The following is a 57,671-nucleotide window of genomic DNA, read 5'->3' on the forward strand; positions in this document are numbered from 1 at the left end:
CCGTATAGAACGCGATTTGAAAATGCGACGAAGGTAAGTAAGAAGCAAATTTTTTATTTTACGACCGGGATTGTTCTTTTGTATGTTGTAAAGGGAGGACCTATTGATTTAATTGGTCATATCATATTTAGTGCACATATGTTTGAGATGGCAGTAATGTATATTGCGGTGCCTCCGTTATTACTGCTTGGTATACCTGTTTGGTTATATCGTTATATTACTTCTTTTAAGTTCGTTCAAATTGTGATAAAGTTTTTTGCTAAGCCGCTTATTGCGTTGTTTGTATTTAATGGCCTGTTTTCTTTTTATCATTTGCCAATTGTTTTTGATGCAGTAAAACAAAGTCAAATAGCGCATCCTATTTGCCTTGCTATATTGTTTTTTGCAGCAATGATGATGTGGTGGCCGATGTTAAATCCACTGCCAGAATATCAAACTTTAAGTGATATTAAGAAGCTTGGTTACATGTTTGCTAATGGTATTTTATTAACGCCAGCTTGTGCGTTAATAATTTTTGCGACTGCACCATTATTTGCAACATATACAGATTCGGCCGCTTGGATGAAGGCAATGGAACTCTGTGTACCGGCGGGTACTTTATCAGATTTAAATATAACTGGACCAGAATTTTTACATTGGATGCCGGTAGTACAAGACCAGCAAACAGGTGGTATTATTATGAAAATTGTCCAGGAAATAGTGTACGGTACGATTATCGGTTATGTGTTCTTTAAATGGGCACGTAGAGAGCGTGAAAAGGATAAAGAGCAGCTGCAAGAGTTACCTCCTTATTTGCAGATGAAATAAAAACTAGCGCATCGTGTTAATGCGCTAGTTTTTTTGTTATTCAATAATTTGAAATTCTTTTAACTCTTTTTCAATATTTTGTAGGAGTTGTTCGCTTTTTTGAAGTACATTCGTTGGAAAAATCTCATCATCGCCATATTCAACGCCATGAGGATAATAATGTTTTCCTAATAAGGGTGGCAATAGTTTTACTTGAGCGTGTCTGCCGCCGATGTCACCTTCAACAGCAAATCCTTGTACACGTAAATAATAAATATCCTTTAATATTTCAAATTTATAATCATATGTAACGCGTTCGTAATCCCATTGTCCGGCAAGTACAAAATGATTGTTTTCCATAATCTCAGTTAAAAGAGTTAGATCAACGACTGCATCAGTAAAGTTTGTATTTGTAAATTGCATAGAATACCTCCTTATTTTAATGTTAGTTCATTATTTTTATAATAGTACGAATAATAAGAAAGTGCAATTCGTATTGCGAGAAAAGGGATAATCCAGACTTTTTTCGTGAAAATATGATATAGTGAAAAGAGTACGGTACACACAAAAAAAGGAAATAAAAGGATTTGTGTATATCTCGATTTTATGCTTTGTTCAGGAGGTATATCGTTTGAAGAAATTATTGCGTATCGTAATGATTACATTTTTAATTTTAGCTGTTGATTTATACGGGAAGTTACTCGTGTCACAATATATATTAACCCCATCTCACTCTAAGCAAGAAAATAAAATTGTGAAAAAGAAGAAGCAAGTAAATGAAGAATCCACAGACACTGTTTTAAATATGCTTGGCGGGGACTCTGAGAATTTATTAGCGAAGTGGGGCGAACCATCTCGAATAGAGCCGTCTGCTTATGGATATGAATGGTGGGTGTATAATCAAGATTTAGCTCAGTATGTTCAATTTGGAGTTGCTGAACGTAAAGTTGTAACGGCGTATGTTGCTGGTGAGCAAGTTAAGGTGGCTCCCTATTATATAAATGAAAAGTATGAAGAGGTATATAAAAAGAATCCACTTTCACATGAGATTTCATTAAAAAGAGGAAAGAATAGTTATCAATTTGAGTTATCTGATACGGAAGTAATGGAACAACCGCTAGTACCTGTAGAAGATGGATGGGCACAATTATACTTTGATCACTTTACACATGAGCTTGTTGGTCTTCGTTATATGGATGATGAAACGTTATTACGACAAAGACCATATCAACTTGTTTATTCAGGTGAATTAATAGCGGAACAGCCGCTGACGCCAGAAAAAATGAAGCAAGTAGAAAATGGAAATATGCAACAAATTCTCGATTTAACAAATATTATTCGGAGTCGTCATCAATTACCGTTGTTAACATTGGATCAACAAACTGCAGATGTTGCATTTGGCCATAGTAAAGATATGAAGGATAATAATTATTTTTCGCACGATTCACCTACTTTTGGTACGTTAGGAGATCGCTTGCAACGTGGGCAAGTGGCTTTTCAACTTGCTGGTGAGAATATAGCGGCGCAACATAGTGATGGAATTGCGGCGGTACAGGGTTGGTTAAATAGTGAGGGGCATAGAAAGAATTTATTAAACGAACAATTTACTGGATTAGGTGTTGGGGTATATGATAAATTTTATACTCAAAACTTTATCCGAAAATAAAATGAAACTTTAATCAGTCGGGGCATCCTTCATTGATTATTAGTCTTCACCAATCGGGCTTTAATTGTCCACAAATAGGAAGATAAAAAGGTGCATGAATCGTCTAAAAATAGGCGAACCATGTGCCTTTTTTTTCTTACAATATAGTAGATATACATGAAGAGGTGAGGATTATGCCAACAACAAAAGGGCCGTTACATCCATCGGTTCAACAGTTTAAAGAGTTTGTAAACCATCACCCTAAAATGGTTCATGAGGTTAGAGGTGGTCAAAAAACTTGGCAGCAATTTTATGAAGAATGGTACTTACTTGGTGAAGAAGATCAAATATGGACAGCATATAGACCTGATGGAGCACCTGCTTTTTCTTCGGTAAAAGAAAATAAAGAAGAAAAAGAAAATCGAACAGAAGAGGAAAAAACTGCTGATGTGATGGGGCAAATGCTTTCTTTCTTTAAAAAGCTAGACGTAGAACAAATGCAACATCATTTAGCAAATGTAACGAGTGCGATTGGTAGCGTGCAACAAGTTATTCAACAATTTCAAGGAAACCGTGCGCAGCAAGAACAAAGTACTTCTGAAAATAATCCTTTTTTCTTTCAAAAGGATTAGGGGGAAAGAGAATGAGAGCAGAGCTTATGGAGTTTATAAAAGCTGATGAGGATTTAGCTCGCTATATTCGGGAACAGCCATACTGGTACCGGAAACTGACGCGTAACCCAGAAGAAAAAGAAGCTTTTGAGTTAGCTGCCATGCAGCATTTCAAAAAAACGATACCAGATAAAGTGGAAAAATTTCAAAATCAATTGGCCGTTGCTTCAATTATGATTGATATGTTCCAGTATATGAAGCAGCAAAATACGACGTAATTGGAAGGGAAAACTATGTCCGTTATGCAAAACTTTTGTTACAATAGAATCGGATTATTTAAAAAAGGAGTTGCAGCATGACGGAAATTTGTTTAGTACGACATGGACAAACTGATTGGAACTTTCAAGAGATTATTCAAGGGCGCGAAGATATTCCACTCAATGAAATTGGGAAGAAGCAAGCGAGTCAAAGTGCAGCTGCCTTGCAAGCGGAATCGTGGGATATAATTATAAGTAGCCCGTTAATTAGAGCGCAAGAAACAGCTAAGGAAATTGCTGGGGCTATTGGATTACCATCTATTTTATTAGATGAGCGATTTATGGAACGTAATTTTGGGGAAGCTTCTGGGAAACCAGTTGCGGCCGTTAGAGAGTTAATTACAGAAGGTAATGTAGAAGGAATGGAACAGGATGAAGAAATCGTAGAGCGCTGTTTTACGGCTTTACAACAGGTTGCAGCAGCACATGGAGATAAACGTATTATCATTGTTGCGCATTCACATGCAATAAAAGCTATTTTACACGCAATTGCACCAAATGAAATTACATTTAAAACGCCGTTAAAAAACGCATGTATTAGCTACGTGAAAGAGAATAGCGGGAAATGGGATGTTCTTAAATATAATATTGCGGAGCATATTAGTGTATAAGAGTGCAAGGAGATTGTATGAAAAGTAATTAGAATCATATCTTTCTTTTAGGTGAGACACTTCAATTAGTAGTTCTGTTCCAAATGTGTTATGATGAATACTCGGAGGTGTCTCTCATGATTGTAGCGACGCTGGAAAGCGTATTGATTTTAGATAAGGCAGAGCAGCTTGCAAAAGCGATCATCTGTTCAGATATAGCAGAAGATTACCGTAAGTATTATAAGGATTTACAAGAAGATATAGAAGTCCAGACGCTAATTCAGCAATTTACAGCGATGAAAGAGCGATACGAAGAAGTGCAACGTTTTGGTAAATATCATCCTGATTATACTTTCGTTTCGACGAAAATGAGGGAATTAAAGCGTTCTGTAGATATGCATGATAAGGTTGCAACTTTTAAAAGAGCAGAAACAGCTTTACAGAAGTTATTAGATGAAGTTAGTGTAGCAATTGGTTCTGAGGTATCTTCTTCCGTTAAAGTTCCAACAGGAAATCCGTTTTTTGATGCGGGTGGCTGTGGCGGTGGTTGTGGTACCGGAGGCGGTTGTGGTTGTAAAAAAACGGGGTAATTTACCCCGTTTTTTAGAATATAGAAGAAAACGTATACAGAGTTTGTTCTTTAATGTCATAAATTTATGATTGGTTTTCATAAAATATAAGAATATAAGTTTTTAAAAGGAGAAGATGGAGAAGATTATGTTCGGGCAACGACAAAGTATGATTGTTTATTTACATTCATTGAAACATGCCAAGATTTTAAGGAAATATGGTAACATTCATTACATATCAAAACGTTTGAAATATGCCGTTGTATATTGTGATATGGAACAAATTGAGCATATGATGCAAAAATTGAATAAACTTCCTTTTGTAAAAAAAGTAGAACAGTCGTATCGCCCATTTTTAAAAACGGAATTCGAAAATTCGCGTCCTGATCGGGCAAAAGAATACGATTATAGCTAAGTAAAAAAATCCCCTGCTAAATTTAGCAGGGGATTTTTTACTTGAAATAACGTGTTATTTCATTGGAGGAATGAAATTGTTCATTCGTAAAATACCAATTAGATGATTAAAAAATAGTTCTTTTTCAGGGAAAGTTGTTGATGGTTTTACAGTAAAGGGAGTAACCTTTTTCCCTATTTGTTCCGCCATTTCTTCAAATAAAACGACACGTTTACTTTTTTTATTTTCAAGTACAGGAATGCCTTCACGACATATGTATAATGGTTGGAAATCACCAGTAGTTGTCGGTTTTAGTATTACAACAAGTGAACACACTTTTTTTTCGTTTTTTACAGTTTCGAATTGTAACATATGTGTTACACGTTCTTGGTTTGTTTTGGCAATTTCAAGTAATTCATATAAGTCAGAGTAGCCTTCTCCGAGTTCTATAAAGCGTTGAATCATATTTTTTCCTCCTCTTTCTTTTACTGTACCACCTCACTTTTTAAATGAAAAGTAGACAAATAAAAAAACCCTGCAAAGCAGGGCCCTTCTAATACTAGTATGTACTACTAGTAAGAAGGCAAAGGGAGAGGAGAAACCGGAGGAAGAACTTATGGGGAAACGTAAGTCTTCTCCGCGGTTGGCAACAACATCGAAAATGATGTTGTTATATTTATTTATGTCCAATCTAAAATGAAGATATACATAATGAAATTAAAATTTATGTTAGGCTTTTTATTTTTCTTTTTTTTATTTTATGATAGGATAAAAAAGGTAAAGTGGAACTGATGTACATAGAGGGTTGTTGCTTGCAAATAGTGAAATGGATATGAAAGAAATAGCGAGCGATTATTTTAACTGAGGTTTTCAATTAGTTAAATAACAGATTAATGAAAAAATGTATGAAATAGTATGAATCGGTAGCGGTTACCGAATTGAAATGAATTTGCTGTAATCGCTCTATAGATTGAAATAAAGGTAGTGACAACAGATGAGAGTAGTTTCAGGAAAATGTAAAGGGCACCCACTTAAAGCGGTACCTGGTAATACAACGCGTCCAACGACAGATAAAGTGAAAGAATCTATTTTTAATATGATAGGTCCTTATTATGATGGTGGTATCGCTCTTGATTTATTTGGTGGTAGCGGTGGTCTTGGAATTGAGGCCATAAGTAGAGGGATTGATAAAGCGATTTTTGTTGACCGAGATAGTAAAGCGATAAAAGTCATTCATCAAAATTTAGAAAGCTGTAGACTACAAGAACAAGCTGAAGTGTACCGAAATGATGCAGAGCGTGCGGTAAAGGCGCTTATAAAGCGTGAAATCTCATTCGATCTTATACTAATAGACCCTCCATATAAAGCTCAAAAAATTGTGTCTTTAGTTAGTGTAATGGATCAACATGGATTGTTAAATAAAGATGGCATCATTATGGCAGAGCATGGGGATGACGTGGTTTTACCTGATTCTATAGGAGAACTTGTAAAAGTACGGGCAGAAAACTACGGGATTACAGCAATTTCGATTTATAAGTATGAAGGTGAGGGGACAGAATGACAAGTATAGCTATTTCTTCAGGGAGTTTTGATCCAATTACCCTTGGACATTTGGATATTATTAAAAGGGGAGCAAAAGTATTTGATGAAGTATATGTAGTTGTTTTAAACAATTCATCAAAAAAACCATTCTTTTCGGTAGAAGAACGCCTAGAGTTAATTCGAGAGGCGACAAAGGATATTCCGAATGTAAAAGTTGATTCACATAGTGGATTATTGGTGGAATATGCAAAAATGCGTAATGCAAATGCAATATTACGTGGTTTACGAGCAGTTTCTGATTTTGAATATGAGATGCAAATTACTTCAATGAATCGAAAACTAGACGAAAGTATCGAAACCTTCTTCATTATGACAAATAATCAATATTCATTTTTAAGTTCAAGTATTGTGAAAGAAGTTGCGAGATATGGTGGGAGTGTAGTAGACCTTGTTCCTCCGATTGTAGAGCGTGCTTTAAAAGAAAAGTTTAAAACCCCGTTAAAGTGAACGGGGTTTTTCTTTATGAATGCGTAAAAACAATAAGATGACATACAAATATAAACAAAATAAGGTGAAGATTGGTCCGTAGTGTATAAATGATGTCCAAATATCAGTTAGTGTATAAGAATGATTCAATAAAAATACGGGAAGATCTTCTTGCGTAGGCGAGAAAGAATGAACTTTTTCATAAAATGGTCCCCAAAATATAAAAGTGAAAATAGGAGCGAGAATACTTTGGATAATTCGAGCTAAAAAATATGGTTTAAAGCGGATATCTGTCTCCGCTAATATGCTTGCTACTTGTGCCTGAATAGAAAGACCGCTAAATGCTAAAATGAAGCTTGTTACCATCGCTTGTTGAAGAAGTGTTGATTCATTAATTTGACTAATCATTTGGCTTCCAAGCGTCATTTCAAAAATACCGGATAATATCGGAATACTAAATTGGGATGTAAGTTGGAAGAATGATAAAATATGTTGCATAATAAAAGAAAGCGCTTCTGTAATTTTGAAAACAGTAATCATTTTATTTAAAACAGAGAATAAAATAATAAACCCACCAATCATGAGCAATGTTTGAATAGAAGAAACGATAGCGTCACCGAGTAGTTTTCCGATTGGTCTTTTTTCTTGCATACGTGTTTGGTGGAGGATGGAAAAAGGGTTTTGAAAGGCACGCTTTTGATTTGTATGTTTGTCTTTTATGTAAGTATCGTTATTACCATAAAAGCGCATAAGTAATCCGACGATAAAGTTACTTATATAATGTGCTGCTGCTAATACGAGTCCTAATTTCGGATTATTGAAAAAACCAATAGAAACCGCTCCGAAAATAAAAAGTGGATTAGAAGAATTTGTGAAAGATACGAGTCGTTCCGCTTCAATTTGTGTTAGTTGATTGCTCTTGCGTAGTCTAGCGCTTAATTTGGCGCCAGCGGGGAATCCTGAAGCCATTCCCATTGCCCAAACAAATCCGCCTACCCCTGGAACACGAAACAGTGGACGCATTAGTGGTTCTAATATAACACCGATAAATTTTACAATACCAATACTGATTAGAAGTTCCGCAATGATGAAAAACGGTAGTAGTGAAGGGAATACAACTTCCCACCATATATTTAACCCGCGAATTGAAGCTTGCAAAGCATCTTGGGGGTGAAGTACAAGAGAAAAGGTTAAAAACAACATTGATATGGTAAGAAAAGCAGTTTTCCATTTTTCGTACATGTAAGAAAATCCCCCTTTGTCCCAAAAACGTTCATTTCAGTATACGTGGATATGTGGTGAATTTAGACCATAAGTATGAAAAAGGAATGAAAAAAATTAAAGGGTGAGAAAAATGAAGGAACCAAAAATCGGTTTAGCGCTTGGATCCGGAGGTGCAAAAGGTTTTGCTCACATAGGGGTAATAAAAGTGTTAAGGGAAGCTGGCATCCCTATTCACATGATAGCAGGTAGTAGTATAGGAGCGTTAATTGGTACATTTTATGCAGCGAGTTGTGACGTTGAAAGACTGTATAGATTGGCCGCTGTTTTTAAAAGGAAATATTATTTGGATTTTACAGTTCCTAAAATGGGATTTATTGCTGGAAAACGTATTAAAGATATGATTAAAATGTTTACATATAATAAAAATTTAGAAGAGTTAGATATCCCGACAGCTGTTGTGGCTACTGACATTTTGAAGGGGGAGAAAGTTGTTTTTACAAGTGGTCCGATTGCGGAGGCGGTTCGAGCTAGTATATCTGTACCAGGGGTGTTTGTTCCAGAAAAAATAGATGGCCGCTTATTAGTGGATGGAGGGGTAATTGACCGTATTCCCGTATCGGTTGTAAAAGATTTAGGTGCTGATATTGTTATTGCTGTTGATGTATCTCCAATTAAGGTGAATGGAGAGGTTACATCGATTTATGATGTAATTATGCAAAGTATTGAAATTATGCAACATGAACTTGTGATGAATCGGCAAATAGCATCAGATTTAATGATGCGGCCAGCAGTGGAACAATTTAGTTCGCGTGCTTTTACACATATTGAAGACATTATTAGGGTCGGAGAAGTGGAAGCGGAACAACATATTTCAAACATTTATTTACTAATTGAGCAGTGGAAGGAGAAACATAATGTTTAAGCGTTTTCGGTTTATATATGCAATTTTAATAGGGGTTATATTGGCGATGCTACTTGTTTATGTGCGCTTGCCGTATTATGTGACAAAACCAGGTATGGCCGCGAAATTAGCGCCGTATGTGCAAGTTGACGGTGGAACTAAAGAGTCTGGTGATTTCATGCTTGTCACTGTCTCAATGGGACCTGCTAATGTGGTGAACTTAATAGCCGCGCAATTTAATAAATATACACACGTTTCGAAGGCGGAAGAAATATTGCAAAAAGGCGAGAGTGATGAAGAATATCAATTTCGCCAAAATTATGCAATGAAAGATTCGCAAAATGCAGCAATCTATAATGCTTATAAACGTGCAAATCGCTCTGTTTCTTTTGAAAATAAAGGTGTACTAGTTGCTGGTGTAGCAAAGGGTATGCCGTCAGAGGGAAAGCTTAAGCTTGGAGATGTTATTATAGCTGTCGATGGAAAAATATTCGACAAGACGGAACAATTTATTGAGTATATGACAGGGAAAAAAGAAGGGGACACAGTAAATATTGAATACAAGCGGGGCGGAAAACAGTTTAAAGAAAATTTAAATGTAAAGACGATCCCTAATGGGAATGGACGCGTCGGTATAGGGGTCTCTATCGTTACGGAAAGAGAGTTAGTAGTAGACCCGAAAGTGAAAATCGATTCCCATGAAATCGGCGGTCCATCAGCGGGGTTAATGTTTACACTAGAAATTTATAATCAGCTCGTTGAAGAAGATTTAACAAACGGACATGAAATAGCTGGAACAGGTACAATCAATGATAAAGGAGAAATTGGTCCAATTGGTGGTATTCAGCAAAAAGTAGTAGCTGCTAGTGATGCGGGAGCTGAAGTGTTTTTTGCGCCAAATGAAAAAGGTGTAGAGAAATCGAATTATAAAGATGCTCTTGAAGCTGCGAAAGATATTAAAACGAAGATGAAAATTGTACCGGTGGACACACTGGATGATGCATTAACTTATTTGGGAAAAATGGGTAAAACAAAGTAAACCTCTCTGAAGAAGAGAGGTTTTTCTTATAGGAATTTTTTCGTTATTTCATCATAACGAATTGGATGATGCGTTGCGTCTTGTTTTAGCAGTTGTGTCCGCAAAGGTTCTTGCATTATGGAGAAATATACAGCATTTGATTTTCGTTCTATGTCTAAAGTTGGATGTTCGAATGTTTTTGTATGAGTAAGGATTGGGAGTTCTATTTTTTTCTTATTTCTAGAAAGATAAGTTTGTCCTTTTTGTGACATTCCGAGAAGACGGATATACGGCGCATGTTGCTCTATATTTGCTTTGTGTATTTCTTCCTTCGTTGTATTTGTTAAAATATGTGTACAAGCTCTTTGCAATCTAGTCCATGTATAACGTTTTGTTTTTAATGCTTCCATGAATGAATAGAAAGATGAACTGTTTTGTATTTTTGATAAAATACGATGCTCTAAACCTTCTTCCATTTCATATATATGTTGTAAGTCCTCTGAAGACATCGTCATAAGTTTGTATTTAAAAAATGAAAAGTATTTTTCCCAGTTATGTAACGTCCCGTAGTTTTGCTTGTAGTTTTCTAAAAGAGAAGCAGTCATTTTCGGGATAAAAGGCTCAATAGTTGTAGAGGAACTGTTTTCATTAAATAGCTGTTTGCGAATACTTGTTGCACTTGCAATATGTTGATCGTGAAATGTTTCATCATGATAATGAGAGGCGAATCTTTTTATAGTTTGTGCTTGCATCGAACTGTTTTGTAAGAGAATTGCTTTAATGTACTGTAAGCCTAAAATGTTATTTGGTTGTGACATATCTACGTTTTTTTCGGGTGGTAAGATGTGTAGAAAGGCTTCAGATGTAGCTTTCGCATAACTATTACCTGCATTCATAAATTGCTTCACAAGACGATTAAAAGTCTCTTCTTCATTTTTTTGTATAGCGATGGTATTGTAGAAATTTTCAGCTTGTCCATCTTCACTACCGAAACAAATTTCAGAAACACCAAGGGCGTTTAAAATCGAAATTGCGCCATTTGCGAAAGTTTCGGCCTTTTGTGTTGCGAATGCATATGGAAGCTCTACAACGAGGTCTACGCCGTTTGTTAAGGCCATTTTGGTACGATACCATTTGGAGATGAGTGCGGGCTCACCACGCTGCAAAAAAGGACCACTCATAACGGCGATAATAATATCAGACTGTGTTAACTTTTTTGTTTGTTGCACATGATAAGCATGACCGTTATGAAAAGGGTTATATTCAACAACAATACCACTGGATTTTATGGTAATCTCTCCTTTCGATGTAGCATCTTTTTGGAAAACGTGATAGTCTATATATTATTTCCTATGATGACTTCATTATAGTGTAAAGAAAAAACATTGACAAATATAAAATGGCTAGCTATAATTTTGTTTGTTGCCTTGAGGTGATATGATATGAAATGGTCCATCCATCAATTGAATAAATTGAGAAATAAAGGATTGACATTAAATGAAATGGTAGATGTAAGTGAGCTAAAAGAGGTCGAGAAAGATATTCGTGAAATTAATCCTGCTCATGTAACAGGAAGAGTTGATTTTGGCTCCGGTAAGTTTACGTTTCATCTACATATAACTGGAAGCATGGTTTTACCATGTTCTCGCTCTTTAGTAGATGTGACATTACCATTTGACATTAAAACAACTGAGGTGTTCCAAACTTCGGAAGAAGAATTTGAAACAGAAGCTGAAATTCATTGTTTAGAAGGAGAAGTACTTGACTTACTGCCCGTAATCAAGGAAAATATACTTTTGGAGATTCCAATGCAAATTTTCAGTGATGATGTTTCTGGTGGAGCACCGATGCAAGGTCAAGACTGGCAAGTGATTTCGGAAGAAAACAAAGAAAAGACTGTTGATCCACGATTAGCAGGACTTGCAAAGTTTTTTGACAAATAATCGGAAGACTGGTTTAGGCCTTCATATGAAAATAACTATTTCTTTTAAGGAGGTGGGAAGAATGGCTGTACCTTTTAGAAGAACTTCTAAAACAGTAAAAAGAAAGCGTCGTACGCATTTCAAATTATCAGTACCTGGTATGGTAGAGTGCCCAAGCTGTGGTGAAGCGAAATTAGCTCACCGTGTATGTAAAGCATGCGGTACTTACAAAGGTAAAGAAGTAATCAGCAAGTAATTGCGGGAAAATAAACGTAGAAGATATCTTCTACGTTTATTTTTTTTTTGTCTTATTCTTTATTTGTTGTATTCTATCTTTTCTAGTAACTGCATATGCTTAATAAAAAATGCATAGGGAGGACTAGAGAGATGGCGACAACAAGACAAGATGCTTGGACTGATGATGAAGATTTGCTTCTGGCAGAAGTAGTACTCCGGCATATTCAAGAAGGTGGAACGCAACTTTCTGCCTTTAAAGAAGTGGGGAGACATTTGTCTCGCACACCAGCAGCATGTGGATTTAGGTGGAATTCTTATGTTAGAAAGCAATACAAAGAACGTATTGAAGAAGCAAAGCAACTTCGTAAAGTAGAAAATTATGAAGTGAAAGAGACAAAGGTAGTAGAGCCTACATCAATTACATTGAATGATGTTATTGAATTTTTGCGAAATTATAAAGATGAAAGCTCTTTAATGGTGTTGCAACAACAAATTGAATCGTTACAAACAGAGAAAGAACGTCTTCTGGAGCGATTATCAGTATATGAGGAAGAATATAGAACATTACTTGATTATATCGATCAAAAAAGAAGTGTAATGGTAGCGGAAAGAAATGGCGCTCGCTCGAATGGAGAATTAGAAAAATTAAAGAAATAAAAACAGCTGCGTAACAGCTGTTTTTTTTGTTTCTTATGCAGATTCTTCGTTTGTAATCGCATTCGAATTTGTTTCTGGATGCCAAATATAAAAATCACCATCAGTTACTGATACTGGCTGGAAACTTAATTTATCCCAAAAACCAGATGACTGGATACGTGCTATCGTTTTAATTGGGAATTGTAGTTGTTTCGCATAATTGACAAGCATTTGTCCGAATCCTTGTTTTTGAAAAGTCGGCAATACTTCAAGTTTATAAAGTTCTAGGTAAGTACCTGTAATTTCAAATGGTTCTCCACCGTTCCTTTTCATATATAGACTCATACGTGCGATTAACGATCCACCATAATAAATACCGTAAAATGGAGACTCACTATCATTTTCAATAATGTTTGCTTGTAATTCTTCCAACATGGATAGTTCTTGAGCTCCGCACCCTTTAAATTTTTTAAATTCATCTAATGTTTTATAATTGATGAGCAAGCGTTCAACTTTTGGGAATCCCATTACATCACGTCCTTTTCTTATCTTGTTGAATGCAGAAAAGTTAAAATATTTATAATAATATTATAACTCATTTTTAAATTTTTATGAAGAAGATAGAATATTTCTTTCATTATTTTTTTGAGGATTTGCTAAACTAAGAATAGAACTATGTATATAGGTAGTATATACGTAGTGAAAGAAGAGGTTGCATTTGTTAAAAGGTAATTGAATCCTCAACTATGTAATTGTAATTTAATAAGATATAAAGGGGGAAAGGCAAGGGAACTTATATCACTTGTTAATATGAGTTCTTTGTGTGAAGATGAAAATTGGAATTGTTGGACCGGGAGCTATTGGTCTCCTATATACATTTTATTTACAAAAAAGTAATCAAGATGTTACGTTGTTTACAAGAAACGATAAGCAAGCAGAAGAATTAAACTTAACGGGTGTAACTTGTATTAGGAATGGAGAACGTGAAACGGTATTTCCATCTATTTTACCGATAGAAAGTATGCTGGATAAACAGTTAGATTATATATTTATTGCTGTAAAGCAATATCATGTAACTGATATATTACCTTTTGTGCAGGGAGAATCGTCATTAATCTTTTTGCAAAATGGAATGTCACATCTTCACGTTATGCAAAAAATAGGAAATGAACGTATAGCAGTCGGGATTGTGGAGCATGGTGCAAAAAAAGAGGATGGACATACAGTTCGTCATACTGGAATAGGTGTTACAAAGTTTGGTGTAGTGCGTGGTCAATCTAGTTGTTTTAAAAAGGTATTTAATTGTTTTCCTTTTGATTATTTTCCGATTCAGATAGAAGATGATTGGAAGGGGATTATGCGTAATAAATTAGTAGTCAATGTATGTATTAATCCGTTGACGGCATTATTGCGGGTTGAGAACGGGGAGTTAATTTCAAACCCGCTTTTTTATCAAATGATGGAGCAAGTATTTCAGGAAGTTGCATTTCTTGTTAAAGAAGAAGATAAGGAAATGCTATGGAAAATGGTATGCCAAGTATGTGAAAAAACATCCCATAATACTTCATCTATGTTAGCGGACGTAAGAGCGAATAGACAAACGGAAGTTAATGCGATTGTTGGATATGTATTAGAAGAAGCTAAGGAACAACAACAATCTGTTCCGACACTTCAATTTTTGTTCAATGCAATAAAAGGAATGGAATTATAAGTGTTTTTCTTTGCTTTTACGTGAAACATTGAATACAATGTGGGTTGGTGAGAGAACAGGATACGAAAGGAAGAATTATATGGAGATAAAAGAAATCTCTGTTCCACTACAAGGTGTTGTAGCGGACTATATGAACGGTAAAAAAGAGATACAGTCATGTTTTGATTATCTGTTAACAGAGGATGCTTTTAAACAGCGTTTACATGATTTACGTGAGAGAGAGTTTTTCCGTCAAGATTTAGTAACGCATTTATTAGAATATAATACACAATTGCAAGCGGGAGAATTTACAATTCAAAATATAAAAGCGCTTGAAGATGAAAATACATATGTAGTTATAGCTGGACAACAAGCTGGGTTATTAACTGGTCCGCTTTATACAGTTCATAAGATCATTTCAATTTTACAGCTTGCAAAAGAAAAAGAAGAGAGCTTAGGGGTTCGGGTTGTTCCTGTCTTTTGGATTGCTGGTGAAGACCATGATATGGATGAAATTAATCATACATTTGTAACGAAAAATAAAAAAATAAAAAAGACCATTTTTCATGATCGTTATCCGAAAAAGGCGAGTGCTTCTGAGTCTGAGTTTTCTATTGAAGACTGTAGAAAATGGGTCGAAGAGATTTTTAAAACATATCCGGAAACGAATTTTACAAAGGATGTATTACAATTTGTTGATGATGCTTTAGGTAAATCGCATACATATGTAGATTTCTTTGCGCACCTTATTACGAAAATGTTCGCAAATTCTGGTTTAATTCTTGTAGATTCACATCATCCTGCATTAAGAAAATTAGAAGTGCCGTTTTTACAACAAATTATAAGTAAATATAAAGAAATTCAAGTAGGGCTTCGTAATCAACAGGAAGTACTTAAGGAATTAGGATTTAAACCGATTATTGAAACGAAGACAAATGCAGTGCATATATTTATGGAAATTGATAATGAGCGAGTATTGCTTGAAGAGAATCAAGGGAAGTTTATTGGAAAAGATGGAGTGCATTCATTTTCGTATGAAGAATTGATGGAAGAGATGGAAAGAAGTCCAGAACGTTTTAGTAATAATGTTGTAACGCGCCCTCTTATGCAAGAATATGTGTTTCCTACGTTAGCGTTTATTGGCGGTCCAGGGGAGTTAGCTTATTGGAGTGAATTGCAACAAGTGTTTCATACGGCAGGTTTCCAAATGCCACCTGTTGTTCCGCGGCTTACAATTACTTATATGGAGCGAGATATAGCGACAGATTTATATGATTTAGATTTGCAAGAAATTGATCCATTTCTAAATAATATAGATAATCTGCGTGACAATTGGCTTTCTAATCAAATAGAGGAACCGATAGACGAGCGATTTATAGAAGCGAAAAAAGAAATAATGGATATTCATACATCATTACAACAATTCGTGAAAAAAATAGATCCAGGGTTAAATGAGTTTGCGGGGAAAAATGAACTGAAAATTAATGAGCAAATTGAACTGTTAGAAAAAATGTTGAAAAGAAATGTTGAGAAGAAACATGAGGTTCAACTGAATAAATTCCGCCGTTTACAATTCGCGCTTCGTCCATTAGGAGCACCGCAAGAACGTGTGTGGAATGTGTGTTATTATTTAAATCAGTTCGGCCTTAATTTTGTTGACCGGGTAATGGAACAATCTTTTTCGTGGGATGGAAAACATCATGTAATAAAACTATAGAATCTTGCTCTTTTGAGCAGGATTTTATTTTTATTCTGTTGAATTAACTGTGAAGTGAAATATTTCTGAATTATCCATCTTATGTTAATGTAATGAATCGCTATGTATTAGGTATATATATATGACAAAATAGCACAAAATGTAAACGGATTAATATCTTTTTCGACAGGTTTTTGTTTAAATTCCCGCAAAAAATGATAAAATTTAGTATATAATAAAATAAAATAGCGATTTGTATAGCGTACTACCTTGTTGGAAGTTAAATGAGTCGTTCTTTAGTAGCATTTCATCCTCTAGTAGTAAATTGTGTTTGTAGAGTGAGAAATGTATTTAACATAATTAATTGGAAAAAGAGTAGGTGCAGCAATGTTCAAACACGTAACAGTACTTTTGAAAGAAACAGTAGATGGCTTAGATATAAAACCGAGTGGTACATATGTAGATTGTACACTGGGTGGAGGAGGACATAGTTCTTATTTATTATCTCAGCTAACAGATGGTGGAAAGTTAATAGCATTTGATCAAGATGAAATAGCGATTCAAAATGCGAAGGAAAAATTTTCTTCTTATGGTGAACAATTTGTAACAGTGAAGAGCAACTTCCGTTATTTATCTGAAAAACTACATGAATTAGGTATCACAGAAGTAGACGGGATTTTATTCGATTTAGGTGTTTCATCCCCACAATTAGATACACCAGAGCGTGGCTTTAGTTATCATCATGATGCACCGTTAGATATGCGGATGGATCAAGATGCCCCATTAACAGCATATGATGTTGTGAACAGCTGGTCATATGAACAACTCGTAAGAATTTTCTTCCAATACGGAGAAGAAAAATTTTCAAAGCAAATAACAAGGAAAATTGAAGCTTATCGCGAGAATAAGGCTATTGAAACGACAGGAGAATTAGTGGAATTAATTAAAGAAGGTATTCCAGCTCCGGCACGTAGAACAGGTGGACATCCTGCGAAGCGAGTATTTCAAGCGATTCGTATTGCTGTAAATGATGAATTAAAAGTATTTGAAGAAGCGTTGGAATCTGCAATTGATATGGTCAAGCCTGGTGGAAGAGTTAGTGTTATAACATTCCATTCTTTAGAAGATCGTATTTGTAAAACGACGTTTAAGCGAAATAGCACAACGCCGCAATTACCACAGGGACTACCGATTATTCCGGATGAATTTAAGCCGAAATTAAAGCTTATTACAAGGAAACCGATTTTACCTTCTGACATTGAATTAGAAGAAAATAATCGAGCGCGTTCTGCGAAGTTGAGAATCGCTGAAAAACGATAAAAAGGAGAGAGAGGTATGACTAATTTAGCTGTAAAGTATAAACAACAGGCGCAAGAAGAGGTACAAATTCAAGCGCCGCCACAGCAGATGGTTAAGCCAAAAGTTAAAACGAAAATTACAAGAATTGAAAAGCTATTGTACGTAACGTTTATTGGGTTTTTATTATATGCTTGTGTAGCTTTTATTGGGAATAAAGCGGGTCTATATCAAGTTAATGTAGAAGCAGCGACGATAGAAGAACAAATTGTGAAAAAACAAAAGGAAAATCAAGAATTGCAGGCTGAAGTAGAGAAGTTAAGTCGTTATGAACGTATCTCTGAAGTTGCAAAAAAACACGGGCTAGAAATTAATGCGAATAATGTGAAAGGCCTAAAGTAAGGCAAATAGGTGTGAAGAAAAGATGAAGAGAAATATGACTAAATTTCATACCAATAAGGGAGCAGGTTATTTTATGATATTTTTCCTCCTGCTCTTTTTGCTGTTATTAGCCCGATTTTTTTACATACAAGCAACAGGAACAGTGGACAATCATGATTTGAAGAAACTTGCTGAGCAGAAACATAGTAAAAAGGGAGTTCTCGAAGCGAATCGAGGAACAATTTATGATCAAAATGGTCATGTGCTAGCACAAGACGCAAATTCCTATAGAATGGTAGCGGAATTAAAAGGTGCTAAGCCTGTTGAGGATAAAGAGGATACTGCAAAGAAAATCGCTGGAGTACTCGGAACGGGCGAAGACGCGATCTTAGCCGCTTTAAATAAAGATAGAAGTCAAGTGGAATTTGGAACATTGGGTAAGGGCTTGACGAAAGAAAAGAAAGAACAAATAGAAGCATTGAAATTGCCGGGAATAACTTTTATTACCGAAAATGCGAGAGTGTATCCAAACGGTGATTTCGCATCTTACGTCATAGGTCATGCCAGACCTAATGATAATGGAATCGCAGTAGGTGAATTTGGCTTAGAAAAGAGTTTGGATAAGTATTTAGGGGCTTCTAATGGTGAGGTAGCTTATACAGGTGACCGTAAAGGAGTATCTCTTGACGGTGGAAAAGTGAATGTAAAGGCACCTAAAAATGGAGATAATGTGTATTTAACGCTTGACCAACGTATTCAAAGTTATTTAGAAGACGCAATGAAAGAAGCGAGTAAACATTATGAACCAGAAAGTTTAATAGGAATTGTTGCAGACCCCAAAACAGGGAAAATATTAGCGATGTCTAGTAAACCTAGTTATGATCCGAACCAAGAGAATAATAAATATTTTTATAATGATGCCATTGCAAATGCATTTGAACCAGGATCAACAATGAAGATTTTCACATTAGCAGCGGCCATTAATGAAGGTGTATACAAGGGACAAGACTTTTATCAGTCTGGTACATATCAAGTAGGTAATCGCAAAATAAAAGATCATAACGGCGGCGCTGGATGGGGTTCTATTACTTTTGACGAAGGGGTAGAGCGCTCTTCAAACGTAGCGTTTGCAATTTTAGGTGATCAAAAGCTTGGTCCAGATCGTTTCCGGAAATATATTCATAATTTTGGATTAGATGAAAAAACAAACATTGATTTACTTGGTGAAGGGTCAAATACAATTTTATTTGATCAACAAATACAACAAGTAACAACAGCGTTTGGACAAGGTTCTACAGTTACACCAATTCAACTTGTACAAGCTGCAACAGCGATTGCAAATGATGGGAAAATGATGAAACCTTATACAATTGATAAAATTGTGGATCCAATAACAGGTAAAGTACAGCTAGAGCATAAGCCAGAAGAAGTAGGGAAACCTGTTTCCAAAGATACAGCAGCGCAAGTAAGGCAATTACTAGAACGTGTTGTTACATCACCGAAAGGAACAGGAACTGCATATAAAGTTGATGGGTACTCAGTCGGGGGGAAAACAGGTACAGCACAAATTCCTGACGGGAAAGGTGGCTATATGACGGGAAGAGAGAATTATATATTCTCATTCTTAGGTATGGCACCGATGGACGATCCGCAACTTGTTGTGTATGTGTCCGTTAAACAACCAAAATTAAAAGATGATGAAAACGGGGCTAAACCTTTAGCAGATATCTTTAAATATGTAACGAAAAATAGCTTAGAGTACTTAAAGATTAAGCCGAATGAAGTAAAAGACCCGAAAAAATATGTGAAAGAACAACAAACTGTCGTTCCAGATGTAACCGGAAAAACGATGGAAGAAGCGAAAAAAGCAATTGATAAAGCAAAACTTCGTCCAATCGTATTAGGTGAAGGTAAAGTGCAGCAGCAAGTGCCAAAAGCAACTGAACAAACATTAAAGGGTGATCGAGTCTTCTTAGTAGGAGATAAACCTACAATGCCAAATATACAGGGATGGGCACTGCGTGATGTTATGAATTTAGCAAAAACATTAAAGCTTAACTTAAAACCTTCTGGTACAGGATATGTAACTGAGCAAAGTGTAGCGGAAGGGACATTGTTGCAACCTGGTACAGAATTAGGTGTAACACTCGTACCACCACTTGAACCGCAGCAAGAAGCAGAAAAGCCATAATGGTAATAGGGAAGAAGTTCTAATTAAATAAGTACAAGCATATATTGGAACAAGCTAGGCGTAAGGGAGGCTTGTTCCAATATGCGTGTATCAAATGTAACAGTTAGAAAACGACTTATTTTTATACTTATATCGGGTATACTCATTTTCACCATTATCGATATTCGTCTTGGATATGTACAATTTTTTCTTGGAAATATGTTAACGGATCGTGCGAAGGATTCATGGAGTCGTAATATTACTTTTGAACCAGAGCGAGGGAAAATTTTAGATCGAAATGGTGTGGAGCTTGCTACGAATAAAAGTGCACCGACCGTCTTTGTTGTGCCGAGGCAAATTGAAAAACCAGCAGAGACTGCAGAGAAGTTAGCTGCAGTATTAGGTGTGGAAAAAGATGATGTTTATAAGCGGATTACAAAAAAAGAATCGATTGTAAGGCTTGATAAAGGCGGAAGGAAAATATCGCATGACAAAGCGAAAGAAGTACGCGGATTAAGTTTAAAGGGTGTGTACATCGCAGAGGATTCTATCCGGTACTATCCATTCGGTAATTTTTTATCACACGTATTAGGATTTGCGGGCAGTGATAATCAAGGGCTTATGGGACTAGAGAAATATTATGATAAAGAGCTAAATGGTGATAAAGGTCATGTGCGATTTTTTGCAGACGCGAAAGGACAGAGAATGCCTAACGTTGGAGATGATTTCAAAAAACCAGAAGCCGGCTTGAATTTAGGATTAACAATTGATTCACGCATTACGAGGATTATGGAAAGAGAAATGAATATTGCGGAATCAACGTATAATCCTGATGGTATGATAGCAATTGCAATGAATCCGAAAAATGGTGAAATTTTAGGTATGTCAAGTCGACCAAGTTTTGATCCAGCAGATTTCCAAAGTGTTTCTCCGGAAGTATATAACAGAAACTTACCTGTATGGAGTACGTATGAGCCGGGGTCAACATTTAAGATTATTACATTAGCTGCAGCCTTGAATGAAAATTTAGTAGACTTAGAGAAAGATACATTTTATGATGATGGGGCAGCTGAAGTTGGTGGAGCTAGATTGCGGTGTTGGAAAGCTGGAGGCCATGGTAGCCAAACGTTTTTAGAGGTAGTTCAAAACTCTTGTAACCCAGGATTTATTGAACTCGGTGATCGTCTTGGTAAAGATCGATTGTTTAAATACATTCGCAATTTCGGGTTTGGACAGAAGACCGGAATTGATTTACAAGGTGAAGGTAGCGGGATTTTATTTAATTTAGATAAAGTTGGTCCAGTCGAGCAAGCGACGACTTCATTTGGGCAAGGTGTTTCTGTTACACCGATTCAACAAGTAGCAGCTGTAGCGGCCGCTGTAAATGGTGGAACTTTGTATCAGCCATATATAGCGAAGGAATTTATTGATCCGAAGAATAATCAAGTTGTCAGCAAAAAGACACCTGTTGCGAAAAGGGAAGTTATTTCCAAGGAAACTTCAGAGAAAGTTCGTTACGCATTAGAGAATGTTGTAGCGAAAGGTTCGGGTAAAGGGGCTTATATTGATGGATATCGTGTAGGTGGAAAAACTGGAACTGCTCAAAAGGTGAAAGATGGAAAATATTTAGATAATAACTATATTGTATCATTTATCGGTTTTGCTCCAGCTGACGATCCGCAAATTGTTGTTTATGTAGCAGTGGATAATCCAAAAGGAGTCACTCAATTTGGTGGAGTTGTAGCAGCACCTATTGTTGGGAATATTCTTCGTGACGCACTTCCTGTAATGGGAGTGGAACCGAGAAAAGAGCAAGTTGAGAAAGAATATAAATGGGGCGATACACCAACTGTGGAAGTTCCTAATTTAATTGGTATGAAAAAGAAAGATTTACAAACGCAACTTGTAGACTTGAAGCTTGATATAAGTGGTGATGGTGGGAAAGTAATTAAACAATCGCCAGAAGCAGGAGCTAAAGTAAAAGAGGGTTCAAAAGTTAGAATTTACTTCGGGAATTAAAGGTAACTGATTGTGTTTTATGGTACAATTGGTGGAAGTGAGTTCTTTATAGAAAAATTGCTTTACTTGAGACGATAAGTGTCTCATTAATAAATAAATCTATTGATTAGACTATAGTAGCACTTACCTCCTATTTTTATATAACTAGGAGGTAACGTGTTACTTGCTAAAATAAGAGATAAATAAACAATGTAGAGAGGGTTTAGTGAAATGAAGTTGCATACACTTGTATCATGTTTGCATGATTTTCCAGTTGTTCCAACAGAAAATCCAGAAATAACATCTATTGAAGCGGATTCACGTAAAGTGAAAGAGGGAAGCTTATTTATATGTATGAAAGGATATACGGTTGATAGCCATGACTTTGCTAAGCAAGCAGCCGCACAAGGAGCGGCTGCTATTGTTGCGGAAAGACCAATTGATGTTGACGTTCCAGTTGTACTTGTGAAAAATACTTTTCGTTCGCTAGCGGTTTTAGCTGATTATTTTTATGGCCAACCAACACACAAGTTACATTTAATCGGTATTACAGGTACAAATGGAAAGACAACAACATCGCATATTATGGATGAAATTATGCGCGCACATGGTCATAAAACAGGGCTAATTGGAACGATTAATATGAAAATCGGTGATGAAACATTTGAGGTGAAAAATACAACACCAGATGCACTAACACTTCAACAGACATTTTCAAAAATGGTTGAACAAGGTGTGGATAGCACAGTAATGGAAGTTTCGTCTCATGCTTTAGATCTTGGCCGTGTACACGGGTGCGATTATGATGTTGCAGTATTTACGAATTTAACACAAGATCATTTAGACTATCATAAAACGATGGAAGAATATAAACATGCGAAAGGGTTGCTTTTCGCACAGCTTGGCAATAGTTATCATCATAATCGTGAAAAATACGCTATATTAAACAGTGATGATCCAGTAGCAGAAGAGTATATGAGAAGTACAGCAGCTACTGTTGTAACATACGGTATAGATGTTGCAAGCGACATTATGGCACGAGATATCGTAATGACGAGTGGCGGTACAACATTTACACTTGTAACACCGTATGAAACTGTAAATGTTACGATGAAATTAATTGGTAAGTTTAATGTATACAACGTGTTAGCTGCTACAGCAGCAGGTCTTGTTTCAGGAGTGAGCTTACAAACAATTATTGATGTAATTAAAGAGCTTGCTGGCGTTCCTGGACGTTTTGAAGTTGTAGATGGTGGACAAAATTACACAGTTATTGTTGACTATGCGCATACACCTGATAGCTTAGAGAACGTACTAAAAACAGCAAAACAGTTTGCAAAAGGCGATGTATATTGTATCGTTGGTTGCGGTGGTGATAGAGATAGAACGAAAAGACCAATAATGGCAAGTGTCGCAACCGAATATGCAACTCATGCAATTTATACATCAGATAATCCAAGAAGTGAAGATCCGAAGGCTATTTTAGATGATATGGTAAATGATGTGAATGGGAATAATTATGAAGTAATTGTCGATCGAAAAGAAGCGATACGTTCCGCTATCTCGAAAGTAAAAGCAGAAGATATTATTATTATTGCTGGTAAAGGGCATGAAACGTATCAAATTATTGGTAAAGAAGTTCATCATTTTGACGATCGTGAAGTTGCTAAAGAAGCAATCACGGAGCGTTTAAACAACGAAGTGTAACAGCATGAGAGGAGGACTACATGTGCTTGAACAAGGTTTATTAGTAACGGCTGGGGTAGCATTTTTAATTTCTGTTGCCCTTTCGCCATTATTTATTCCATTTTTAAGAAAGTTAAAGTTCGGACAGAGTATTCGTGACGAAGGACCGAAGTCACACCAAAAGAAATCAGGGACACCAACGATGGGTGGTATTGTCATATATGTATCTATGATGGTGACTACGCTTATTATGGCGATTAAATTTAACAATTTAGGTGCAGAAGTATCATTGTTATTATTAGTTACATTTGGGTACGGATTAATCGGATTTTTAGATGACTACATAAAAGTAGTAAAGAAGAGAAATCTTGGTTTAACATCAAAACAAAAATTGATTGGTCAGCTTGTAATTGCTATTGCGTTCTTTTTAATTGGAAAAGGGCAAGCATTTCACACGTATATCATGATTCCAGGAACTGATGTTAAATTTGAATTAGGCTGGGCGTATTTTGTTCTCGTATTATTTATGCTTATTGGTGGATCAAATGCGGTTAATTTAACAGATGGTTTAGATGGTTTATTATCAGGAACAGCTGCTATTGCATTCGGAGCATTTAGTATTATTGCTGTAGCTCAAGAACAATTTGGGGTAGCGATTTTCTGTATGGCAGTCGTAGGAGCTGTACTTGGCTTTTTAGTATTCAATGCGAATCCAGCGAAAGTATTTATGGGGGATACTGGTTCTCTAGCTTTAGGTGGTGCTATCGCAGCTGTAGCGATTTTGTTAAAACAAGAATTGTTACTCGTTATTATTGGCGGTGTATTCGTAGCGGAAACTTTATCTGTTATTATCCAAGTTATTTCGTTCAAAACAACAGGAAAGCGTGTCTTTAAAATGAGTCCATTACATCATCATTATGAATTATGTGGTTGGTCAGAGTGGCGCGTTGTTGTAACGTTTTGGTCTGTAGGATTTTTATTAGCTGTGCTAGGAATTTATATCGGGGTGTGGATGTAATTGAAAACTGTAACTGAATATCAAAATAAAAATGTTCTTGTATTAGGTATTGCTAAAAGTGGTTATGCAGCAGCTACTTTATTAAAAAAGTTAGGGGCAAACGTCATTGTAAATGATGGGAAACCATTAGCGGGTAATGTGCTTGCAGCTGAGTTACAAGCGGAAGGAATGGATGTTGTGTGTGGTGGGCATCCATTAGAATTGCTGGAGAGAAACATTTCACTTGTCGTAAAAAATCCAGGAATTCCATATTCTAATCCACTCTTAGTGGCGGCGAAAGAAAAACAAATTCCAATTGTAACTGAGGTTGAATTAGCATATTCCATTTCAGCAGCACCGTTTGTTGGGATTACGGGATCTAACGGTAAAACAACAACGACAATGTTAACGTTTGAAATGTTAAAAGAAGGACAAAAGCACCCAGTTATTGCGGGGAATATAGGTACTGTAGCTTGTGAAGTTGCACAATTGGCGAAGGAAAATGAAGTTGTCGTTACGGAACTTTCATCGTTTCAATTGATGGGAGTGGAATCGTTCCAACCAAAAATTGCAGCCTTTTTAAATTTATTTGAAGCGCATTTAGATTATCACGGGACGAAGAAAGAGTATGGTTTGGCGAAAGCGAATATTTTCAAAAACCAAACTGAAGCAGATTATAGTATAATTAACGCAGATGATGCAGATGTCATGGCGTTATCGGCATATAGTAAAGGACAGAAAGTATTATTTTCGACGACGAAAGAAATTGAAGATGGTGCGTATATAAAAGATAATGCTCTTTATTTTAAAGGCGAAAAAGTAGTTAAAGTAAGTGATATTGTTTTACCTGGTAAGCACAATTTAGAAAATATTTTAGCAGCAATGAGTATTGCTAAATTACTAGGTGTTTCTAATGAAGCAATTATTGCTGTGTTAAAAAGTTTTACAGGTGTAAAACATCGCTTAGAATATGTAACAACGATTAATAATCGTAAATTTTATAATGATTCAAAAGCGACGAATATGCTAGCGACAGAAAAAGCATTATCTGCATTTACACAACCGATTGTATTATTGGCTGGTGGACTTGATCGTGGTAATGAATTTGATGATTTAATTCCATATTTTAAACATGTCAAAGCGATTGTGACATTTGGACAAACTGCACCAAAATTAGTAAGAGCGGCAGAAAAAGCAGGATTAGATGTAATTGAAAGTGTCGATACTTTAGATGATGCAGTAGTGAAAGCTTATGCTCATTCTACCGATGGTGATGTAATTCTTCTTTCACCAGCATGTGCAAGCTGGGATCAATTTAAAACATTTGAAGAAAGAGGAGACATTTTTATACAAGCTGTGCATAAACTTATATAAAGTAAATCAAAACATCAGTAGGCTAACACCTACTGATGTTTTGTTACATAGGGCAAAGGTTCTGCCCAAAGAGGTGGTGTTCATGGGTAATGAAGAAAACGCCTGATTTTATTCTCATCATCGTTACACTTGCGTTGTTAACAATCGGAATGATTATGGTTTATAGTGCGAGTGCGGTTTGGGCCTCTTATAAAATGGGGGATTCATTCTTTTTTGCAAAAAGACAATTGTTATTTGCAAGTCTTGGGGTAGTAGCTATGTTTTTTCTGATGAAAATTGATTATTGGGTATGGCGTACGTATTCAAAAGTAATTTTACTAGTTTGTTTCGTTCTTCTTATTCTCGTTCTTATTCCTGGAGTAGGTCTCGTTCGTGGAGGGGCGCGAAGTTGGATTGGAATCGGGGCATTTTCTATCCAACCGTCAGAGTTTATGAAATTCGCGATGATTATTTTCTTAGCAAAATTTTTAGCGGAACGACAAAAATTAATTACATCTTTTAAACGAGGTTTACTACCGGCTCTTAGTTTTGTATTTCTTGCTTTTGGGATAATTATGTTACAGCCAGATCTTGGTACGGGAACGGTAATGATTGGGACATGTATTATTATGATATTTATTTCGGGAGCAAGGGTCTTTCACTTTGCAATGTTTGGTTTGCTTGGTGCAGCGGGATTTGTAGGGTTAATTGCATCAGCGCCATATCGAATGAAACGCATCACATCATATTTAGATCCGTGGTCGGATCCGCTCGGAAGTGGATTTCAAATTATCCAATCGTTACTCGCAATTGGACCTGGTGGTTTATTTGGGCTTGGACTTGGACAAAGTAGACAAAAATTTCTTTATTTACCTGAACCACAAACAGACTTTATATTTGCAATCTTATCCGAGGAATTAGGTTTTATTGGTGGTTCATTTGTGTTATTATTATTTAGTCTATTATTATGGCGTGGGATTCGTATAGCATTAGGAGCGCCAGATTTATATGGTACGTTTTTAGCAGTAGGTATTGTGGCGATGATTGCGATTCAAGTAATGATTAATGTTGGTGTTGTAACAGGACTGATGCCTGTTACCGGTATTACTTTGCCATTTTTAAGTTATGGTGGATCAAGTTTGACCTTAATGTTAATGGCAGTAGGTGTATTATTGAATATAAGTCGCCATTCTCGCTATTAAACCCTGTTTAAAAGACAGGGTTTTTCGTGTGTGTGTGAAAATACAATATGTATATAGAAATAAATACGATTGAATAAGAACAGGGAAGTGGAGGAATCAGTAGTGCGAGTATTAGTAAGTGGTGGGGGTACTGGAGGACATATTTATCCAGCTCTTGCTTTAATTAGAGAAATAAAAAAACTAAATCCGGAAGCAAGATTTTTATACATTGGTACAGAGAATGGATTAGAGAGTACCATCGTACCGAAAGCGGGTATTCCGTTCCAATCTATTGTTATAAGTGGATTTAAACGAAAAATATCTCTTGATAATGTAAAAACCGTGATGCGTTTCCTAAAAGGTGTTCAAGATAGTAAACGATATATTCGTCGTTTTAACCCTGATATTGTGATTGGTACGGGTGGATACGTATGTGGGCCAGTTGTATATGCTGCGGCTAAATTAGGTATTCCGACTATTGTCCATGAACAAAATAGTGTACCTGGTGTAACGAATAAATTTTTAAGTCGTTATGTCGATAAAGTTGCAGTTTGTTTTGAAGCAGCTGCAGAACATTTTCCACAGTCAAAAGTGGTTATGACAGGTAATCCACGTGCATCAGAAGTAATGGACCAAAATGGAATGAAAGGAAAACGTTCGGTAGGACTATCCCTTTCTAAAAAATCCGTGCTTATTTTTGGTGGGAGCCGCGGGGCTAGACCGATTAACGATGCTTTTGTAGAAGCGATTGAACAATTTGGGAATAAAAGTTACGAAGTATTATATGTAACAGGCGAAGTACATTATGATAAAGTTATGGAAGCCGTGAAACAAAAAGGGAATCCGAATAATGTTATTATTAAACCTTTTATTCATAATATGCCAGAGGTGCTGACGGGTGTAGATCTTGTTGTTTCAAGGGCAGGGGCTACAACGCTTGCAGAATTAACAGCGTTAGGAAAGCCAAGTGTATTAATTCCAAGTCCGTACGTAACAAATAACCATCAAGAAAAAAATGCACGATCAGTTGTTGATAAAGGAGCAGCTAAAATGCTACTTGAAAAAGATTTAACATCTGAAACGCTTATTCGTGACATTGATGAGATTTTATTGGATACACAAACATTACAAAATATGAAACTGGCTACTAAGCAACTTGGTATTCCAGATGCAGCAAATAAGCTATATGAAGTAATGAACAAGCTTATTAAAAAATAACATTAGGTGAACGTCCCGCATATTACTGTAATAAGGAGACTTGATATGGGGGAGATTGTCTATGGAACAATTAGTAAAAGAGCTTTTAGAAGCAAATGTTGGTCGCGTGTTAGTTAATGAACCGTTAGCGCGTTACACGACTATGAAAATAGGCGGACCAGCTGATATTTTAATTGTACCAAAGCATGTTGCTGGTATTGAGAAGACTCTAGAGTTAGTAAAGAAGTACAAGACAAGGTGGACTGCAATTGGTCGTGGTTCAAATCTTCTCGTATCTGATCAAGGTATAGAAGGTGTGGTTATTCGTTTAGGAGAAGGATTAGACCATTTAGAAGTCGAAAAACATAGAGTAAGAGTCGGTGCTGGATATCCCCTTATTAAATTGTCAACTTTACTTAGTCGACAGGGATTAGCGGGCCTGGAATTTGCAAGTGGTATTCCAGGAAGTGTTGGCGGTGCAGTGTATATGAATGCAGGCGCTCATAAGTCCGACATATCGAGTGTATTAACGAAAGCTCGTATTTTGTTTGACAATGGAACAATTAATTGGTTGACGAATACCGAAATGGGCTTTTCTTATCGCACATCTGTATTGCAAATGAAACGCCCTGGTATTGTTTTGGAAGCTGAATTCCAATTAGAGGTAGGCGAACGCGAGGGAATTGTAAGAAGCATGCAAAAGAATAAAGAGTATCGCCGTGAAACGCAGCCTTGGAATCACCCTTGTGCAGGAAGTATATTTCGAAATCCAGTCCCCTATTTTGCAGGAGATTTAATAGAAAAATCAGGGCTTCGTGGTTATACAATAGGTGGAGCTCAAATTTCTGAAATGCATGGGAATTTTATTGTTAATACTGGTGTGGCCTCAGCGCAAGATGTATTAGACTTAATCGCATTGGTAAAGCGTACAATTAAAGATAAATTTGGTGTTGATATGCATACAGAAGTAGAAATAATTGGAAGATAACGGTTGTTCGTTCCGCTCATTATCATTTATGTTATAATAAGAAGATAAGAACGGCATGAGGAACATGCCGTTCTTTATGTTACATAGGGGGATCGTACATGAAAAATAGTAAAGTGATTAAACTACAAGATCGTGTACCAAAATTAAAGAATCAAAATAAAAAAAATAAGAAACCTGTTAATCATCGGTTAATTTTATACATATCGATTTTATTTTTATTAGTACTCTTTTTAATTTATTTTCGGTCTCCGCTTAGTAATATAAAAAAGATAAGTGTCTTTGGAAATCATTATATGACAGATGAACAAGTTATGAAGGAATCAGGTGTGACATATGATACGAGTTATTTCCGAGTAACAGCACATAAAGCAGAAGAAAACTTAACGAAACGAAAAGAAATTAAAGAGGTAAATGTAAAAAAACGTTTCCCAAACAAAATTGATGTTCATATCGAAGAATATTTAACAATTGGCTATATAAACAAAGATGGGAAATTACAACCGTTATTAGAAAATGGGAAAACACTCGATGTACTTCCGAACGGAAAGCTTCCAGTTGCAGCACCAATTTTTGAACCATTTAAAGAGGAAAAAATGAAGGAATTAATTGCAGAACTAGAAAAATTAACGCCAACTATTTTAAGGTCTATTTCTGAAATCCGTTATACACCAACGAACGCAAATGAAGATCATCTTACTTTATATATGAATGAAGGATATGAAGTGAGCACCACTATTCAAAATTTCGCAAAGCGAATGGAAGCTTATCCACTTATTTTAAAAACAATTGAACCTGGTAAGAAGGTTTTAATTGACTTAGAAGTGGGTGCATATACGAAGGAACTAGGTGCTGAAGAAAAGAAAGAATAGAATGATAGTTTTTACTGCGTTATTACGTATGAAATGAAACAAACGTTCTTTTATATGGATGCTAATTTGCAAGAATGCTTAATTTGATGAAAAAAATGTAAATTTTCTTAGATTCATACTAGGATTGGTACAAGTTTCACTTTTCTACAAGTACATCTTAGTGTAGACTTATACTTGGCGGTAATCTTTACACTTGAAATATAATTATTTCAAGATAGAGCAGTTATTCACAGGTTACTGCGATATTCTTAAATGAATGTTAAATAAAAATAAGAAAAATATAGGGTTAAAAAAGGGAAACGTACAAAGACGTTGAATATTTTTCTTATAAATAGTAAAGTTGCGATTGTTGTTCCATATATTGAGTTGTATGGTATAAATAAAGAAGGAGGTGCCAAAGAATGAACAGCAATGAAATATATGTTAGTCTTGACATCGGTACATCCAATGTTAAAGTCATCATTGGTGAAATGGTTAATGATAGCTTAAACATTATTGGTGTTGGAAACGTAAAATCAAATGGTTTGAAAAAGGGATCGATAGTTGATATAGATGAAACTGTTCGATCAATTAAAAAAGCAATTGAACAAGCTGAGCGCATGGTGGGTATCCACATTGAGCAAGTTGTAGTAGGTGTCAATGCAAACCAGGTACAGTTGCTCCCGTGTCACGGAGTAGTCGCTGTTTCAAATGAAGATCGTGAAATCGGGAATGAAGATGTCTTACGCGTTCTAGATGCAGCGCAAGTTGTGTCAATTGCTCCTGAACGTGAATTTATTGATGTGGTACCTCGACAGTTCATTGTAGACGGTCTTGACGAGATTAACGATCCACGCGGGATGATCGGTGTAAGATTAGAAATGGAAGGTACACTTATTACAGGCTCGAGAACTTTACTACATAACCTACTTCGTTGTGTAGAAAAAGCAGGTCTTGAAATTGTTGATATTTGTCTGCAACCTTTAGCGGCAGCGACAGTTGCGTTATCTTCGGATGAAAGAAATAGAGGGGTAGCCCTTGTTGATATGGGCGGAGGATCTACAACCTTATCTATTTTTAAAGATGGAGAGTTGCAAGCAACGAGCGTATTGCCATTAGGTGGAGATCATATAACGAAGGATATAGCGATTGGGCTGAAAACTTCAACAGAAAATGCAGATCAAATTAAGCTGAAATATGGACATGCTTTTTATGATACAGCATCTGAAGAAGAGATGTTTACGGTTCCTATTATGGGAAGCGATCAAACAGAACAATATTCTCAGTTGGAATTATCGGATATAATAGAGGCTCGTGTAGAGGAAATTTTAATGTTTGTTCAAGATGAAGTGCATAAGTTAGGAGTAAAGCAAGCTGCTTCTGGATATGTACTAACTGGTGGGATAGCTTCTATGCCAGGTGTTCTTGATCTTGCATACGATATTTTACATGAAAATGTTCGTATAGCAACTCCTGATTATATTGGTGTTCGTGAGCCTCAATATACAAGTGGAGTTGGATTAATTAAACATTCTTATCAAAAAGCTAAATTACGTGGGAAAAATGTGCAGGAAAAGCAAGAACATTTTGAACCAGTACCAGCACCAATGCCGGTACAACAGCAACCTGCGAAACAAAAAACTCGTAATCAAAACAATACTAATCAAAATGATGACCGCATGATGTCAAAAGTAAAACGTGCATTCCGTTATTTATGGGATTAAAATTGGACACGAAAAATGAGGTTCTAGGGGGATTTCGACATGTTAGAGTTTGATACTACTCAAGATCAATTAGCGAATATAAAAGTTATCGGTGTCGGCGGTGGCGGAAACAACGCTGTAAACCGTATGATTGAACACGGTGTACAAGGTGTAGACTTTATCGCTGTGAATACTGATGCACAAGCATTAAATCTATCAAAAGCTGAAACGAAAATGCAAATTGGTGGAAAATTAACGCGTGGACTTGGTGCAGGCGCAAACCCTGAAGTAGGGAAAAAAGCTGCAGAAGAAAGTAAAGAACAGATTCAAGAAGCGCTTCGTGGCGCGGATATGGTCTTCGTAACTGCTGGTATGGGCGGCGGAACTGGAACTGGTGCAGCTCCAGTTGTTGCTCAAGTTGCAAAAGAACTAGGCGCGTTAACAGTTGGTGTTGTAACACGTCCATTTACATTTGAAGGGCGTAAACGTGCAACTCAAGCTGCATCTGGTATTGCGTCATTTAAAGAAAATGTAGATACACTTATCGTAATTCCAAATGATCGCTTATTAGAGATTGTTGATAAAAATACGCCAATGTTAGAAGCGTTCCGTGAAGCAGATAACGTATTACGTCAAGGTGTTCAAGGTATTTCTGATTTAATTGCTACACCAGGTCTAATTAACTTAGACTTTGCAGACGTCAAAACAATTATGTCTAATAGAGGTTCTGCTTTAATGGGTATCGGTTCTGGTAATGGTGAAAATCGTGCTGCTGAAGCTGCGAAAAAAGCGATTTCTAGTCCATTACTAGAAACATCTATTGATGGAGCTCAAGGTGTTATTATGAACATTACGGGCGGCGCAAACTTAAGTTTATATGAAGTACAAGAAGCAGCAGACATTGTAGCTTCAGCTTCGGATCCAGAAGTAAATATGATCTTCGGTTCTGTTATTAATGAAGGATTAAAAGATGATATCGTTGTCACTGTAATTGCAACTGGTTTTGATGATAGTGCTTCGACACAACCACCAAAACCAATTATCCGTCCGACTGCGAATCACACACAACAGCAACAACAACCAGTAGCTCAACCTTCAAAACAACGTGAAGTTAAGCGTGAAATGAAACGTGAAGAGCCGGTTGTGCATGATCGTCATACAGATTCAGATGACATCGATATTCCAGCATTCTTACGTAACCGTCGTAGACGATAAAAGAAAAGGAGCTTTCATGCTCCTTTTTTTTGTTGTCTAAATGGAAAAGATCTGCTAAGCAGATCTTTTTTTACTATTTTGCATATGGAGAGCCCAGTCCTATTTTTAAGCCATAAGCTGTGATAAATTGAAACTTTAATTAGTCGGGGGTGTTCATCCAAAAATGATTGTTAGCCCGACTCCCACTTAACTTCTGTCCTTTTTTATAGCTGAATTTTGAGGCAAGGTCTTACTGCCCGCAAATAGCAAGATAAACTTTGTATATATATAATTCAATTATTATGTATACAAGTAAAAAATTTATATTATTCTATGAAAAATACACTTTTATTTTTTACCGACAGATTATGTCTAGAAATCACAAAATAACAAAAAAATCCCTCCACCAATTGACACACTTTCCTGTTGGATATGCATTATACTAGTCTCAACTTAAAAAAAGAGGTGAATTGTTTGGTTGTTTACGCCGACATTGTCTGGTTGTTAAACGCCTGCATTGATTTTCTTTTACTTTTATTAACAGCCACCGTGTTAAAAAAGAGAATCAAAAGATGGAGGCTTGTGTTAGGGGCATTTATAGGTTCAACTATTGTTATTTTCGCCTTTACGCCTTTTGCTTCTATGATGACACATCCAATTATGAAACTATTGTACTCGTTACTTATTGTGTATACAGCATTTGGGTTTTCGACATTTAGAAATTATACACAAACTGTTTTTACTTTCTATTTTGTAACCTTTATGGTTGGTGGAGGATTAATTGGAACGCATTACTTTTTGCAAACGAACGAAATGGTAAATGGATTAGTTCAATCTAAATCAGTTTCTTACGGTGATCCAATTAGTTGGGTATTTGTTATTTTTGGTTTTCCAGTAATTTATTATTTTTCTAAAAAGCGTATAGAAAGCGTAGAGGTCACAAAGATACACTATGATCAAATCGTGAAAGTGGAAATTCAATTAGCTGGAGAGGAACTAGAATTAGCAGGTCTAATTGATAGTGGGAACCAACTTTATGACCCGTTAACGAAAACACCCGTTATGATTATGCATATTTCATCATTAGAACATTTTTTGCCAGCTTGGTTAACAGAACAAATTTATTCCAAAACAGAAATTCCTCAAATACCAGAAAATGATTCTGGATGGGCGACGAAACTACGTTTAATTCCTTTCCGAGCAGTAGGAGTAGAGAATCAATTTTTATGGGCAATTAAGCCAGATTGTGTGCGAGTTTATCATGAAGGTAGTTCGGTTGTTGTAAACAAAGTACTGATTGGATTAAATACACAACAATTATCTACTAATGGTGAGTATCAATGCATTGTACATCCGAAAATGTTGATTTCGCAAAAGATGGTAATTGCTTAATTATGAGAGGCGGGATAATATGGTGAAATTTAAATTTTATTTGGTATACCTTTGGTATAAAGTATTGCTGAAATTAGGAATTAAGACCGATGAAATTTATTATATTGGTGGAAGTGAAGCGTTGCCACCGCCGTTAACGAAAGAAGAAGAGGCAGTTCTTTTGAATAAATTACCAAATGGAGATCAAGCTGCGAGGTCGATGCTTATTGAACGTAACCTAAGGCTTGTTGTATATATAGCAAGAAAATTTGAAAATACAGGGATTAATATTGAGGATTTGATTAGTATAGGAACAATTGGTCTTATTAAGGCAGTGAATACATTTAATCCAGAAAAGAAAATTAAATTAGCAACATATGCATCTCGTTGTATAGAAAATGAAATTTTAATGCATTTGCGTCGAAATAATAAAAATCGTTCGGAAGTTTCTTTTGATGAACCGCTTAACATTGATTGGGACGGAAATGAACTGTTACTATCAGATGTTTTAGGTACAGATGATGACATTATTACAAAAGATTTAGAAGCTACTGTAGATCGTCATCTTTTAATGAAAGCATTGCATCAATTAAATGACCGTGAAAAACAAATTATGGAGCTTCGGTTTGGACTCGCTGGTGGTGAAGAGAAGACACAAAAAGATGTGGCTGATATGCTTGGAATTTCACAGTCTTATATTTCTCGTTTGGAAAAAAGAATTATAAAAAGATTACGAAAAGAATTTAATAAAATGGTGTGAAGAATAAGACCAGTCGGTATCTAGACTGGTCTTATTCTTTTTTTGTGCATTAGGAAATATGATATTTGTGAAAAATGATGGAAAAACCGTATGCATAAAATCCCCTTCAAAGGAAATACTTTACACTGTACAGCAACTCCCGATAGGAGGGAACACTTTGACGAGAAACAAAGTAGAAATTTGCGGTGTTGATACAGCTAAACTTCCAGTACTAAAAAATGAAGAGATGCGTAAATTATTTCGTGAAATGCAAAGTGGAGAGATAAGCGCCAGAGAGAAATTAGTGAATGGAAACTTACGTCTTGTACTGAGCGTCATCCAAAGATTTAATAACAGAGGAGAATATGTTGATGATTTATTTCAAGTTGGTTGCATTGGACTTATGAAATCCATTGATAACTTTGATTTAGGCCAAAATGTAAAGTTTTCAACGTATGCTGTGCCGATGATTATTGGAGAAATACGTAGATATTTGCGTGATAACAATCCAATTCGTGTATCTCGCTCATTACGAGATATTGCGTATAAAGCGTTGCAAGTAAGAGAAAAATTGATTGCTGAAAATTCAAAAGAACCAACAGCAATGGATATTGCGAAAGTTCTTGAAGTGACACATGAAGAGATTGTTTTTGCACTAGATGCGATTCAAGATCCGGTTTCATTATTTGAACCGATTTATAACGATGGAGGAGATCCTATCTTTGTTATGGATCAATTAAAGGATGAAAAACAAAAGGACGAGCAGTGGGTTGAAGAACTGGCGTTGAAAGAAGGAATGAAGCGTTTAAATGATCGTGAAAAAATGATTATTCGAAAACGTTTCTTTCAAGGAAAGACACAGATGGAAGTTGCCGAAGAAATTGGGATTTCTCAAGCTCAAGTATCACGTTTGGAGAAGTCTGCTATTAAGCAAATGAATAAGACGATTCAAGGATAAGGTCCTCACCAGTTATGGTGAGGTCTTTTTTATATATAATATTTTGCGCTCATAGTAGATTGGGTAGGTTCATATAATGAAAATAAAATGGATGTTCTATTAGTAGCGGTTATATACTGTTTATCCGCTTCGAAATTAGGCTGAAGTAAAAAGTTAGATGGAAGCGGGACTGCCCGTAAAAGTCCGATTGGCATGGGTTAATAATCAGTAGGGATGGGGATAATCCCACTGATTAAGGTTTCACTTTATTTGAGAGCGTACTTACGATTCATGATATAAGGGAGAGGATGAATATGATACGGATTTCGGAGTTTCAAATGAAGGATGTTGTAAATGTTTCAGATGGAAAGAGGCTTGGGAATATTGGAGATATTGATATTGATATAGACACAGGAAAGATTAGGGCGGTTATTATTTCTAAGCAGGCACGAATGCTTGGACTCTTTGGGAAGGAAGTAGAATTTGTGATTCCTTGGGAGCAAATTATGAAAATTGGAGAAGATGTCATACTTGTAAAAGTAGATCATGTTAATTCTGTAACAGAATCAATACAAACACCGACAATTTCATAAAGAATATTACAAATTCCTCTTTTTTTTCTGTTGTCATTATGAAAAAATAAAAGTATGGTAAAATAGACAGGAAGTACCATACTTTTTTCTGTTATTTTAATTAAAAGGAGTCGCTTTATGAGAGAACCATTTAAATATGCGGACGGTATACTGTATTTACAAGCGTGGAAAGAACTTGGAAACATTACTGTTGGATTTACGACAAAAGATGGTGGAGTAAGTACAGGCTCCTTTCATGCGATGAATTTAGGATTACATGTGAATGATATCGTGGAGAATGTTCATGAAAACAGACGCATTTTAGCTAATAAGTTACAAAAACCATTAGAAAAATGGATTTGCTCTGAACAAGTTCATGACCATCATGTTGAGAAAGTAGGACTGCAAGAAAAAGGGAAAGGCGTTTATTCATATGAAGACGGTATTCCAAAAACGGATGGCATTTATACGACTAACAAAGATGTTCTCTTAACATCTTGTTACGCTGATTGTGTTCCGCTCTATTTTTATGCACCATCACATGATATGATAGGACTTGCGCATGCTGGGTGGAAAGGGACTGTAACAGAGATTGCGAAAGAAATGATTCAAAAGTGGAATGCAGAAGGTGTTTCAAGTGATGAAATTCATGTCGCAATTGGTCCTGCAATCGGATCATGTTGTTATGTTGTTGATGATCGTGTATTAACAGCAGCACAGCAAGTAGTAAACGGATCTGTTCCTCATAAAGTAATTTCTGATGGTCAGTATGCAATTAATTTAAAAGAAGTTAATCGTATATTATGTGTACAAGCAGGCATAAAAGAAGAACATATTGTAATGTCATCTCTTTGTACAAGCTGTGAAGAACAATTATTTTTCTCTCATCGTCGTGATCAAGGTAAGACGGGGAGAATGTTGAGTTTCATAGGTTTTAAGGAGGAGTGAAGTAAGTGACAGTGCAAGGGAATTTAGCAGATGTAAACGAAGTAATTAAAGAATCTTGTGTACGAGCTGGACGTTCGATGAAAGATATTAAGCTCGTTGCAGTTACAAAAACTGTAGGGATTGAAAAAACAAGCGAAGTAATTGAAACAGGAATTATTGATTTAGGTGAAAATAGAAATGAAGGTTTCTTACAAAAATACGAGCATTTCGGTTCAAAAGTGAATTGGCATTTTATTGGATCATTGCAAACGAGAAAAGTAAAAGAAATCATTAATGAGATTGATTATTTACATTCATTAGATCGTCTTTCGCTTGCAAAAGAAATTCAAAAACGTGCTGATAAGAAAGTTAAATGCTTCATTCAAGTGAAAACATCATCTGAAGAATCAAAGCAAGGATTGGCGATAGAAGAAACAATTTCTTTTATTCAAAGTTTGCAAGAATTGGATAAGATTGAAGTGGTAGGATTAATGACAATGGCTCCGTTTACAGGAGAAGAGGAAGAGATTCGTCGCTGCTTTAAGGAATTGCGCATGCTACAAACAGAGGTGCAGGAGCTAGAATTATTACATGCACCATGTAAAGAATTATCAATGGGAATGTCAAATGATTACACGATTGCAATTGAGGAAGGCGCTACATATATTCGTTTGGGAACGGTTTTAGTAGGAAAAGCGTAGGAGGAAGGAGAAAGTTATTATGAGTTGGTCAAAAGTAAAATACTTCTTTTTTGACACACCGGAAGAAAAAGAAGCAGCTCAATATAGTTATGAAAAGGAGCAAACAGACATGACAAAGCAACAAGATCCCCCAGAACAACAAGATGTTCCGTTTGCGAAAGTGCAACCGAAGCAAAATGTAGTGAGTATTGAAACAGCGAAGCAATCTTCAAAAGTTGTTTTACTAGAACCACGTACATATTCGGAAGCGCAAGGCATTTCGGATCACTTAAAAGGTAGACGAGCTGTTGTAATTAATTTGCAAAGAATGTCTACAGATCAAGCTGTACGTATCGTTGACTTTTTAAGTGGTACTGTATACGCTATAGGCGGGGATATTCAAAAAATAGGCCCGAAAACATTTATGTGTACACCTGAAAATGTTGATATCGTTGGTGCGATTTCAGAGTTATTCGGTGAAGAAGAAGAGACAAATATAAAGAGGTGGTAATACGCCATGACAACAGTTTTAACAGTGTTACTTACTGCTATCGAGATTTACTCGTGGGCACTAATTATTTACATTCTCCTATCATGGTTTCCTGGCGCAAAGGAATCAGCTTTTGGAGATTTTCTTGCGCGTATTTGCGAACCGTATTTAGAGCCGTTTAGGAGGTTTATTCCACCATTTGGTATGATTGATATTTCTCCACTTGTTGCTATTGTTGCCTTGAAACTTGCTAGAGGTGGTTTAGTGAGTTTATTCAACTATTTTTTATAGTGTGAGGTTAAATACATGAGCATCTATGAGCATTTTAGACCTGATGAAGAGGTCTTTGTGGATAAAGTATTAGAGTGGAAACAGGCTGCTGAGTACCATCAAGTCAAGTTAACAGATTTTCTTGATCCAAGACAGCAACAAATTGTTTCTATGGTAATAGGGCAAGGAGATGTAGCTGTACGGTTTGATGGTGCGATGCCTGAAGCCGAACGGAAAAGAGCACTAATTTATCCAGATTATCTAGAATTAAATGAAGAGGAATTTCAAGTAGAAGTATTAGAAATTGACTATCCTTCCAAGTTTTTTACGCTAGAACATAGGCAAATATTAGGTGCATTCATGTCGCTTGGTTTAACAAGGGAAAAATGTGGTGATATTTTGCTTCAAGAAGACCGTGCCCAAATTGCAGTTGCCAAAGAAGTTGTATCGTATATTGAAATGAACTTACAATCAATAGGGAAAATGAAAGTCACACTCTCTCCTATACAAGTAGAGAAAATTTTGCGTGTAGGTGAAAAATGGGGAGAAAAATCTGGGACTGTTTCGTCACTTCGTCTAGATGTTTTATTAGCTGAAATGCTACATATATCTAGGCAGAAGGTACAGCCTCTTATAAAAGGTGGCTTAGTAAAAGTCAATTGGAAAACAGTAGAGCAAACTTCGTATGAATGTTTTCCAGGGGATGTTTTCTCGGTTAGAGGGTATGGACGAAGTAAATTATTTTCTGTAGAAGGTAAAACGAAGCGCGACAAATGGAGAGTTTTGTATGGTATACTAAAATGATTGGTTTTTTAGAAGGAAATTCTCTTATTTTGTCGAAGAAAAGATATAATTGAAAGAGGAAATTTAGATAACTACTTGGAGGTGGCGTTGTGCCGTTAACACCATTAGATATTCATAACAAAGAATTTGGTCGCGGGTTTCGTGGCTACGATGAAGATCAAGTAAATGAGTTTCTTGATCAAATCATCAAAGATTATGAATTAGTCATTCGTGAGAAAAAAGCTTTAGAAGAAAAGGTTGCACAATTAGAAGGAAAGTTAGATCATTTTTCTAATATTGAAGATACGCTGAACAAATCTATCATTGTCGCACAAGAAGCTGCTGAAGAAGTGAAGCGTAATGCACAAAAAGAAGCAAAATTAATTGTACGTGAAGCAGAAAAAAATGCAGATCGTATCATTAATGAAGCGTTAGTGAAATCAAGAAAAGTTGCTTTTGATATTGAAGAGTTGAAGAAACAAGCGAAAGTATTCCGAACTCGTTTCCGTATGTTATTAGAAACACAACTTGAAATGTTAAACAACGATGATTGGGATAAACTAATTGAATTAGAAGACGAAGTGGACGAACTGTTGAAAAAAGAAGAAACAGTGTAAGCTTGACGTTTTTCTCATTATTACATATAATTTTAAACAGCATATTTATTAAGAAAAACGAAGATAGGGATAAGTACCTTTTTCATACCTTATATAGCGAACTGAGGATGGTGTAAGCTCAGGATAAGGAGATAATGGGAATATCACCCTGGAGTTCCGCGCTGAACAAATTTAGTAAGCGTAGGCGTATATTCGCGTTAAGAATATAAAGAGGACCTTATGCATTTGTATATGGTCTACTAGGGTGGTACCGCGGGAGACTTTCTCGTCCCTTTTTGGGGATGAGAGGTCTCTTTTTTATTCCCTTTTTTAAGGTCTGTCGTTTATATATTTAAGGAGGAATTGAGCATGGAGTACAAAAATACATTACTAATGCCAAAAACAGAATTCCCGATGCGTGGGAATTTACCGAAACGTGAGCCTGCAATGCAAGAAAAATGGGCTGAAATGAATATTTATGAAAAGGTACAAGAACATACGAAAGGCCGTCCTTTATTTGTACTACATGATGGACCTCCATATGCAAATGGTGACATTCATATGGGACACGCACTAAATAAAGTGTTAAAAGACTTTATTGTTCGTTTTAAATCAATGACTGGATACTGTGCACCATATGTACCAGGTTGGGATACACACGGTTTACCAATTGAGCAAGCTTTAACAAATAAAGGTGTAAAGCGTAAAGAAATGACAGTTGCTGAGTTCCGTAAGTTATGTGCAGAGTATGCATATGAGCAAGTAGAACGTCAACGTGAACAATTTAAGCGTTTAGGTGTACGTGCAGATTGGGATAATCCATATATTACTTTAGAGCCAGCTTATGAAGCACAACAAATTAAAGTGTTTGGTGACATGGCGAAAAAAGGTTATATCTATAAAGGACAAAAACCAGTTTACTGGTCTCCAACAAGTGAATCAGCTTTAGCAGAAGCTGAAATTGAATATCAAGATAAAAAATCAGCATCTATTTACGTAGCATTCCCTGTAAAAGATGGAAAGAACGTATTAGAAGGTGATGAGAAATACATTATTTGGACAACAACGCCTTGGACGTTACCTGCAAACTTAGGTATTTCTGTTCACCCAGAACTTGAATATGCTATTGTGAAAGTAAATGATGAGAAATATATCATCGCTTCTGAACTATTTGAGACAGTTGCAAAAACGTTAGAGTGGGAAAATGCTGAAGTTGTGAAAACGGTAAAAGGTAGCGAACTTGAGTATACAGTTGCAAAACATCCATTCTACGATCGTGACTCATTAGTTATGCTAGGAGAGCACGTAACAACAGATGCAGGTACAGGTTGTGTTCATACAGCACCAGGACACGGGGAAGATGACTTCGTTGTTGGTAAAAAGTATGGCTTAGAAGTACTTTGCCCAGTTGATGATAAAGGTGTATTAACAAATGAAGCACCTGGATTTGAAGGCTTATTCTATGATAAAGCTAACAAGCCAATTACGGAAAAATTAGAAGAAGTAGGCGCGTTACTGAAACTAGCATTCATTACGCATTCATACCCACATGATTGGAGAACGAAAAAACCAATTATTTTCCGTGCGACAGCGCAGTGGTTTGCATCTATTGAAGCGTTCCGTAAAGAATTATTAGAAGCTGTTGCGGAAACAAAATGGGTACCAGCATGGGGAGAAACTCGTCTTCATAATATGGTTCGTGACCGTGGTGACTGGTGTATTTCTCGTCAGCGTGCATGGGGTGTGCCAATTCCTGTATTCTATGCAGAAAATGGTGATCCAATTATTACAGATGAAACAATTAATCATGTAGCAGATTTATTCCGTGAGCACGGTTCTAACGTATGGTTCGAGCGTGAAGCGAAAGATTTATTACCAGAAGGATTTACACATACAGGTAGCCCAAATGGTGAATTCCGTAAAGAAACAGACATCATGGATGTATGGTTCGATTCAGGTTCTTCTCACCAAGCGGTATTAGAAGAGCGCGAAGACTTACAACGTCCAGCTGATTTATATTTAGAAGGATCTGACCAGTATCGTGGTTGGTTTAACTCTTCATTATCAACAGCAGTTGCTGTAACTGGTAAAGCTCCGTATAAAGGCGTACTAAGCCATGGTTTCGTACTAGATGGTGACGGACGTAAAATGAGTAAGTCGATTGGAAACATCGTCGTACCGAAGAAAATTATGGATCAATTAGGCGGAGACATTTTACGCTTATGGGTATCTTCTGTTGACTATCAATCTGATGTACGTATTTCAGATGATATTTTAAAACAAGTAGCAGAAGTGTATCGTAAAATCCGTAACACATTCCGTTTCTTATTAGGAAACTTAGATGATTTTAATCCAAGTGAAAATACAGTAGCGGTAGCTGAACTTCGTGAAGTAGATCGTTACATGTTAGTGAAGTTAAATGACTTAATTACAAAAGTAAAAGATGCATATGAAACATATGACTTTGCTGCTGTATATCATGCAATTCACAACTTCTGTACAATTGATCTAAGTTCATTCTACTTAGACTTTGCAAAAGACATTTTATACATTGAAGGTGCAGATCACGCGGATCGTCGTGCAATTCAAACTGTATTATATGATGTTCTTGTTGCATTAACGAAACTTGTAACGCCAATCTTACCTCATACAGCTGATGAAGTATGGCCATATGTTCCTGGTGCAGAAGAAGAAAGCGTACAGTTAACTAATATGCCAGAAGCTACAGAAGTAGAGGGTTCAGAAGCGTTAAGAGCAAAATGGGATGCATTTATGACATTACGTGATGACGTTTTAAAAGCGTTAGAAGTAGCTCGTAATGAGAAAGTAATTGGTAAGTCATTAAATGCGAGCATTACGCTATATCCGACTGCAGAAATGAAGGCTATGTTAGAGTCTATTAGCGAAGACTTAAAGCAATTATTCATCGTCTCTGAGTATAAACTTGGTGGTACAATTGAAGAAGCACCAACAGATGCACCAAAGTATGAGCATACAGCTGTAGTTGTAGCACAGGCGACAGGTGAGACGTGTGAACGTTGTTGGGTTGTTTCAGAAACAATTGGTAAAGATGCAGAACATGAAACATTATGTGAGCGTTGTGCAACGGTTGTTAAAGAAAATTATGTAAAATAATGAAAAAAAGCTGACTGCTCATAATAGCAGTCAGTTTTTTGTTGATGATATATCAAAATAACTTTCACTCTCTTTCCTATGAAGGAAAAATGTGTGTGAGGTAAGCGTGGAAATTTCGGACACACTAATTGTACATTGCAGCTGGGAGGAATGTACACGTGAATGAAATTTATATGGAAATAAAAGAAGAATTACAATTGATGAGAAAAGAGTTGCAAGATAGATTGGCGAAAGAAGTAATGCACACATACTATATGGAATTTGGGCAAGAACTTGGATACGAAATAAAGGAAGAGACAAAGAAAAAATTGCTATTACATGATATAAAAGAGGATTTAAAAGATGTAGAACGTGCATTGTTTAAAATGGAAATAGATATGTACGGTATTTGTGAAGAAACTGGAAGAGCGATTTCTACAAAACAAATGAAAACAATGCCGACTGCTCGTACTATTCATGAATTTTTCTATGAAAAGGTAAATGTATGAAATACGCACAACGATATTATGTTACCTTTTTTTAATTTATTTTATTCTTCTACAAAGGTTCATTGTGAAAAGGTAGCAGCTATGCTAAAATTTTGAGGTACACTGTCTTTGTGGGGGAAATGAAAATGATATATTATGTAATAGCGTTATTTGTCATTGCCATCGATCAAATATCGAAGTGGCTAATTGTAAAGAACATGGAATTGGGTACGAGCATTCCGATTATCGATAATGTATTATACATAACATCTCATCGAAATAGAGGAGCTGCCTGGGGTATTTTAGAAAATAAAATGTGGTTTTTCTACATTATTACAGTCATTTTCGTAGCATTTATCGTATTTTATATGAAAAAATATGCGAAAACGGACAAGCTTCTAGGTATTTCATTAGGTCTAATTTTAGGCGGAGCAATTGGCAATTTTATTGATCGTGTATTTAGACAAGAAGTAGTGGATTTCATTCACGTGTATATTTTCTCGTACAACTATCCGGTATTCAATATAGCTGACTCAGCATTATGTATTGGAGTTGTATTAATTATTATTCAAACAGTATTAGAAGGAAAGAAAGCGAAGGAGTAATTGAATGAGTGAAGTAGTACAAGTAACAGTTGCAGAAGAACAAAAAAGCGAGCGAATTGATAAATTCGTTGCAGAAATAAACAGTGAATGGTCACGTTCACAAGTGCAGCAATGGATTAAAGATGCTGTTGTGACAGTAAATGGGAAATCAGTTAAAGGGAATTATAAAGTAAAAGGAAATGATGAAATTACAGTAACAATTCCCGAGCCAGAAGAGTTAGATATTCAACCGGAAGATATGAATTTAGAAGTTTATTATGAAGATGCCGATGTACTAGTTGTAAATAAGCCGCGTGGCATGGTAGTACATCCAGCACCAGGGCATACGAAGGGTACGCTTGTAAACGGACTTATGCATCATTGTACAGACCTATCAGGTATTAACGGTGTAATGCGTCCTGGTATAGTACACCGTATTGATAAGGATACATCTGGATTATTAATGGTTGCTAAAAATGATATGGCGCATGAATCACTTGTAAATCAACTTGTAGCAAAAACGGTAACAAGACGTTATAAAGCGATTGTACATGGTGTAATTCCACATGATAAAGGAATAATTGACGCTCCAATTGGTCGTGATAAAAAAGAACGTCAAAGTATGACTGTTGATGAAAATGGTAAGAATGCAGTTACACATTTCCAAGTGTTAGAGCGATTTAAGGATTTCACACTTGTAGAATGCCGCTTAGAAACGGGACGTACACACCAAATTCGTGTTCATATGAAATATATTGGTTATCCACTTGCAGGGGATCCAAAGTATGGTCCGAAGAAAACATTAGATATGAATGGACAAGCACTTCATGCAGGGATTTTAGGTTTCGATCACCCTCGTACTGGTGAATATATTGAGTTTGAGGCACCGATTCCAGAAGTGTTTGAAGAAGCGCTAAATATTTTACGGAAATAGTATTGACAAATCATAAGAAAACTGAGATACTGACAACAGTTAAATAATGATCCTTTAACACAGCCCCGTGAGGTTGAGAAGGTAACGGTTTGAAATACTTAGGGTATGTTGTACCCTTTTTTCAAAAGTCCTCTCGCACACGCTGAGAGGACTTTTTTTATACCATTACTCTCACGCAAGAAAAAAACTTGGAGGTGTAGAGCATGCAAGAGAAAGCTGTCGTTTTAGATGACCAAATGATTCGCCGCGCTTTAACACGAATTAGTCATGAAATCGTGGAACGAAATAAAGGTGTCGATAATTGTGTTCTTGTCGGAATAAAAACACGTGGAATTTTTATTGCACAACGTTTGGCAGAACGAATTGGTCAAATTGAAGGAAAAGAGATGGAAGTAGGAGAGTTAGATATTACGTTGTATCGTGATGATTTAACACTACAATCGAAACATAAAGAACCACTTGTAAAAGGTTCTGATATTCCTGTAGATATTACGAAGAAAAAAGTTATCCTTGTGGATGATGTGTTATATACAGGAAGAACAGTTCGAGCAGCAATGGATGCTCTTATGGATTTAGGTAGACCATCACAAATCCAATTAGCTGTTCTTGTTGATAGAGGTCATCGTGAATTACCAATTCGCGCTGATTATGTAGGAAAGAACATTCCAACATCTAGTGAAGAGCGTATCGAAGTTGATTTGCAAGAGACAGATCAACAAGATCGAGTAAGCATATACGATAAGTAAAGCCCTTTTAAATGTAGTCCTGTGAGGCTGCCAAAGGGTCTTGGCTTTCATATGTCAAATTTGGCATACGAAAGTGTAGGACTCTTTGTGCACAGGCACAAAGAGTTTTTTTATTGCAAAAATTAAAACTGAAGGAGGATGTAACAATGGAGCAAAAGCCAGTGTTAGACATTCATGAAGTACCGAAACCGGGAAAATGGTTATTATTAAGTATACAACATTTGTTCGCGATGTTTGGATCAACAGTGCTTGTTCCGTTTTTAACAGGACTGAATCCATCAGTAGCTTTAATATCAAGTGGATTAGGAACGCTAGCGTTTCTTCTAATAACGAAAGGTCAAGTACCAGCATATTTAGGATCATCATTCGCCTTTATTGCACCAATTATTACAGCAAAAACAGCAGGTGGACCTGGAGCAGCGATGCTTGGAGGAATGCTTGCGGGACTTGTGTACATCTTAATCTCACTCGGAATTAAGAAATCTGGGTCAGAATGGATTATGAAATTACTTCCGCCAATCGTAGTTGGGCCAGTCGTAATGGTAATCGGTTTATCTTTAGCACATACAGCAGTGAACATGGCGATGAACGGTGCGGATGGTAAGTATAGCATTACACACTTTTCAGTAGCATTAGTAACATTAGCAATTACAATCATTTGCTCCATATTCGGGAGAGGATTTTTCAGTATCATACCAGTGCTACTTGGAATCATCGGCGGGTATATATTCGCTTACTTCCAAGGGCTAGTAGATTTAAAGCCAGTAGCTGAGGCAAAATGGTTTGTCATACCAGACTTCACAGTACCGTTTGTAACATATACTCCGGAGTTTTCATGGAAAATTGTACTCTTAATGGTGCCAGTTGCACTTGTAACAATTTCAGAACATATCGGACATCAAATTGTACTTGGAAATGTTATTAAAAGAGATTTAATTGAAAAACCAGGTTTACATCGTTCAATCTTCGGTGATGGGATAGCAACATTGATCGCATCACTAATAGGGGGACCACCGAATACAACGTACGGTGAAAACATCGGTGTGCTAGCAATTACGAGAGCATACAGTGTATACTTATTCATCGGTTCAGCAGTGTTCGCAATCATGTTTGGATTTATCGGGAAGATTTCAGCACTGATTCATTCGATTCCAACACCAGTTATGGGTGGTGTATCAATCTTACTCTTCGGTGTAATCGCATCAAGTGGTTTACGTATGATGGTAGACGATAAAACAGACTTAGGTGACAAACGAAACTTAATGATTGCATCAGTTATACTAGTAATCGGTATTGGCGGAGCGGTACTGCACGTAGGTGAATCGTTCCAAGTAGAAGGAATGGCGCTAGCAGCAATTGTAGGTGTACTATTAAATCTACTACTACCAGAGACAAAACAAACAAATAAAACAAAACAATCTAAGCAGATTGCTTCATAAAAATAACCTTTTAATTCAGTCCTGTGAGATAGAAAAGGGTGGCTACTTTAACGCACCCTAGTCTCAAAGACTAGGGTATTTTTATACAGTTATTGTTATATAAATTCAATGGTGTTATCATAAAAAACAGAAAGATGAGGGATGACGATGAGCCATTTGTTAACGATGAGTGAATTATCGGAACAAGAAATTTCAGAAATCCTAAAAGACGCAGAAGATTTCGCGAATGGAAAAGAGAGAAAAACGACAGAGCAAACATTTGTTGCGAACTTGTTCTTTGAGAATAGTACGAGGACGAGATTTAGCTTTGAAGTTGCTGAGAAGAGATTAGGACTTGAAGTATTAGACTTTTCCGCAGATGCATCTAGCGTACAAAAAGGAGAAACTTTATACGATACGATAAGAACACTAGAATCAATCGGAACAAAAGCGGTAGTCATCCGCCATGAGCAAGATCGTTACTTCGATGAATTAAAAGATCAGGTGAATATCCCAATCTTGAACGCTGGAGATGGATGTGGAAATCATCCAACGCAATGTCTACTCGATCTTCTAACAATTAAACAAGAGTTTGGAAGATTTGAAGGTTTGAAGATTGCAATAGTTGGGGATGTTCGTCATAGCCGAGTAGCACGTTCTAATGCAGAAGCATTAACGAAACTGGGCGCGACAATTTACTTTGCAAGCCCAGAAGAGTGGAAAGATGAAGAGAACACATTTGGAACGTACAAGAGTTTAGATGAACTTGTTCCAGAAGTGGATGTGATGATGTTACTTCGTGTACAACATGAGCGTCATGACCATTATGAAACAGACATTATGAAAGAGTATCACGAGCAACATGGGTTAACAGTTGAAAGAGAAAAACGTATGAAAGAAGGAAGCATTATTATGCATCCAGCCCCTGTAAACCGTGATGTTGAAATTGCGAGTGAACTTGTCGAGTGTGAACGCTCACGCATATTCAAGCAAATGGAAAACGGGGTCTACGTAAGAATGGCTGTACTAAAACGCGCATTACCAAATGTATTAGGAGGAATGAAACATGAATTATTTGTTTAAAAATGGTCGTTATATGAATGAAGAAGGAACAATTGTAGCAACAGATCTTCTCGTACAAGACGGTAAAATTGCGAAGGTAGCAGAAAATATTACGGCAGATAATGCTGAAGTAATCGATGTAAATGGAAAGTTAATCGCACCTGGATTAGTAGATGTACACGTTCATCTTCGTGAACCAGGTGGTGAACATAAAGAAACAATTGAAACAGGAACACTTGCAGCAGCAAAAGGTGGATTTACTACAATTTGCGCAATGCCAAACACACGCCCAGTACCAGATTGTAAAGAACATATGGAAGACCTGCAAAAGCGTATTAAAGAAAAAGCACATGTAAATGTATTACCATATGGAGCAATTACAGTACGTCAAGCAGGTTCTGAAATGACCGATTTTGAAACGTTAAAAGAACTTGGAGCGTTTGCTTTCACTGATGATGGCGTAGGCGTGCAAGATGCAAGTATGATGTTAGCTGCAATGAAGCGTGCATCGAAATTAAATATGGCAGTTGTTGCACACTGTGAAGAGAACACACTTATTAATAAAGGATGTGTACATGAAGGGAAGTTTTCTGAGAAACACGGATTAAACGGTATCCCATCAGTATGTGAATCCGTACATATTGCCCGGGACATCTTACTTGCGGAAGCTGCAAATTGTCACTACCACGTATGTCACGTAAGTACAAAAGGATCTGTACGTGTAATCCGTGACGCGAAACGTGCTGGAATTAAGGTGACAGCAGAAGTAACACCGCATCACTTAGTATTATGTGAAGATGATATCCCATCGGCTGATCCTAACTTTAAAATGAATCCACCGCTTCGAGGAAAAGAAGATCATGCAGCGTTAATTGAAGGACTATTAGATGGAACAATTGATATGATCGCAACTGACCATGCACCGCATACTGCAGAAGAGAAAGCGCAAGGGATTGAAAGAGCACCGTTCGGAATTACTGGTTTTGAAACAGCATTCCCGCTTTTATATACAAACCTTGTGAAAAAAGGAATCATTACATTAGAGCAACTGATTCAATTCTTAACAGAAAAACCAGCTGACACATTCGGTTTAGAAGCAGGGCGCCTAACAGAAGGTAGAACAGCTGATATTACAATTATCGATTTAGAACAAGAAGAAGAAATTGATCCAACAACATTCTTATCAAAAGGAAAAAACACACCATTCGCAGGTTGGAAATGCCAAGGTTGGCCGGTTATGACAATCGTTGGTGGTAAGATCGCATGGCAAAAGGAGAGTGCATTAGTATGAAAAGACAACTTATCTTAGAAGATGGAACAGTATTAATTGGAAAAGGTTTCGGAGGAGAAATAGAAAAGTCAGGTGAGGTTGTATTTACAACTGGGATGACTGGATATCAAGAAACTTTATCTGATCCATCATACTGCGGTCAAATCGTAACATTTACGTATCCATTAATCGGAAACTACGGCATTAACCGTGATGATTTTGAATCAATTCACCCATCTGTAAATGGTTTAATCGTAAACGAAATTTGTGATCACCCATCAAACTTCCGTAATGAAATTTCGCTAAATGATTACTTGAAAGAAAGAAATATCCCAGGATTAGCAGGAATTGATACGAGAAAATTAACAAGAAAAATTCGTCAATATGGAACTTTACGCGGACGTCTTTGCAATATGGATGTGGATGTAGAGGACATCGTTAGCCAATTGAAAGCAACTGTCTTTACAGATCATGTGAAACGCGTATCAACAAAAGATCCATATCCAAGTCCAGGCCGTGGACACCGAGTTGTACTTGTAGACTTCGGAATGAAACATGGTATTTTACGAGAATTAAATAAGCGTGATTGCGATGTAATTGTTGTACCTTACAATACAACAGCAGAAGAAATTCTACGCCTTAGTCCAGATGGAATTATGTTAAGTAATGGACCTGGGGACCCAAAAGATGTACCAGAAGCAATTGAAATGTTAAAAGACATTATTGGTAAAGTTCCTTTATTCGGGATTTGCCTAGGACATCAATTGTTCGCCCTGGCATCTGGTGCGAATACAAGTAAGTTAAAATTCGGTCACCGTGGTTTAAATCATCCAGTAAAAAATCTTGCAACTGGAAAAGTAGCAATTACATCTCAAAACCATGGTTACGCAGTAGAAGAAGAATCAGTTGGAAATACAGAACTGGAAATTACACATGTTGCTTTAAATGATGGAACAGTAGAAGGTCTTCGTCATACGAAGTTCCCGGCATTTACAGTGCAATACCATCCAGAAGCTTCTGCAGGTCCAGAAGATGCAAATGATTTATTCGAAGATTTCTTAGCAATGATTGAAAACTTCAAGAAAGAAGGGGAAGAGTTATGCCAAAACGCCTAGACATTAACACAATTTTAGTAATCGGATCAGGACCAATTGTAATTGGGCAAGCAGCAGAGTTTGATTACTCTGGTACACAAGCTTGTCAATCTCTTAGAGAAGAAGGTTACAAAGTAATCCTTGTTAACTCTAACCCAGCAACAATTATGACAGATACTGCAACAGCAGATAAAGTATATATAGAACCATTAACATTAGAATTCGTAAGCCGTATCATTCGTAAAGAACGTCCAGATGCACTCCTACCAACATTAGGTGGTCAAACAGGCCTAAACATGGCTGTTGAACTTGCGAAATCAGGCATACTTGAAGAGTGCGGAGTTGAAATTTTAGGAACAAAATTATCAGCAATCGAGCAAGCCGAGGATCGTGATTTATTCCGTACATTAATGCAGGAATTAAATGAACCAATTCCATCTAGCACGATTATTCATACGCTGGAAGAAGCACATGAATTTGTAAAAGAAATTGGTTATCCAGTTATTGTTCGCCCCGCATTTACAATGGGGGGAACAGGTGGCGGAATCTGTAATAATGAAGAAGAACTAATTGAAATCGTATCAGGTGGATTAAAACATAGTCCAGTAACACAATGTTTATTAGAAAAGAGTATTGCCGGTTGTAAGGAAATTGAATATGAAGTAATGCGTGATTCGAATGATAACGCGATTGTAGTATGTAACATGGAAAATATCGATCCGGTTGGGGTTCACACAGGTGATTCTATCGTTGTAGCACCGAGCCAAACATTAAGTGACCGTGAGTATCAAATGTTACGAAACACTTCATTAAGAATTATTCGTGCATTAGGAATTGAAGGTGGATGTAACGTTCAGCTTGCACTTGATCCACATAGCTTCCAATACTATGTAATCGAAGTAAACCCGCGTGTGAGTCGTTCGTCTGCACTAGCATCTAAAGCAACTGGATATCCAATCGCGAAGCTAGCGGCGAAAATTGCAGTCGGTTTAACATTAGATGAAATTATAAACCCAGTAACACAAAAAACATACGCTTGCTTCGAGCCAGCATTAGACTATGTTGTTTCAAAAATTCCACGTTGGCCATTTGATAAGTTTGAATCAGCAAACAGAACACTTGGTACACAAATGAAGGCAACTGGTGAAGTTATGTCAATCGGACGTAACTTAGAACAATCATTATTAAAAGCGATTCGTTCTTTAGAGCTTGGCGTTTATCACCTAGAGTTAGACCACTTAAAAGAGCTTGATAAAGAAACGATGAAAAAGCGTATTATAAAGGCTGATGACGAGCGTCTGTTCGTTGTAGCAGAAGCAATCCGTCAAGGTGTAACGAAAGAAGAAATCAACGAATGGTGTGAAATGGACTTCTTCTTCTTACAAAAAGTTGAAAATATCGTAAACATGGAACGCGAAGTAAAAGCGAATGTAGGAAATATGGAAGTGTTACAATCTGCGAAAGAAATGGGCTTCAGTGACCATTACATCGCCAATGCTTGGAACAAAACAGAGCGTGAAATTTACGATATGCGTAAAGAAAGCAATATGACTCCTGTTTATAAGATGGTAGATACTTGTGCGGCAGAGTTTGAATCTGCAACACCATACTACTACAGCACATATGGTGACGAGAATGAATCGATTGTAACAGATCGTAAGAGTGTAGTTGTACTAGGATCTGGTCCAATCCGTATTGGTCAAGGTGTTGAGTTTGATTATGCAACAGTTCACTCTGTATGGGCAATAAAAGAAGCTGGATATGAGGCAATCATTGTTAATAACAACCCAGAAACAGTTTCAACAGACTTCAGTATTTCTGACAAATTATACTTTGAACCATTAACAATCGAAGATGTAATGCACATTATCGATTTAGAAAAGCCAGAAGGTGTTATCGTCCAATTCGGCGGACAAACGGCAATTAACTTAGCGGCTAAATTAGAAGCACACGGTGTGAAAATCTTAGGAACATCACTTGAAGATTTAGACCGTGCAGAAGATCGTGATAAGTTTGAAGCAGCTTTAACAAAGCTTGGTATCCCGCAACCAGTTGGTAAAACAGCAACGACTGTAGAGCAAGCAGTAGCGATCGCTGACAAAATTGGTTACCCAGTATTAGTAAGACCATCTTACGTACTAGGTGGACGTGCGATGGAAATCGTATATCGTCAAGAAGAATTACTGCACTACATGAAAAATGCGGTTAAAGTTCACGCAGATCACCCAGTATTAATCGACCGTTATATGGTTGGTAAAGAAATTGAAGTAGATGCAATTTCAGACGGTGAGAATGTATTCATTCCAGGTATTATGGAACATATCGAACGCGCTGGAGTTCACTCTGGGGATTCAATTGGAGTATATCCACCACAGAGCTTATCTGAAAAACTAAAAGAACAAATTATTGAACATACAATTGGGCTTGGAAAAGGTTTAAACATTGTTGGATTACTAAACATTCAGTTTGTAGTATTCAAAGATGAAGTGTATGTAATTGAAGTAAATCCACGTGCGAGCCGTACAGTACCATTCTTAAGTAAAATTACAGGCGTACCGATGGCAAATATCGCAACGAAAGTTATTTTAGGTCAAAACCTTGTAGAACAAGGATATGGAACTGGCTATCACCCAGAAGAGAAGGAAGTGTATGTAAAAGCACCGGTATTCTCATTTGCGAAACTACGCTCAGTTGATACAACATTAGGGCCTGAAATGAAATCAACAGGGGAAGTAATGGGTAAAGATTTAACGCTTGAAAAAGCATTATATAAAGGACTTGTTGCTTCAGGAATTAACATTCCAACGCACGGATCAGTAATCATCACTGTAGCGGATAAAGATAAAGAAGAAGCGCTGGAAATTGCAAAACGCTTCCATGAAATCGGCTATAACTTATTAGCAACAGCAGGAACAGCACAATCGCTAACAGAACAAAACATTCCGGTGCAAGTTGTAAACAAAATTGATTCTGAAGACTACAACTTACTTGATATTATCCGTCAAGGGAAAGCGCAGTTTGTAATCAATACATTAACAAAAGGAAAACAACCAGCGCGTGATGGTTTCCGCATTCGCCGTGAATCAGTAGAAAATGGTGTGGCTTGCTTAACATCACTTGATACAACGAGAGCAATCTTGAGAGTATTAGAATCTATGACATTCTCAGCTCATTCAATGAAAGAAATTACGCAAACGAAGCGTCACGAGGTGGTACATGCATGATGCAAAAGCAAAATATGATCGTCGTTAACCAAAAAGAAATCGCAAAAAACATTTACGAATTAGTGCTTCAAGGGGATTTAGTGCAGCAAATGAACGATCCAGGGCAGTTTGTACACATTAAGGTAGCAGAGGGCATTACGCCCCTTCTGCGCCGCCCAATTAGTATTTGTAATGTCGATCAAGACAAGAACGAATTTACAATGCTATATCGTGCGGAAGGACAAGGGACAAAAACATTAGCGAAAAGAAAACAAGGTGAACTTGTAGATGTGTTAGGACCACTTGGTCATGGATTTCCTGTAGAAGAAGCGGAATCTGGACAAACGGCTCTATTAGTTGGTGGGGGAATTGGTGTACCACCACTATATGAATTGTCACAGCGTCTTGTAGCAAAAGGAGTACGCGTTATTCACATCTTAGGTTTCCAAACGAAAGATGTTGTCTTCTATGAAGAGAAATTCGCAGAACTTGGTGATACGTATGTTGCAACAGTTGATGGTACACATGGTACAAAAGGGTTTGTAACAGATGTAATCGATAGCTATGGAATTGACTTTGACATTCTCTACTCATGTGGACCTTTAGCGATGCTTCGTGCATTAGAAGGACGCTATAAGGAGAGAAAAGCCTATATTTCATTAGAAGAACGTATGGGCTGTGGTATCGGAGCATGTTTCGCATGTGTATGCCATTTGCAAGCAGATCCGAGTGGGCATTCTTACAAGAAGGTGTGTAGCGACGGACCAGTATTTCCAATCGGGGAGGTTGTACTATGAACAGATTGCAAGTTGAATTACCAGGGTTATCATTAAAAAATCCAATCATCCCAGCATCTGGTTGCTTCGGATTTGGTCGTGAGTATGCACAGTTCTATGATTTAAGTGTACTTGGATCAATTATGATTAAAGCGACAACAGAACAACCTCGTTATGGAAACCCAACGCCTCGTGTTGCTGAAACACCAGGCGGAATGCTAAATGCAATCGGGCTTCAAAATCCTGGATTAGAAAAGGTAATGAATTCTGAATTACCTTTTCTCGAGCAATTTGATCTTCCGATTATTGCAAATGTTGCTGGCTCACAAGCTGAGGATTATGTAGCAGTTGCGAAGGAAATTTCAAAGGCACCTAATGTTCATGCGCTAGAATTAAATATTTCTTGTCCAAACGTAAAAACGGGTGGTATCGCTTTTGGTACAAATCCTGAAATTGCTGCTGATTTAACGAAGCGAGTAAAAGAGGTTTCTGAAGTACCGGTATATGTGAAATTGTCACCGAACGTGGCAAACATTGTGGAAATTGCAAAAGCAATTGAAAATGCGGGTGCGGACGGTTTAACGATGATTAATACATTGCTTGGTATGCGTCTAGATTTAAAAACTGCACAACCAATTTTAGCAAACCGTACGGGCGGACTATCAGGGCCAGCGATTAAGCCAGTAGCAATTCGTATGGTACATGAAGTAAGTCAAGCGGTTAACATTCCGATTATCGGAATGGGTGGTATTGAAACTGCGGAAGATGTAATTGAATTCTTCTATGCTGGCGCAAGCGCGGTTGCAGTAGGTACAGCGAACTTCATAGACCCGTTCGTATGTCCGACAATTATTGAGGAGTTACCAGCATTACTAGATGAATTAGGATTTGATCACATTTCGGAATGTCAAGGAAGGAGCTGGAAGCAAACATGTCACAGTCGTTAATCGTTGCACTAGATTTTCCAGGGAAACAAGATGTAGAACAATTCTTACACCACTTTGAAGGGGAAGAATTATTTGTCAAAGTTGGTATGGAGTTATTTTACAAAGAAGGCCCTGCGATTATTACGTACTTAAAAGAAAAAGGGCATAAGATCTTCCTAGATTTAAAACTTCATGATATTCCGAATACAGTAAAAAGCGCTATGCGTAGCCTAGCTAGTCTAGAAGTTGATATGGTAAATGTTCATGCTGCTGGGGGAAGCAGTATGATGAAAGCTGCGATTGAGGGATTAGAGGAAGGTAAGCAAGAAGGAAAAGAGAGACCGATTTGTATTGCAGTTACACAACTAACAAGCACTTCGGAAGCTATGATGAAAAAAGAGATCGGCATTGAGAAAACGTTAGAAGAAGCGGTTGCTCATTATGCAAAATTAACGAAAGAAAGTGGACTTGATGGAGTTGTTTGTTCAACACTTGAAGTTCCAAAATTACGTGAAGTATGCGGAAATGAATTTGTAACAGTAACACCGGGGATTCGTCTTGCAAGCGATGATGTAAATGACCAAGTGCGCGTAGCAACACCGAAACGTGCGAGGGAACTTGGTTCAAGCTACATCGTAGTTGGACGTAGTATTACAAAAGCAGAAAATCCGCTTGAAGCGTATAAAACAGTAAAACAACAGTGGGAAGGTGTAACAGTATGAAAAAAGAAATCGCATCGCATTTATTAGAAATTGGAGCAGTATTTTTACAACCGAATGATCCATTTACCTGGTCTTCTGGTATGAAATCACCAATTTATTGTGATAATCGTTTAACTTTATCTTATCCAAAAGTACGCCAAGCGATTGCAGCTGGATTAGAAGAGTTAATTAAAGAGCACTTCCCAACTGTAGAAGTTATTGCAGGAACAGCAACTGCTGGTATTGCGCACGCTGCATGGGTAAGCGATCGTATGGATTTACCGATGTGCTACGTACGTAGTAAGGCAAAAGGTCACGGCAAAGGGAACCAAATCGAAGGAAAAGCTGAAAAGGGTCAAAAAGTAGTAGTGGTAGAAGACTTAATTTCAACTGGCGGTAGTGCAATTACATGTGTAGAAGCACTTCGCGAAGCTGGCTGTGAAGTACTAGGAATCGTATCAATCTTCACATACGAGCTAGAGTCAGGAAAAGAAAAATTAGAAGCAGCTAACGTAGCGTCATATTCTTTAAGTGATTACAGTGCATTAACTGAAGTTGCAGCAGAAAAAGGTATGATCGGACAAGCTGAAACGAAAAAATTACAAGAGTGGCGTAAAAATCCAGCTAATGAAGCTTGGATCACAGCGTAACATGAAAAAAGACGACCGCGGGGGAACGCGGTCGTCTTTTTATATAATTGTTGAAATTTTATGTAAGGTTCCATCGACATCAAA

At 36.8% G+C, this 57,671-nt stretch carries 58 protein-coding genes and 1 other annotated feature (1 of these 59 cut by a window edge); of the genes, 53 read left to right on the forward strand and 5 right to left on the reverse strand.

Translation table 11 applies throughout. The features are described 5' to 3' along the window. A protein-coding gene (gene ctaG, locus AC0IXC_RS12145) for a cytochrome c oxidase assembly factor CtaG (RefSeq protein WP_326996574.1) crosses the window boundary here: on the forward strand, nt 1-807 show its 3' portion. The gene continues 99 nt to the left of window position 1, outside the view; 807 of the gene's 906 nt are visible here — the last part of the coding sequence; its start codon lies beyond the left edge, outside the window; the stop codon is at nt 805-807. 36 nt (nt 808-843) lie between these two features. On the opposite strand, the gene AC0IXC_RS12150 is transcribed toward ctaG, so the two are convergent. Further along, nucleotides 844-1,209, reverse strand: a complete 366-nt coding sequence (locus tag AC0IXC_RS12150; protein ID WP_002014773.1) for a YugN family protein — start codon at nt 1,207-1,209, stop codon at nt 844-846. A 208-nt stretch (nt 1,210-1,417) separates the two neighbouring features. Between AC0IXC_RS12150 and AC0IXC_RS12155 the strand changes: the two genes are divergently transcribed. From AC0IXC_RS12155 to AC0IXC_RS12180, 6 genes are all read left to right on the forward strand, one after another. Further along, nucleotides 1,418-2,452: a CAP domain-containing protein gene (locus tag AC0IXC_RS12155; protein WP_002142956.1), complete on the forward strand. Its 1,035-nt coding sequence runs from the start codon at nt 1,418-1,420 to the stop codon at nt 2,450-2,452. Nucleotides 2,453-2,625: 173 nt separating this feature from the next. After that, nucleotides 2,626-3,063: a YlbD family protein gene (gene ylbD, locus AC0IXC_RS12160; RefSeq protein WP_002014771.1), complete on the forward strand. Its 438-nt coding sequence runs from the start codon at nt 2,626-2,628 to the stop codon at nt 3,061-3,063. Between the two features lie 11 nt (nt 3,064-3,074). Beyond that, nucleotides 3,075-3,320, forward strand: coding sequence for a YlbE-like family protein (locus AC0IXC_RS12165; RefSeq protein ID WP_002014770.1), 246 nt, complete (start codon nt 3,075-3,077; stop codon nt 3,318-3,320). A 77-nt stretch (nt 3,321-3,397) separates the two neighbouring features. Next, nucleotides 3,398-3,970 (forward strand): histidine phosphatase family protein, encoded by a 573-nt coding sequence (locus AC0IXC_RS12170; RefSeq protein ID WP_193651967.1) that lies wholly within the window; start codon nt 3,398-3,400, stop codon nt 3,968-3,970. A 116-nt stretch (nt 3,971-4,086) separates the two neighbouring features. Next, nucleotides 4,087-4,539, forward strand: a complete 453-nt coding sequence (locus AC0IXC_RS12175) for a YlbF/YmcA family competence regulator (RefSeq protein WP_002014765.1) — start codon at nt 4,087-4,089, stop codon at nt 4,537-4,539. 127 nt (nt 4,540-4,666) lie between these two features. Continuing rightward, nucleotides 4,667-4,933 carry a YlbG family protein gene (locus tag AC0IXC_RS12180; RefSeq protein ID WP_002088292.1) on the forward strand — a complete coding sequence of 89 codons (267 nt, stop codon included), beginning with the start codon at nt 4,667-4,669 and terminating at the stop codon, nt 4,931-4,933. A gap of 54 nt (nt 4,934-4,987) precedes the next feature. On the opposite strand, the gene AC0IXC_RS12185 is transcribed toward AC0IXC_RS12180, so the two are convergent. After that, on the reverse strand, nt 4,988-5,377 hold the full coding sequence (locus tag AC0IXC_RS12185; protein WP_002014762.1) for a DUF7147 family protein: 390 nt from the start codon (nt 5,375-5,377) through the stop codon (nt 4,988-4,990). A 529-nt stretch (nt 5,378-5,906) separates the two neighbouring features. Between AC0IXC_RS12185 and rsmD the strand changes: the two genes are divergently transcribed. Both rsmD and coaD read left to right on the forward strand, forming a co-directional pair. Continuing rightward, nucleotides 5,907-6,473 (forward strand): 16S rRNA (guanine(966)-N(2))-methyltransferase RsmD, encoded by a 567-nt coding sequence (gene rsmD / locus AC0IXC_RS12190; protein ID WP_001266992.1) that lies wholly within the window; start codon nt 5,907-5,909, stop codon nt 6,471-6,473. Continuing rightward, nucleotides 6,470-6,961 (forward strand): pantetheine-phosphate adenylyltransferase, encoded by a 492-nt coding sequence (gene coaD / locus AC0IXC_RS12195; protein ID WP_002142952.1) that lies wholly within the window; start codon nt 6,470-6,472, stop codon nt 6,959-6,961. Before rsmD ends, coaD begins: the two co-directional genes overlap by 4 nt. Here coaD and ylbJ read toward each other — a convergent pair. Next, nucleotides 6,953-8,182 (reverse strand): sporulation integral membrane protein YlbJ, encoded by a 1,230-nt coding sequence (ylbJ, locus tag AC0IXC_RS12200; RefSeq protein ID WP_002033736.1) that lies wholly within the window; start codon nt 8,180-8,182, stop codon nt 6,953-6,955. The genes coaD and ylbJ overlap by 9 nt on opposite strands. Nucleotides 8,183-8,294: 112 nt before the next feature. Between ylbJ and AC0IXC_RS12205 the strand changes: the two genes are divergently transcribed. After that, nucleotides 8,295-9,086 (forward strand): patatin-like phospholipase family protein, encoded by a 792-nt coding sequence (locus AC0IXC_RS12205; protein ID WP_002138096.1) that lies wholly within the window; start codon nt 8,295-8,297, stop codon nt 9,084-9,086. Beyond that, entirely contained in the window at nt 9,079-10,104 is a 1,026-nt protein-coding gene (locus AC0IXC_RS12210) for a SepM family pheromone-processing serine protease (RefSeq protein ID WP_215588463.1), read from the forward strand. The genes AC0IXC_RS12205 and AC0IXC_RS12210 overlap by 8 nt, the downstream gene beginning before the upstream one ends. Nucleotides 10,105-10,130: 26 nt before the next feature. Here the strand turns inward: AC0IXC_RS12210 and AC0IXC_RS12215 are convergent, their stop codons facing one another. Next, complete coding sequence (locus AC0IXC_RS12215; protein ID WP_164081469.1) at nt 10,131-11,372, reverse strand: nucleotidyltransferase; 1,242 nt, start codon at nt 11,370-11,372, stop codon at nt 10,131-10,133. Nucleotides 11,373-11,525: 153 nt separating this feature from the next. Here AC0IXC_RS12215 and AC0IXC_RS12220 point away from each other — a divergent pair, with 153 nt between their 5' ends. From AC0IXC_RS12220 to AC0IXC_RS12230, 3 genes are all read left to right on the forward strand, one after another. After that, nucleotides 11,526-12,026, forward strand: a complete 501-nt coding sequence (locus AC0IXC_RS12220; protein WP_002014753.1) for a YceD family protein — start codon at nt 11,526-11,528, stop codon at nt 12,024-12,026. A 61-nt stretch (nt 12,027-12,087) separates the two neighbouring features. After that, nucleotides 12,088-12,261 carry a 50S ribosomal protein L32 gene (gene rpmF, locus AC0IXC_RS12225; protein WP_001984764.1) on the forward strand — a complete coding sequence of 58 codons (174 nt, stop codon included), beginning with the start codon at nt 12,088-12,090 and terminating at the stop codon, nt 12,259-12,261. A 131-nt stretch (nt 12,262-12,392) separates the two neighbouring features. Then, on the forward strand, nt 12,393-12,899 hold the full coding sequence (locus AC0IXC_RS12230; protein WP_002185042.1) for an RsfA family transcriptional regulator: 507 nt from the start codon (nt 12,393-12,395) through the stop codon (nt 12,897-12,899). A gap of 33 nt (nt 12,900-12,932) precedes the next feature. Here AC0IXC_RS12230 and AC0IXC_RS12235 read toward each other — a convergent pair whose 3' ends face one another. Next, the gene (locus AC0IXC_RS12235) at nt 12,933-13,406 is read right to left on the reverse strand and encodes an N-acetyltransferase (RefSeq protein WP_002014751.1); all 474 of its coding nucleotides are present in this window, start codon (nt 13,404-13,406) and stop codon (nt 12,933-12,935) included. A gap of 295 nt (nt 13,407-13,701) precedes the next feature. On the opposite strand from AC0IXC_RS12235, the gene panE reads away from it, so the two are divergent. The 39 genes from panE (at nt 13,702) to pyrE (ending at nt 57,587) form a co-directional block, all read left to right on the forward strand. Then, nucleotides 13,702-14,589 carry a 2-dehydropantoate 2-reductase gene (gene panE, locus AC0IXC_RS12240; RefSeq protein WP_033709393.1) on the forward strand — a complete coding sequence of 296 codons (888 nt, stop codon included), beginning with the start codon at nt 13,702-13,704 and terminating at the stop codon, nt 14,587-14,589. Nucleotides 14,590-14,668: 79 nt separating this feature from the next. Beyond that, nucleotides 14,669-16,285, forward strand: a complete 1,617-nt coding sequence (gene bshC, locus AC0IXC_RS12245) for a bacillithiol biosynthesis cysteine-adding enzyme BshC (RefSeq protein WP_215590122.1) — start codon at nt 14,669-14,671, stop codon at nt 16,283-16,285. Nucleotides 16,286-16,651: 366 nt separating this feature from the next. After that, the gene (gene rsmH / locus AC0IXC_RS12250; RefSeq protein ID WP_002014746.1) at nt 16,652-17,584 is read left to right on the forward strand and encodes a 16S rRNA (cytosine(1402)-N(4))-methyltransferase RsmH; all 933 of its coding nucleotides are present in this window, start codon (nt 16,652-16,654) and stop codon (nt 17,582-17,584) included. A gap of 15 nt (nt 17,585-17,599) precedes the next feature. Beyond that, a complete protein-coding gene (gene ftsL / locus AC0IXC_RS12255; protein ID WP_002033744.1) occupies nt 17,600-17,962 on the forward strand; it encodes a cell division protein FtsL in 363 nt (120 codons plus the stop codon). Between the two features lie 22 nt (nt 17,963-17,984). Next, complete coding sequence (locus AC0IXC_RS12260; RefSeq protein WP_087945151.1) at nt 17,985-20,132, forward strand: penicillin-binding protein; 2,148 nt, start codon at nt 17,985-17,987, stop codon at nt 20,130-20,132. A gap of 81 nt (nt 20,133-20,213) precedes the next feature. Next, nucleotides 20,214-22,130 (forward strand): stage V sporulation protein D, encoded by a 1,917-nt coding sequence (locus AC0IXC_RS12265; RefSeq protein ID WP_002014741.1) that lies wholly within the window; start codon nt 20,214-20,216, stop codon nt 22,128-22,130. Between the two features lie 210 nt (nt 22,131-22,340). Beyond that, nucleotides 22,341-23,816: a UDP-N-acetylmuramoyl-L-alanyl-D-glutamate--2,6-diaminopimelate ligase gene (gene murE, locus AC0IXC_RS12270; RefSeq protein WP_002014740.1), complete on the forward strand. Its 1,476-nt coding sequence runs from the start codon at nt 22,341-22,343 to the stop codon at nt 23,814-23,816. Between the two features lie 22 nt (nt 23,817-23,838). Then, entirely contained in the window at nt 23,839-24,813 is a 975-nt protein-coding gene (gene mraY, locus AC0IXC_RS12275) for a phospho-N-acetylmuramoyl-pentapeptide-transferase (RefSeq protein WP_002014738.1), read from the forward strand. Then, nucleotides 24,814-26,166, forward strand: coding sequence for a UDP-N-acetylmuramoyl-L-alanine--D-glutamate ligase (murD, locus tag AC0IXC_RS12280; protein ID WP_002033749.1), 1,353 nt, complete (start codon nt 24,814-24,816; stop codon nt 26,164-26,166). An 89-nt stretch (nt 26,167-26,255) separates the two neighbouring features. Next, complete coding sequence (gene spoVE, locus AC0IXC_RS12285) at nt 26,256-27,347, forward strand: stage V sporulation protein E (protein WP_002014736.1); 1,092 nt, start codon at nt 26,256-26,258, stop codon at nt 27,345-27,347. 102 nt (nt 27,348-27,449) lie between these two features. After that, complete coding sequence (gene murG, locus AC0IXC_RS12290; protein ID WP_002088269.1) at nt 27,450-28,544, forward strand: undecaprenyldiphospho-muramoylpentapeptide beta-N-acetylglucosaminyltransferase; 1,095 nt, start codon at nt 27,450-27,452, stop codon at nt 28,542-28,544. 61 nt (nt 28,545-28,605) lie between these two features. Then, nucleotides 28,606-29,511 (forward strand): UDP-N-acetylmuramate dehydrogenase, encoded by a 906-nt coding sequence (murB, locus tag AC0IXC_RS12295; RefSeq protein WP_002033752.1) that lies wholly within the window; start codon nt 28,606-28,608, stop codon nt 29,509-29,511. Nucleotides 29,512-29,609: 98 nt separating this feature from the next. After that, on the forward strand, nt 29,610-30,380 hold the full coding sequence (gene divIB / locus AC0IXC_RS12300) for a cell division protein DivIB (protein WP_002014733.1): 771 nt from the start codon (nt 29,610-29,612) through the stop codon (nt 30,378-30,380). Nucleotides 30,381-30,781: 401 nt separating this feature from the next. After that, nucleotides 30,782-32,083, forward strand: a complete 1,302-nt coding sequence (gene ftsA / locus AC0IXC_RS12305) for a cell division protein FtsA (RefSeq protein ID WP_002014731.1) — start codon at nt 30,782-30,784, stop codon at nt 32,081-32,083. 39 nt (nt 32,084-32,122) lie between these two features. Beyond that, nucleotides 32,123-33,277: a cell division protein FtsZ gene (gene ftsZ, locus AC0IXC_RS12310; RefSeq protein WP_002014730.1), complete on the forward strand. Its 1,155-nt coding sequence runs from the start codon at nt 32,123-32,125 to the stop codon at nt 33,275-33,277. A 453-nt stretch (nt 33,278-33,730) separates the two neighbouring features. After that, entirely contained in the window at nt 33,731-34,648 is a 918-nt protein-coding gene (gene spoIIGA, locus AC0IXC_RS12315; RefSeq protein WP_033709394.1) for a sigma-E processing peptidase SpoIIGA, read from the forward strand. A gap of 19 nt (nt 34,649-34,667) precedes the next feature. After that, nucleotides 34,668-35,387, forward strand: a complete 720-nt coding sequence (sigE, locus tag AC0IXC_RS12320) for an RNA polymerase sporulation sigma factor SigE (RefSeq protein ID WP_002128857.1) — start codon at nt 34,668-34,670, stop codon at nt 35,385-35,387. A gap of 157 nt (nt 35,388-35,544) precedes the next feature. After that, nucleotides 35,545-36,324: an RNA polymerase sporulation sigma factor SigG gene (sigG, locus tag AC0IXC_RS12325; RefSeq protein WP_002014725.1), complete on the forward strand. Its 780-nt coding sequence runs from the start codon at nt 35,545-35,547 to the stop codon at nt 36,322-36,324. Nucleotides 36,325-36,617: 293 nt separating this feature from the next. Then, on the forward strand, nt 36,618-36,896 hold the full coding sequence (locus AC0IXC_RS12330) for a YlmC/YmxH family sporulation protein (protein WP_012261605.1): 279 nt from the start codon (nt 36,618-36,620) through the stop codon (nt 36,894-36,896). A 117-nt stretch (nt 36,897-37,013) separates the two neighbouring features. Next, nucleotides 37,014-37,823 (forward strand): peptidoglycan editing factor PgeF, encoded by an 810-nt coding sequence (pgeF, locus tag AC0IXC_RS12335; RefSeq protein WP_002128855.1) that lies wholly within the window; start codon nt 37,014-37,016, stop codon nt 37,821-37,823. A gap of 5 nt (nt 37,824-37,828) precedes the next feature. Further along, nucleotides 37,829-38,503 (forward strand): YggS family pyridoxal phosphate-dependent enzyme, encoded by a 675-nt coding sequence (locus AC0IXC_RS12340; RefSeq protein ID WP_002033757.1) that lies wholly within the window; start codon nt 37,829-37,831, stop codon nt 38,501-38,503. Between the two features lie 19 nt (nt 38,504-38,522). Continuing rightward, complete coding sequence (locus tag AC0IXC_RS12345; RefSeq protein ID WP_193651963.1) at nt 38,523-38,993, forward strand: cell division protein SepF; 471 nt, start codon at nt 38,523-38,525, stop codon at nt 38,991-38,993. Between the two features lie 6 nt (nt 38,994-38,999). Then, complete coding sequence (locus AC0IXC_RS12350; protein ID WP_002014720.1) at nt 39,000-39,263, forward strand: YggT family protein; 264 nt, start codon at nt 39,000-39,002, stop codon at nt 39,261-39,263. Between the two features lie 15 nt (nt 39,264-39,278). After that, the gene (locus AC0IXC_RS12355) at nt 39,279-40,046 is read left to right on the forward strand and encodes a YlmH family RNA-binding protein (RefSeq protein WP_002033759.1); all 768 of its coding nucleotides are present in this window, start codon (nt 39,279-39,281) and stop codon (nt 40,044-40,046) included. Nucleotides 40,047-40,135: 89 nt separating this feature from the next. Further along, nucleotides 40,136-40,642: a septum site-determining protein DivIVA gene (gene divIVA, locus AC0IXC_RS12360; protein ID WP_001131609.1), complete on the forward strand. Its 507-nt coding sequence runs from the start codon at nt 40,136-40,138 to the stop codon at nt 40,640-40,642. A gap of 51 nt (nt 40,643-40,693) precedes the next feature. Next, nucleotides 40,694-40,918 (forward strand) — a binding site (T-box leader). Nucleotides 40,919-40,990: 72 nt separating this feature from the next. Then, entirely contained in the window at nt 40,991-43,756 is a 2,766-nt protein-coding gene (ileS2, locus tag AC0IXC_RS12365; protein ID WP_471652924.1) for an isoleucine--tRNA ligase, read from the forward strand. 158 nt (nt 43,757-43,914) lie between these two features. Next, a complete protein-coding gene (locus AC0IXC_RS12370) occupies nt 43,915-44,244 on the forward strand; it encodes a TraR/DksA C4-type zinc finger protein (RefSeq protein ID WP_002014715.1) in 330 nt (109 codons plus the stop codon). A 125-nt stretch (nt 44,245-44,369) separates the two neighbouring features. Then, nucleotides 44,370-44,828 carry a lipoprotein signal peptidase LspA gene (lspA, locus tag AC0IXC_RS12375; RefSeq protein ID WP_002128849.1) on the forward strand — a complete coding sequence of 153 codons (459 nt, stop codon included), beginning with the start codon at nt 44,370-44,372 and terminating at the stop codon, nt 44,826-44,828. Nucleotides 44,829-44,832: 4 nt separating this feature from the next. Then, on the forward strand, nt 44,833-45,741 hold the full coding sequence (locus AC0IXC_RS12380; RefSeq protein WP_002033761.1) for an RluA family pseudouridine synthase: 909 nt from the start codon (nt 44,833-44,835) through the stop codon (nt 45,739-45,741). Between the two features lie 203 nt (nt 45,742-45,944). Next, the gene (gene pyrR, locus AC0IXC_RS12385; protein WP_001156489.1) at nt 45,945-46,487 is read left to right on the forward strand and encodes a bifunctional pyrimidine operon transcriptional regulator/uracil phosphoribosyltransferase; all 543 of its coding nucleotides are present in this window, start codon (nt 45,945-45,947) and stop codon (nt 46,485-46,487) included. Between the two features lie 146 nt (nt 46,488-46,633). Continuing rightward, a complete protein-coding gene (uraA, locus tag AC0IXC_RS12390; protein WP_002014712.1) occupies nt 46,634-47,926 on the forward strand; it encodes a uracil permease in 1,293 nt (430 codons plus the stop codon). A gap of 147 nt (nt 47,927-48,073) precedes the next feature. Next, on the forward strand, nt 48,074-48,988 hold the full coding sequence (gene pyrB, locus AC0IXC_RS12395; protein WP_002128846.1) for an aspartate carbamoyltransferase: 915 nt from the start codon (nt 48,074-48,076) through the stop codon (nt 48,986-48,988). After that, the gene (pyrC, locus tag AC0IXC_RS12400) at nt 48,972-50,258 is read left to right on the forward strand and encodes a dihydroorotase (protein WP_033707133.1); all 1,287 of its coding nucleotides are present in this window, start codon (nt 48,972-48,974) and stop codon (nt 50,256-50,258) included. The genes pyrB and pyrC overlap by 17 nt, the downstream gene beginning before the upstream one ends. Continuing rightward, nucleotides 50,255-51,352, forward strand: a complete 1,098-nt coding sequence (locus AC0IXC_RS12405) for a carbamoyl phosphate synthase small subunit (RefSeq protein WP_002121861.1) — start codon at nt 50,255-50,257, stop codon at nt 51,350-51,352. Before pyrC ends, AC0IXC_RS12405 begins: the two co-directional genes overlap by 4 nt. Further along, nucleotides 51,337-54,555 (forward strand): carbamoyl-phosphate synthase large subunit, encoded by a 3,219-nt coding sequence (carB, locus tag AC0IXC_RS12410; protein ID WP_002165154.1) that lies wholly within the window; start codon nt 51,337-51,339, stop codon nt 54,553-54,555. The genes AC0IXC_RS12405 and carB overlap by 16 nt, the downstream gene beginning before the upstream one ends. Next, entirely contained in the window at nt 54,552-55,331 is a 780-nt protein-coding gene (pyrK, locus tag AC0IXC_RS12415; RefSeq protein WP_002088239.1) for a dihydroorotate oxidase B electron transfer subunit, read from the forward strand. The genes carB and pyrK overlap by 4 nt, the downstream gene beginning before the upstream one ends. After that, on the forward strand, nt 55,328-56,257 hold the full coding sequence (gene pyrD / locus AC0IXC_RS12420; protein ID WP_471652925.1) for a dihydroorotate oxidase B catalytic subunit: 930 nt from the start codon (nt 55,328-55,330) through the stop codon (nt 56,255-56,257). Before pyrK ends, pyrD begins: the two co-directional genes overlap by 4 nt. Then, nucleotides 56,242-56,958, forward strand: a complete 717-nt coding sequence (gene pyrF, locus AC0IXC_RS12425) for an orotidine-5'-phosphate decarboxylase (RefSeq protein WP_097830931.1) — start codon at nt 56,242-56,244, stop codon at nt 56,956-56,958. The genes pyrD and pyrF overlap by 16 nt, the downstream gene beginning before the upstream one ends. Continuing rightward, a complete protein-coding gene (gene pyrE, locus AC0IXC_RS12430; protein ID WP_000711457.1) occupies nt 56,955-57,587 on the forward strand; it encodes an orotate phosphoribosyltransferase in 633 nt (210 codons plus the stop codon). Before pyrF ends, pyrE begins: the two co-directional genes overlap by 4 nt. Nucleotides 57,588-57,671: the final 84 nt, after the last annotated feature.

It is taken from the genome of Bacillus sp. AC266 (assembly GCF_979253805.1).

Excerpts from the sequence above, each read along its gene's own strand:
- AC0IXC_RS12170 (WP_193651967.1), top strand. The coding sequence starts at position 3,398 with ATGACGGAAATTTGTTTAGTACGACATGGACAAACTGATTGGAACTTT.
- coaD (WP_002142952.1), top strand. The coding sequence starts at position 6,470 with ATGACAAGTATAGCTATTTCTTCAGGGAGTTTTGATCCAATTACCCTT.
- lspA (WP_002128849.1), top strand. The coding sequence starts at position 44,370 with ATGATATATTATGTAATAGCGTTATTTGTCATTGCCATCGATCAAATA.
- bshC (WP_215590122.1), top strand. The coding sequence starts at position 14,669 with ATGGAGATAAAAGAAATCTCTGTTCCACTACAAGGTGTTGTAGCGGAC.
- pyrB (WP_002128846.1), top strand. The coding sequence starts at position 48,074 with ATGAGCCATTTGTTAACGATGAGTGAATTATCGGAACAAGAAATTTCA.
- divIB (WP_002014733.1), top strand. The coding sequence starts at position 29,610 with ATGAAAAATAGTAAAGTGATTAAACTACAAGATCGTGTACCAAAATTA.
- pyrE (WP_000711457.1), top strand. The coding sequence starts at position 56,955 with ATGAAAAAAGAAATCGCATCGCATTTATTAGAAATTGGAGCAGTATTT.
- AC0IXC_RS12405 (WP_002121861.1), top strand. The coding sequence starts at position 50,255 with ATGAAAAGACAACTTATCTTAGAAGATGGAACAGTATTAATTGGAAAA.
- murB (WP_002033752.1), top strand. The coding sequence starts at position 28,606 with ATGGAACAATTAGTAAAAGAGCTTTTAGAAGCAAATGTTGGTCGCGTG.
- ftsA (WP_002014731.1), top strand. The coding sequence starts at position 30,782 with ATGAACAGCAATGAAATATATGTTAGTCTTGACATCGGTACATCCAAT.
- rsmD (WP_001266992.1), top strand. The coding sequence starts at position 5,907 with ATGAGAGTAGTTTCAGGAAAATGTAAAGGGCACCCACTTAAAGCGGTA.
- ylbJ (WP_002033736.1), bottom strand. The coding sequence starts at position 8,182 with ATGTACGAAAAATGGAAAACTGCTTTTCTTACCATATCAATGTTGTTT.
- murE (WP_002014740.1), top strand. The coding sequence starts at position 22,341 with ATGAAGTTGCATACACTTGTATCATGTTTGCATGATTTTCCAGTTGTT.
- ftsL (WP_002033744.1), top strand. The coding sequence starts at position 17,600 with ATGACTAATTTAGCTGTAAAGTATAAACAACAGGCGCAAGAAGAGGTA.
- rpmF (WP_001984764.1), top strand. The coding sequence starts at position 12,088 with ATGGCTGTACCTTTTAGAAGAACTTCTAAAACAGTAAAAAGAAAGCGT.
- AC0IXC_RS12235 (WP_002014751.1), bottom strand. The coding sequence starts at position 13,406 with ATGGGATTCCCAAAAGTTGAACGCTTGCTCATCAATTATAAAACATTA.
- carB (WP_002165154.1), top strand. The coding sequence starts at position 51,337 with ATGCCAAAACGCCTAGACATTAACACAATTTTAGTAATCGGATCAGGA.
- AC0IXC_RS12350 (WP_002014720.1), top strand. The coding sequence starts at position 39,000 with ATGACAACAGTTTTAACAGTGTTACTTACTGCTATCGAGATTTACTCG.
- AC0IXC_RS12185 (WP_002014762.1), bottom strand. The coding sequence starts at position 5,377 with ATGATTCAACGCTTTATAGAACTCGGAGAAGGCTACTCTGACTTATAT.
- sigE (WP_002128857.1), top strand. The coding sequence starts at position 34,668 with ATGGTGAAATTTAAATTTTATTTGGTATACCTTTGGTATAAAGTATTG.
- pyrC (WP_033707133.1), top strand. The coding sequence starts at position 48,972 with ATGAATTATTTGTTTAAAAATGGTCGTTATATGAATGAAGAAGGAACA.
- AC0IXC_RS12345 (WP_193651963.1), top strand. The coding sequence starts at position 38,523 with ATGAGTTGGTCAAAAGTAAAATACTTCTTTTTTGACACACCGGAAGAA.
- AC0IXC_RS12180 (WP_002088292.1), top strand. The coding sequence starts at position 4,667 with ATGTTCGGGCAACGACAAAGTATGATTGTTTATTTACATTCATTGAAA.
- AC0IXC_RS12220 (WP_002014753.1), top strand. The coding sequence starts at position 11,526 with ATGAAATGGTCCATCCATCAATTGAATAAATTGAGAAATAAAGGATTG.
- AC0IXC_RS12265 (WP_002014741.1), top strand. The coding sequence starts at position 20,214 with ATGCGTGTATCAAATGTAACAGTTAGAAAACGACTTATTTTTATACTT.
- uraA (WP_002014712.1), top strand. The coding sequence starts at position 46,634 with ATGGAGCAAAAGCCAGTGTTAGACATTCATGAAGTACCGAAACCGGGA.
- AC0IXC_RS12380 (WP_002033761.1), top strand. The coding sequence starts at position 44,833 with ATGAGTGAAGTAGTACAAGTAACAGTTGCAGAAGAACAAAAAAGCGAG.
- AC0IXC_RS12355 (WP_002033759.1), top strand. The coding sequence starts at position 39,279 with ATGAGCATCTATGAGCATTTTAGACCTGATGAAGAGGTCTTTGTGGAT.
- AC0IXC_RS12165 (WP_002014770.1), top strand. The coding sequence starts at position 3,075 with ATGAGAGCAGAGCTTATGGAGTTTATAAAAGCTGATGAGGATTTAGCT.
- pyrD (WP_471652925.1), top strand. The coding sequence starts at position 55,328 with ATGAACAGATTGCAAGTTGAATTACCAGGGTTATCATTAAAAAATCCA.
- pyrK (WP_002088239.1), top strand. The coding sequence starts at position 54,552 with ATGATGCAAAAGCAAAATATGATCGTCGTTAACCAAAAAGAAATCGCA.
- AC0IXC_RS12210 (WP_215588463.1), top strand. The coding sequence starts at position 9,079 with ATGTTTAAGCGTTTTCGGTTTATATATGCAATTTTAATAGGGGTTATA.
- AC0IXC_RS12205 (WP_002138096.1), top strand. The coding sequence starts at position 8,295 with ATGAAGGAACCAAAAATCGGTTTAGCGCTTGGATCCGGAGGTGCAAAA.
- AC0IXC_RS12230 (WP_002185042.1), top strand. The coding sequence starts at position 12,393 with ATGGCGACAACAAGACAAGATGCTTGGACTGATGATGAAGATTTGCTT.
- pyrR (WP_001156489.1), top strand. The coding sequence starts at position 45,945 with ATGCAAGAGAAAGCTGTCGTTTTAGATGACCAAATGATTCGCCGCGCT.
- AC0IXC_RS12175 (WP_002014765.1), top strand. The coding sequence starts at position 4,087 with ATGATTGTAGCGACGCTGGAAAGCGTATTGATTTTAGATAAGGCAGAG.
- rsmH (WP_002014746.1), top strand. The coding sequence starts at position 16,652 with ATGTTCAAACACGTAACAGTACTTTTGAAAGAAACAGTAGATGGCTTA.
- AC0IXC_RS12330 (WP_012261605.1), top strand. The coding sequence starts at position 36,618 with ATGATACGGATTTCGGAGTTTCAAATGAAGGATGTTGTAAATGTTTCA.
- pyrF (WP_097830931.1), top strand. The coding sequence starts at position 56,242 with ATGTCACAGTCGTTAATCGTTGCACTAGATTTTCCAGGGAAACAAGAT.
- pgeF (WP_002128855.1), top strand. The coding sequence starts at position 37,014 with ATGAGAGAACCATTTAAATATGCGGACGGTATACTGTATTTACAAGCG.
- AC0IXC_RS12260 (WP_087945151.1), top strand. The coding sequence starts at position 17,985 with ATGAAGAGAAATATGACTAAATTTCATACCAATAAGGGAGCAGGTTAT.
- ileS2 (WP_471652924.1), top strand. The coding sequence starts at position 40,991 with ATGGAGTACAAAAATACATTACTAATGCCAAAAACAGAATTCCCGATG.
- spoVE (WP_002014736.1), top strand. The coding sequence starts at position 26,256 with ATGAAGAAAACGCCTGATTTTATTCTCATCATCGTTACACTTGCGTTG.
- AC0IXC_RS12150 (WP_002014773.1), bottom strand. The coding sequence starts at position 1,209 with ATGCAATTTACAAATACAAACTTTACTGATGCAGTCGTTGATCTAACT.
- ylbD (WP_002014771.1), top strand. The coding sequence starts at position 2,626 with ATGCCAACAACAAAAGGGCCGTTACATCCATCGGTTCAACAGTTTAAA.
- ftsZ (WP_002014730.1), top strand. The coding sequence starts at position 32,123 with ATGTTAGAGTTTGATACTACTCAAGATCAATTAGCGAATATAAAAGTT.